The organism is Vibrio amylolyticus (assembly GCF_023145695.1).
Taxonomy (GTDB): domain Bacteria; phylum Pseudomonadota; class Gammaproteobacteria; order Enterobacterales; family Vibrionaceae; genus Vibrio; species Vibrio amylolyticus.
Genome location: NZ_JAJHVV010000011.1, coordinates 57,672 through 115,342, shown reverse-complemented (window position 1 = coordinate 115,342; position 57,671 = coordinate 57,672). Strand labels below are relative to the sequence as shown.

At 42.1% G+C, this 57,671-nt stretch carries 49 protein-coding genes (2 of these 49 cut by a window edge); 27 read left to right on the top strand and 22 right to left on the bottom strand.

Annotated elements, in window-relative coordinates:
• Positions 1-586, top strand: partial view of a GGDEF domain-containing protein gene (locus tag KP803_RS17070; protein WP_248010071.1) — the 3' portion only. 164 nt of this gene lie to the left of the window's left edge; the window shows 586 of its 750 coding nt (coding positions 165-750); its start codon lies beyond the left edge, outside the window; its stop codon occupies positions 584-586.
• Positions 587-603: 17 nt separating this feature from the next.
• On the opposite strand, the gene cobB is transcribed toward KP803_RS17070, so the two are convergent.
• The 11 genes from cobB to KP803_RS17015 form a co-directional block, all read right to left on the bottom strand.
• Complete coding sequence (cobB, locus tag KP803_RS17065) at positions 604-1,341, bottom strand: Sir2 family NAD+-dependent deacetylase (RefSeq protein WP_248010070.1); 738 nt, start codon at positions 1,339-1,341, stop codon at positions 604-606.
• Between the two features lie 171 nt (positions 1,342-1,512).
• On the bottom strand, positions 1,513-2,733 hold the full coding sequence (locus KP803_RS17060) for an ammonium transporter (protein ID WP_248010069.1): 1,221 nt from the start codon (positions 2,731-2,733) through the stop codon (positions 1,513-1,515).
• Between the two features lie 369 nt (positions 2,734-3,102).
• Positions 3,103-3,519: a hypothetical protein gene (locus tag KP803_RS17055; RefSeq protein WP_248010068.1), complete on the bottom strand. Its 417-nt coding sequence runs from the start codon at positions 3,517-3,519 to the stop codon at positions 3,103-3,105.
• Positions 3,503-4,558 (bottom strand): formate dehydrogenase subunit gamma, encoded by a 1,056-nt coding sequence (locus KP803_RS17050; protein ID WP_248010067.1) that lies wholly within the window; start codon positions 4,556-4,558, stop codon positions 3,503-3,505. Before KP803_RS17050 ends, KP803_RS17055 begins: the two co-directional genes overlap by 17 nt.
• A 14-nt stretch (positions 4,559-4,572) precedes the next feature.
• Positions 4,573-5,181 (bottom strand): formate dehydrogenase FDH3 subunit beta, encoded by a 609-nt coding sequence (gene fdh3B, locus KP803_RS17045; RefSeq protein WP_248010066.1) that lies wholly within the window; start codon positions 5,179-5,181, stop codon positions 4,573-4,575.
• A gap of 11 nt (positions 5,182-5,192) precedes the next feature.
• Positions 5,193-8,048, bottom strand: a complete 2,856-nt coding sequence (locus KP803_RS17040) for a formate dehydrogenase subunit alpha (protein ID WP_248010065.1) — start codon at positions 8,046-8,048, stop codon at positions 5,193-5,195.
• Between the two features lie 11 nt (positions 8,049-8,059).
• Entirely contained in the window at positions 8,060-8,272 is a 213-nt protein-coding gene (locus KP803_RS17035; protein ID WP_248010064.1) for a twin-arginine translocation signal domain-containing protein, read from the bottom strand.
• A 130-nt stretch (positions 8,273-8,402) separates the two neighbouring features.
• Positions 8,403-9,026, bottom strand: coding sequence for a TorD/DmsD family molecular chaperone (locus KP803_RS17030; protein WP_248010063.1), 624 nt, complete (start codon positions 9,024-9,026; stop codon positions 8,403-8,405).
• 9 nt (positions 9,027-9,035) lie between these two features.
• Complete coding sequence (locus tag KP803_RS17025; protein ID WP_248010062.1) at positions 9,036-10,703, bottom strand: 4Fe-4S dicluster domain-containing protein; 1,668 nt, start codon at positions 10,701-10,703, stop codon at positions 9,036-9,038.
• Positions 10,704-10,880: 177 nt separating this feature from the next.
• On the bottom strand, positions 10,881-11,507 hold the full coding sequence (locus KP803_RS17020; RefSeq protein ID WP_248010061.1) for a DUF3306 domain-containing protein: 627 nt from the start codon (positions 11,505-11,507) through the stop codon (positions 10,881-10,883).
• On the bottom strand, positions 11,497-11,985 hold the full coding sequence (locus KP803_RS17015) for a DUF3305 domain-containing protein (RefSeq protein ID WP_248010060.1): 489 nt from the start codon (positions 11,983-11,985) through the stop codon (positions 11,497-11,499). Before KP803_RS17015 ends, KP803_RS17020 begins: the two co-directional genes overlap by 11 nt.
• Before the next feature lie 99 nt (positions 11,986-12,084).
• On the opposite strand from KP803_RS17015, the gene KP803_RS17010 reads away from it, so the two are divergent.
• Complete coding sequence (locus KP803_RS17010; protein WP_248010059.1) at positions 12,085-12,918, top strand: formate dehydrogenase accessory sulfurtransferase FdhD; 834 nt, start codon at positions 12,085-12,087, stop codon at positions 12,916-12,918.
• A gap of 261 nt (positions 12,919-13,179) precedes the next feature.
• Positions 13,180-15,066 carry a methyl-accepting chemotaxis protein gene (locus KP803_RS17005; protein WP_248010058.1) on the top strand — a complete coding sequence of 629 codons (1,887 nt, stop codon included), beginning with the start codon at positions 13,180-13,182 and terminating at the stop codon, positions 15,064-15,066.
• Between the two features lie 93 nt (positions 15,067-15,159).
• On the opposite strand, the gene KP803_RS17000 is transcribed toward KP803_RS17005, so the two are convergent.
• Positions 15,160-16,755, bottom strand: coding sequence for an ABC-F family ATPase (locus KP803_RS17000; protein WP_248010057.1), 1,596 nt, complete (start codon positions 16,753-16,755; stop codon positions 15,160-15,162).
• Positions 16,756-17,030: 275 nt separating this feature from the next.
• Between KP803_RS17000 and KP803_RS16995 the strand changes: the two genes are divergently transcribed.
• Together KP803_RS16995 and KP803_RS16990 are read left to right on the top strand one after the other, a co-directional pair.
• On the top strand, positions 17,031-19,376 hold the full coding sequence (locus KP803_RS16995; RefSeq protein WP_248010056.1) for an ATP-binding protein: 2,346 nt from the start codon (positions 17,031-17,033) through the stop codon (positions 19,374-19,376).
• A gap of 1 nt (position 19,377) precedes the next feature.
• On the top strand, positions 19,378-20,256 hold the full coding sequence (locus KP803_RS16990; RefSeq protein ID WP_248010055.1) for a mechanosensitive ion channel family protein: 879 nt from the start codon (positions 19,378-19,380) through the stop codon (positions 20,254-20,256).
• 99 nt (positions 20,257-20,355) lie between these two features.
• On the opposite strand, the gene KP803_RS16985 is transcribed toward KP803_RS16990, so the two are convergent.
• Together KP803_RS16985 and KP803_RS16980 are read right to left on the bottom strand one after the other, a co-directional pair.
• On the bottom strand, positions 20,356-22,431 hold the full coding sequence (locus KP803_RS16985; RefSeq protein ID WP_248010154.1) for a sensor histidine kinase: 2,076 nt from the start codon (positions 22,429-22,431) through the stop codon (positions 20,356-20,358).
• 40 nt (positions 22,432-22,471) lie between these two features.
• Complete coding sequence (locus KP803_RS16980) at positions 22,472-23,923, bottom strand: sigma-54-dependent transcriptional regulator (protein WP_248010054.1); 1,452 nt, start codon at positions 23,921-23,923, stop codon at positions 22,472-22,474.
• 239 nt (positions 23,924-24,162) lie between these two features.
• On the opposite strand from KP803_RS16980, the gene KP803_RS16975 reads away from it, so the two are divergent.
• The 6 genes from KP803_RS16975 to KP803_RS16950 all read left to right on the top strand — a co-directional run bounded on the left by KP803_RS16975 (position 24,163) and on the right by KP803_RS16950 (position 29,187).
• Positions 24,163-24,978 carry an ABC transporter substrate-binding protein gene (locus KP803_RS16975; RefSeq protein WP_248010053.1) on the top strand — a complete coding sequence of 272 codons (816 nt, stop codon included), beginning with the start codon at positions 24,163-24,165 and terminating at the stop codon, positions 24,976-24,978.
• A gap of 53 nt (positions 24,979-25,031) precedes the next feature.
• Positions 25,032-25,730, top strand: coding sequence for an ABC transporter permease (locus KP803_RS16970; RefSeq protein ID WP_248010052.1), 699 nt, complete (start codon positions 25,032-25,034; stop codon positions 25,728-25,730).
• Between the two features lie 10 nt (positions 25,731-25,740).
• Positions 25,741-26,457 carry an energy-coupling factor ABC transporter ATP-binding protein gene (locus KP803_RS16965; RefSeq protein WP_248010051.1) on the top strand — a complete coding sequence of 239 codons (717 nt, stop codon included), beginning with the start codon at positions 25,741-25,743 and terminating at the stop codon, positions 26,455-26,457.
• The gene (gene mobA, locus KP803_RS16960) at positions 26,435-27,022 is read left to right on the top strand and encodes a molybdenum cofactor guanylyltransferase MobA (RefSeq protein WP_248010050.1); all 588 of its coding nucleotides are present in this window, start codon (positions 26,435-26,437) and stop codon (positions 27,020-27,022) included. The genes KP803_RS16965 and mobA overlap by 23 nt, the downstream gene beginning before the upstream one ends.
• A complete protein-coding gene (locus KP803_RS16955; protein ID WP_248010049.1) occupies positions 27,019-28,830 on the top strand; it encodes a bifunctional molybdopterin-guanine dinucleotide biosynthesis adaptor protein MobB/molybdopterin molybdotransferase MoeA in 1,812 nt (603 codons plus the stop codon). The genes mobA and KP803_RS16955 overlap by 4 nt, the downstream gene beginning before the upstream one ends.
• A 93-nt stretch (positions 28,831-28,923) precedes the next feature.
• Positions 28,924-29,187 carry a DUF2960 domain-containing protein gene (locus tag KP803_RS16950; RefSeq protein ID WP_248010048.1) on the top strand — a complete coding sequence of 88 codons (264 nt, stop codon included), beginning with the start codon at positions 28,924-28,926 and terminating at the stop codon, positions 29,185-29,187.
• Between the two features lie 80 nt (positions 29,188-29,267).
• Here KP803_RS16950 and nagK read toward each other — a convergent pair whose 3' ends face one another.
• Positions 29,268-30,176, bottom strand: a complete 909-nt coding sequence (gene nagK / locus KP803_RS16945) for an N-acetylglucosamine kinase (protein WP_248010047.1) — start codon at positions 30,174-30,176, stop codon at positions 29,268-29,270.
• A gap of 160 nt (positions 30,177-30,336) precedes the next feature.
• A complete protein-coding gene (locus KP803_RS16940; RefSeq protein WP_248010046.1) occupies positions 30,337-31,089 on the bottom strand; it encodes a tRNA-uridine aminocarboxypropyltransferase in 753 nt (250 codons plus the stop codon).
• Positions 31,090-31,186: 97 nt separating this feature from the next.
• Between KP803_RS16940 and KP803_RS16935 the strand changes: the two genes are divergently transcribed.
• Positions 31,187-31,975 (top strand): sterol desaturase family protein, encoded by a 789-nt coding sequence (locus tag KP803_RS16935; protein ID WP_248010045.1) that lies wholly within the window; start codon positions 31,187-31,189, stop codon positions 31,973-31,975.
• A 40-nt stretch (positions 31,976-32,015) separates the two neighbouring features.
• On the opposite strand, the gene KP803_RS16930 is transcribed toward KP803_RS16935, so the two are convergent.
• A complete protein-coding gene (locus KP803_RS16930) occupies positions 32,016-34,076 on the bottom strand; it encodes a methyl-accepting chemotaxis protein (protein ID WP_248010044.1) in 2,061 nt (686 codons plus the stop codon).
• Positions 34,077-34,172: 96 nt separating this feature from the next.
• Here KP803_RS16930 and KP803_RS16925 point away from each other — a divergent pair, with 96 nt between their 5' ends.
• Positions 34,173-34,688 (top strand): NlpC/P60 family protein, encoded by a 516-nt coding sequence (locus tag KP803_RS16925; RefSeq protein ID WP_248010043.1) that lies wholly within the window; start codon positions 34,173-34,175, stop codon positions 34,686-34,688.
• Positions 34,689-34,710: 22 nt separating this feature from the next.
• Here the strand turns inward: KP803_RS16925 and KP803_RS16920 are convergent, their stop codons facing one another.
• Positions 34,711-35,055 carry a DUF3802 family protein gene (locus KP803_RS16920; RefSeq protein WP_248010042.1) on the bottom strand — a complete coding sequence of 115 codons (345 nt, stop codon included), beginning with the start codon at positions 35,053-35,055 and terminating at the stop codon, positions 34,711-34,713.
• A gap of 424 nt (positions 35,056-35,479) precedes the next feature.
• On the opposite strand from KP803_RS16920, the gene KP803_RS16915 reads away from it, so the two are divergent.
• Complete coding sequence (locus KP803_RS16915; RefSeq protein WP_248010041.1) at positions 35,480-36,346, top strand: fructosamine kinase family protein; 867 nt, start codon at positions 35,480-35,482, stop codon at positions 36,344-36,346.
• Between the two features lie 207 nt (positions 36,347-36,553).
• Positions 36,554-38,809, top strand: a complete 2,256-nt coding sequence (locus KP803_RS16910) for a peptidase U32 family protein (protein WP_248010040.1) — start codon at positions 36,554-36,556, stop codon at positions 38,807-38,809.
• A 137-nt stretch (positions 38,810-38,946) separates the two neighbouring features.
• On the opposite strand, the gene KP803_RS16905 is transcribed toward KP803_RS16910, so the two are convergent.
• A complete protein-coding gene (locus tag KP803_RS16905) occupies positions 38,947-39,849 on the bottom strand; it encodes a DMT family transporter (RefSeq protein ID WP_248010039.1) in 903 nt (300 codons plus the stop codon).
• Positions 39,850-39,995: 146 nt separating this feature from the next.
• Positions 39,996-41,816, bottom strand: coding sequence for an ABC transporter ATP-binding protein/permease (locus KP803_RS16900; RefSeq protein ID WP_345791566.1), 1,821 nt, complete (start codon positions 41,814-41,816; stop codon positions 39,996-39,998).
• Positions 41,817-42,160: 344 nt separating this feature from the next.
• On the opposite strand from KP803_RS16900, the gene KP803_RS16895 reads away from it, so the two are divergent.
• Positions 42,161-42,364, top strand: coding sequence for a CPXCG motif-containing cysteine-rich protein (locus tag KP803_RS16895; protein ID WP_248010153.1), 204 nt, complete (start codon positions 42,161-42,163; stop codon positions 42,362-42,364).
• 109 nt (positions 42,365-42,473) lie between these two features.
• Here the strand turns inward: KP803_RS16895 and KP803_RS16890 are convergent, their stop codons facing one another.
• Positions 42,474-43,082: a riboflavin synthase subunit alpha gene (locus KP803_RS16890; RefSeq protein ID WP_248010038.1), complete on the bottom strand. Its 609-nt coding sequence runs from the start codon at positions 43,080-43,082 to the stop codon at positions 42,474-42,476.
• Positions 43,083-43,206: 124 nt separating this feature from the next.
• On the opposite strand from KP803_RS16890, the gene KP803_RS16885 reads away from it, so the two are divergent.
• Complete coding sequence (locus KP803_RS16885) at positions 43,207-44,577, top strand: MATE family efflux transporter (protein ID WP_248010037.1); 1,371 nt, start codon at positions 43,207-43,209, stop codon at positions 44,575-44,577.
• Between the two features lie 137 nt (positions 44,578-44,714).
• On the opposite strand, the gene KP803_RS16880 is transcribed toward KP803_RS16885, so the two are convergent.
• On the bottom strand, positions 44,715-45,557 hold the full coding sequence (locus tag KP803_RS16880; protein ID WP_248010036.1) for a DNA ligase: 843 nt from the start codon (positions 45,555-45,557) through the stop codon (positions 44,715-44,717).
• Between the two features lie 286 nt (positions 45,558-45,843).
• Between KP803_RS16880 and KP803_RS16875 the strand changes: the two genes are divergently transcribed.
• The 10 genes from KP803_RS16875 to KP803_RS16830 form a co-directional block, all read left to right on the top strand.
• Positions 45,844-46,164, top strand: coding sequence for an STAS domain-containing protein (locus KP803_RS16875; protein ID WP_248010035.1), 321 nt, complete (start codon positions 45,844-45,846; stop codon positions 46,162-46,164).
• Between the two features lie 80 nt (positions 46,165-46,244).
• A complete protein-coding gene (locus KP803_RS16870) occupies positions 46,245-47,078 on the top strand; it encodes an OmpA family protein (protein ID WP_248010034.1) in 834 nt (277 codons plus the stop codon).
• Positions 47,071-49,194, top strand: a complete 2,124-nt coding sequence (locus KP803_RS16865) for an SLBB domain-containing protein (RefSeq protein ID WP_248010033.1) — start codon at positions 47,071-47,073, stop codon at positions 49,192-49,194. The genes KP803_RS16870 and KP803_RS16865 overlap by 8 nt, the downstream gene beginning before the upstream one ends.
• Positions 49,194-49,880 (top strand): P-loop NTPase family protein, encoded by a 687-nt coding sequence (locus KP803_RS16860; protein ID WP_248010152.1) that lies wholly within the window; start codon positions 49,194-49,196, stop codon positions 49,878-49,880. Before KP803_RS16865 ends, KP803_RS16860 begins: the two co-directional genes overlap by 1 nt.
• 84 nt (positions 49,881-49,964) lie before the next feature.
• A complete protein-coding gene (locus KP803_RS16855) occupies positions 49,965-50,768 on the top strand; it encodes a phosphate/phosphite/phosphonate ABC transporter substrate-binding protein (protein WP_248010032.1) in 804 nt (267 codons plus the stop codon).
• Between the two features lie 35 nt (positions 50,769-50,803).
• Positions 50,804-53,146, top strand: a complete 2,343-nt coding sequence (locus tag KP803_RS16850) for a HAMP domain-containing hybrid sensor histidine kinase/response regulator (protein WP_248010031.1) — start codon at positions 50,804-50,806, stop codon at positions 53,144-53,146.
• A gap of 121 nt (positions 53,147-53,267) precedes the next feature.
• Positions 53,268-54,743, top strand: a complete 1,476-nt coding sequence (locus tag KP803_RS16845; RefSeq protein ID WP_248010030.1) for a sigma-54-dependent transcriptional regulator — start codon at positions 53,268-53,270, stop codon at positions 54,741-54,743.
• Positions 54,724-55,785: a glycosyltransferase family 4 protein gene (locus KP803_RS16840; protein WP_248010029.1), complete on the top strand. Its 1,062-nt coding sequence runs from the start codon at positions 54,724-54,726 to the stop codon at positions 55,783-55,785. Before KP803_RS16845 ends, KP803_RS16840 begins: the two co-directional genes overlap by 20 nt.
• Before the next feature lie 153 nt (positions 55,786-55,938).
• Positions 55,939-57,132 carry a glycosyltransferase gene (locus KP803_RS16835; protein WP_248010028.1) on the top strand — a complete coding sequence of 398 codons (1,194 nt, stop codon included), beginning with the start codon at positions 55,939-55,941 and terminating at the stop codon, positions 57,130-57,132.
• Between the two features lie 19 nt (positions 57,133-57,151).
• Positions 57,152-57,671: the beginning of a glycosyltransferase gene (locus KP803_RS16830; RefSeq protein WP_248010027.1), read on the top strand. It continues 665 nt past the right edge of the window; only the first 520 of its 1,185 coding nucleotides appear in the window; the start codon lies at positions 57,152-57,154; the stop codon falls past the right edge of the window.

Sequence of the window (57,671 nt, the reverse complement as noted above, 5' to 3'; positions counted from 1 at the left end):
ACTTCTGGCAAGTAACCAAGCCTACGATGTTATTACAGAAATAAAAGTTTTGGATGACTGGGCGAACAGACATGACCTTACTCACACGTTTTTGGAAGATGGCGTTCTTCAAATTTCATTCTTGTTAATTGCATTTGGTGTAACTCGATTACTTCAACAAGCTCATCACGAAGCAGCGCTCGATGAGTTAACTGGTCTGTATAATCGTAAAGAACTTAGTAGCATTAAAAAAAGTCAGTTTGATGTTATCTACTTTGATATTAATGAGTTAAAAAAAATCAATGATAATAAAGGCCACGCCGTTGGGGATTTATTAATCATTCGTTTTTCACAAGCTTTAAAGATTGCTAAACAAAAAGGCGAACAAGTTTTTCGAATTGGTGGGGATGAATTTGTTGTCATCGCAGAGGTTGGGCGCGCGCAAGACTATGTCGATTCGATGCATCGCACTTTGGAGGGGGAACAAATCACTTTTAGCTACGGATTTGAAACCACCTTGTTAAAAAATTTTGACGACGCCCTAGCCAAAGCTGATGCCGCAATGTACAAAATGAAAAGCTCCCTAAACAAAGGCGGAGAGCTTTAATGAGTAAACTTTCTTTATTACGCGTGCTGCCTAGTTTGGTTATCAACAGCTAACAGTTCCTCTATCAATTTTGGAACTTCAAGACTCGCTTTACCATAACGCTTCTCTTCAAATTCACTTTCTACTGCACTTGGCTCTAGATTAATCTCAATCGTATGAGCACCGTGCATCTTAGCATCATGGACAAACCCAGCTGCTGGGTAGACTACGCCAGAAGTGCCAATTGATATAAACAAATCACACTCTTCAAGAGCCGAATAGATATCGCCCATTCTTAAAGGCATTTCTCCAAACCAGACAATATGAGGTCGCATCTGTGCTGGTATTTGACAGCAATGGCAAAGCTCTCCCGTTAAAATATCAGCTTTGTGTTCAATGACTTGGTTCGACTCACTACAACGTGACTTCAATAGCTCACCATGCATGTGAATTATATTATTACTGCCACCCCGCTCATGAAGATTATCAATGTTTTGTGTGATAACGGTAACCTTACCTTCTAACTCTTCCTCTAAACGACCTAGTGCATTATGTGCAGAATTGGGTTTAATCGTTTCAGACTGTAATTTTTTTCGTCTTTGATTGTAGAAATCTTGGACTAAATCAGGATCGCGGACAAACCCTTCTGGTGTCGCAACATCTTCAATACGATGATTTTCCCAAAGCCCATCCTGTGCTCTGAAAGTCTGAATTCCTGATTCAGCAGAGATACCTGCACCAGTGAGAATAACGATATTTTTATAAGGAAACTGCATGCTATGTCCTTTTAGCCCTGACTTTATTCAAGATTAGCACTGTTCATTTAGTATCAGAAGTTGTTCATGTTAGACCATAGTATTAAACCCCTTACTTTACTGCGGGTTATGTGAACTACAACAAAAAAAGAGAAGCCTAGAGCTTCTCTTAAATCTGCAATAGCCTCACAACTAATCTTCGTTTATGGACGAAATCTTATGGATAGCAAGATCGGCACCGAGGAATTCATCCTCTTCTGATAATCTTAAGCCAGTCAATTTATGAAGAAGCCCATAAACGAATACGGCACCAATTACAGCAACCGTGATACCCAGAACTGTCCCTAAGAATTGTACCGTTAGGCTCACTCCACCCAAACCTCCAAGTGCAGTTTGACCAAATATACCAGCAGCGACCCCACCCCATGCGCCACATATGCCATGAAGAGGCCAAACACCAAGTACATCATCTATAGTGGTGTTGTTCTGTAAGTACGTAAAGAGATACACAAAAAGACCACCAGCAAACCCACCAGTAATTAAAGCACCAATAGGATGCATAAGATCAGAGCCTGCACAGATGGCCACGAGACCCGCTAGCGGACCATTATGAATAAACCCTGGGTCATTCTTACCCGCAATAAGCGCAACGACTATACCACCTACCATTGCCATCAATGAGTTCAGTGCCACTAAACCGCTGATCCCATCCAACGACTGGGCTGACATAACATTAAAGCCAAACCAACCTACACAAAGAATCCAAGCGCCTAACGCAAGGAAGGGAATATTGGATGGTGCGAAGTTTGTGTGCTTACCTGCTCTGACTCGGCCCTTTCGCATGCCTAAAAAAATAACGGCGATGAGAGCGATCCATCCACCAACACCATGAACAACGACAGAACCAGCAAAGTCATGAAACCCCGCGCCAAAACTATTTTCAAACCAAGCTTGTATGCCAAAATTTCCATTCCAGACAATACCTTCAAAGAATGGGTAGACAAGGCCTACGGTTAAGAAGGTAGCGATAAGAATAGGGTAAAAACGTGCTCGTTCAGCAATTCCACCAGAGACAATGGCAGGAATAGCTGCCGCAAACGTCATTAAAAAAAAGAACTTAACGAGTTCGTAGCCATTTCCTTGTGAAAGTGTCTCTGCACTTGAAAAAAAGTGTCCACCATAAGCGACCCAGTATCCAATAAAAAAATAAGCGAGTGCGGAAACACCAAAATCAGCTAGTATTTTTACTAGCGCGTTGACTTGGTTTTTACGACGTACCGTTCCGACTTCTAAAAATGCAAATCCTGCGTGCATTAGAAAAACCATAATGGCACCCAGCAATAAGAATAATGTATCTGAGCTTTGCGTGAGGACTTGAACGACACCTTGGACTGGGCTTGATGATTCTGACATGAATAGAGTCTCCTTACTCATTCGTACTACATACTTTTACGTCGCACTGCTTTGGTGCTAAAAAACGAAAAGTACCTTTATATTGTTAGATTTATCATGATTTAGTGCGTATATTGCAAAGAGTATGCCACGAAGGTATTAAATGAACTTATGGTTTGTTTTTGTACTATATTGACGACTTATCAATAGGTTGCAGATGTGGCACTAGGGGTAATTCGTGATTGCTTGCTTGAATGCTGCACCAGTTTGGGGTTATTGCACCAAACTGGAGAATCTGCTCATTTAGCTCACTAGCTATGTAAAAGTAAAAATAAAAGAGAGAGCGTCAGTTGCTCTCTCTTTATATTTGTTATCGGCCAACAATAATGTTTACAAGTTTGGACCTTTCGTCGGTTTATGAGGAAGATTCGCCTTGAGCTGTTTCATTCCCTTAAACATTCGATAGAACCAAATGACAATAGCGAGAGCGGCGAACACCATACCAATAATAGGAATAACGTAAGCAATGCTGTCTAGCATTGAACTCTGATACCAATAGTCATTAATGCCGATTAACACGCCATTAGACGTAGCAATGGTCACGATCAATACAACAAAGAAAGTTAGATTTAGAAAGAAGCTACGGATCAACCCATAATAATGGGAGTTAACCACTTCAGAGTCTTCACCTTTATCTAAGCGATACCCTGCATAGACAATCGCAACGACACCAGAGAGCAAGCAAGTTAATGGCGTAAACAAGCTAGCGATATAAGCAAACCAAATTCCGTTATGTTGTTTGTTCATGTTTTGCCTCTTGCTTAACTTGGCCTTCTACAGAGCTCTCTTTCTTGTTTTCAGACATCACTTCCTCATACCAGATATCATGATGCTCTTTGGCCCATGTTTCATCCACCTCACCTGTTACCATTCCTTCTAATGCCCCTTCCATACCGAACAGGCCAATATAGATATGGAACACAAAGCCACAAATCAGGATAAGTGCAGAAACCATGTGTACAAGGTTCGACAACTCCATATCACGTCGTGTCTGGCCAAAGATTGGAAAATCAAGTACAAGGCCACTAAACGCGGCAATAGAGCCTGCAAAGATTAGCAACCAAAAGAGCGCTTTTTCACCCGCATTCGAAAACTCAGCAGAAGGATGCGACCCTTTATGTTTACCAACCATCCCGCCTAGTTTCATAAACCAAGTAATATCGACTTGGCTGAAAATAGACTTGCGCCACCACTTAAACAGAATAAGAACAAGCAGCACACCAAACAGCGGACCTAGGTAGTTATGATATTGCTTAGCAAGCATGATAACGAAGCCCCACAGTTCGGTCGGAACATAAGGTTTCAAAAAGTGCTTGCCATAAACGAGCATCAGCCCACTAAAGGCTAACGTAAGGAAGGTAAACGCCATACTCCAATGCAGCGCTCGGTCTAATCGCGTCCAACGTTTTATCTTTCTTCCCGTACGAGGCTTACTTAACATAACAGGGCCAACGATAATATATGCAAGAATTACCACTGAAATACTACCAAAAATAGCGATAGCACCTGCTGGTGACATCCACTTCTCTTTCAATATGTACCATGTTTGCCCTGGTGTACTGATCAATACGCCATGTTCAGGAGATTGCGAAGTCGTATAACCTTCTTCTCCTGCTCTGACTTGACGCCAAAAATCAGCCCCCGCTAATTGCGTAATCTCTCTTTCCGCAACGCTAGACCCAGTGTTATTAGAGTCGTTAGCAAGAACATTAAAAGACAAGCTAAGCAGTAATGCTGTCACTATTGACAGCATTACAAGAGAGGTACGTTTAATACATTTGAACATATCTCTCTCCATGGTTAGCTCTTCGTCGCATCAAAAGCGAGGTCTTCACCATTTGTCCAACCTGCCTCTTTTGCTCCACGTTCTACAACACGCTGGCGGAAAATGTCAGACACCTTGTTCGCATCACCAGCAATCAACGCTTTGGTTGAACAAAGTGACGCACACATAGGAAGCTTTCCTTCAGCTAGACGGTTAGCACCGTACTTCTTACGCTCCTCCTCTGAACCTGCTTCTGTTTCAGGGCCACCTGCACAGAATGTACATTTATCCATCTTGCCTCGTTCGCCAAATGCGCTTTGCTTTGGAAACTGGGGTGCACCAAACGGACAGGCGAACAAGCAGTAGCCACAACCAATACAGAGGTCTTTATTATGCAAGACAACGCCATCTTCGGTTCTTTCAAAACAGTCAGCTGGGCAAACTGCCATGCAAGGCGCATCGGTACAGTGCATACACGCTACAGAGATAGAGTTCTCTCCCGGTTCGCCGTCATTTAGGGTAACAACGCGACGACGCTGAATACCCCATTCAAGAGCATCATCATTTTCATTTTTACACGCAGTGACACAACCATTACATTCGATGCAGCGCTTGGTGTCACAAAGGAATTTCATATTAGCCATCTTTATTTCTCCTAAGCTTTACGAATGTTACAAAGCGTCACTTTAGTTTCCTGCATTTGAGTCACAGGGTCATAACCGTATGTAGTCGCTATATTAGCGGATTCACCAATAACATAAGGGTCTGTCCCTTCAGGGTATTTCTCTCGAAGGTCTTCACCTTGGAACTTCCCACCAAAGTGAAATGGAATAAATGCAAGGCCAGGCTTAACACGACGAGTCACCATGGCTTTAACATGAATACGCCCTTTTTCTGCGCCTTCAACCCAAACCATGTCACCATCTTTAAATCCAAGATCATTAGCGTCTTTAGGGTTCACTTCAACGAACATTTCTTGTTGAAGCTCAGCAAGCCAAGGGTTAGAACGTGTCTCTTCACCACCCCCTTCATACTCTACCAAGCGCCCAGAGGTTAGAATGATTGGGTACTCTTTAGACTTGTCTTGGTCTTGAATCGATTTGTACATCGTTGGTAGACGGTAAATGGACTCACTGTCATCCCATGTCGGATAATCAGTGACAAGGTCACGTCTTGGAGTGTAAAGAGGTTCTCGGTGTAGCGGAACACGGTCTGGGAATGTCCAAACAATGGCACGTGCTTTCGCGTTACCAAATGGCATACAACCATGTTTAATCGCTACACGTTGAATACCGCCGGAAATGTCGGTTTTCCAGTTCTTGCCTTCCGCCGCGGCTTTTTCGGCCTCGGTTAGATCGTCCCACCAACCTAGCTGTTTAAGCAGTTTGTCACTAAATTCTGGGTAACCATCTTTCAGTTCACAATCTTTTGAATAGCTGTCTTCAGCAAGCAGGCTCTTCCCCTCAAATTCAACGCCAAATCGAGCTCTAAAGTTACCGCCACCTTCGGCAACAGGTTTAGAGGTATCGTAAAGAATGTGAGTACCTGGGTGTTTCATCTCAGGTGTTCCCCAGCATGGCCAAGGTAGACCATAGGTTTCACCGTGTGCTGGACCGCCTTCCGCTTCCAAAGACGTCTTATGGAACGTATGCCAGTTCATAGTATGTGATTTGATACGTTCTGGGCTTTGACCTGTATAGCCAATTGTCCACATACCCTTATTGAACTCACGAGTAATGTCTTCAATGTTAGGCTGATTGTTTGTAACACCAATGTTTTTGAAAAGCTGATCAGAGAAACCTAACTTCTTAGTCAGCAGGTACATGATTTCATGATCAGGTTTTGACTCAAATAATGGTGGAATGACTTGTTCGCGCCATTGCAGTGAACGGTTAGACGCGGTCACGGAACCTGTGGTTTCGAATTGAGTTGTCGCAGGTAACAGATACACACCATCAGTGCGATCATTCATTACGGCCGCAACGGTTGGGTAAGGGTCAACAATAACCATCATGTCGAGTTTCTGCATCGCGGTTTTCATTTCAACACCACGAGTTTGCGAGTTTACCGCGTGACCCCAATAGAACATGGCACGAATGTTATCGTTCTGTTCAATATTACTTTTGTCTTCTAAAACACCATCTATCCAACGAGAAACAGGAATACCCATGTTGTTCATTGGTAATTTGCCACGATATTTATTTTGATCGAAACGATCTTTCACCCATTGGTGGTCTAAATCCCAAATACCAGACCAATGTTTCCATGCACCGTCAGATAGCCCGTAATACCCTGGTAAAGTATGAGAAAGAACGCCCAAGTCTGTTGCGCCTTGCACGTTATCGTGACCACGGAAGATGTTAGCGCCGCCGCCTGATTTACCCATATTGCCTAGAGCAAGTTCAAGTACACAGTAAGCACGAGTATTGTTGTTACCTGTTGTATGTTGAGTTCCGCCCATACACCAAACGACACAACCCGGACGGTTTTCAGAGAGCAGTTTGGCCGTTTGGTAAACTTCGTCTTCTGTAATACCCGTTACACGTTCAACTTCTTCTGGTGTCCACTTGGCGACTTCTTCTAGTACTTCGTCCATACCAAAGACACGTTGACGAATGAACTCCTTGTCTTCCCATTGGTTTTTAAATACATGCCATAGCACACCCCAAATAAAGGCAACATCAGTACCTGGGCGAAGTGATACGTAATGATCTGCTTTTGCAGCGGTACGAGTACGACGTGGATCCGCAACGACAATTTTGCAGTTGTTTTTCTCTTTCGCTATCAAGATATGCTGCATCGCCACTGGGTGAGCTTCTGCTGGGTTAGACCCGATGAAAAGCATCGACTTACAGTTGTGCATGTCGTTAAACGAATTCGTCATTGCACCGTAGCCCCACGTGTTTGCTACACCGGCTACCGTGGTTGAGTGACAAATACGTGCTTGGTGGTCAACGTTATTGGTTCCCCATAGCGATGCCATTTTACGGAACATATACGCTTGTTCGTTATTGTGCTTCGCGCTACCAAGCCAGTAAACCGAATCTGGGCCTGACTCTTTGCGGATCTCTAATGTCTTGTTGCCAATTTCTTCAATCGCTTGCTCCCAAGAAAGCTTCTTCCATTTGCCGTTTTCAAGCTTCATTGGGTATTTTAGACGGCGTTCACCATGACCGTGTTCACGTAAGGCTGCACCTTTAGCACAGTGGCCACCAAGGTTAAATGGATGATCGAAAGCTGGCTCTTGCCCTGTCCAAACACCATTTTGAACTTCAGCATAAATGCCACAACCGACAGAACAGTGAGAACATATAGTGCGTTTAATCTCAGTTTTAGCATCAGAGCTGACTGATTTCGCCTCCGCTTTTTTCATCATTCCAGGAGCAAATAGACTTGCCCCCGCAACTGCGCCACCCGCTGCTAACGAAGAGTTCTTCATGAACGTACGACGACTTACACCAAATTGATTCTCTTTTTTGGTTACGCTATCGGAGCGTTTTGTTAATTTCATTTGTTTGGCTCCTATAGTGATTCGTAATAATCGCGTATATGTTGGGTTTCATGATAACCATCGGTTGCCTTCTCAGGTTTTACGGCAATCTCTTCTTTCGCTGATACCGCTGTGCTTGTTCCAGCCACGACTGAGCCAACGACTGCTGCTGTGGTTATTCCTTTGAGCAGGTCCCTACGGCTAGTGTCGACCTTGCCATTATCTGATTTGTTTTTATTGTTCATCCATTGCTTCCTTACTTGCTTAACTTAGACAGACTGACGTAGTTGAACGCTTTACGTTTCTTAGCTTTTTCTGTCTAACTAAAATTAAGGTTCTGCATAAATAGAATTGCAAAACCCAAATTGGAGTGAGTTAAAGTGAATTACTGATGTTATTTACATTGATATTGAGCTTACTTTTCGCGCCTGACACTTTTTCGCTAAACCTCACCTGCTCTATGTGCAGAAAAGCGTTCAGTAATTCAGCCGCTGGAATATAAAATTTGGCGTGTTTTGCTTCGGAAACTTGCTGGGTAAATGATGGATACCAAGGGGCGATGTGATCATTGAAGAACTTCTGCTGAACATCTTCATCTCCTTGGGCTAACAGAGCCATCACTTCACATAACGCAGAGATATGGTCTTCGGGTTCTTTTACGTTTTCACCCCTTTCATATCCGAGTTCTTGTAAATCGTGGCGAAGAAGCGCTAGGGGTTTCTCCATTAAGGAACCAGTCATGTGCCATGAACCGAATAGAACGGCTTCCCCACGGCCTATGCCGATAAATAGGTTTTGGTACTCTTCGCTAACGCTTTCAAGCTCACATTCACGAGCGGCTTGTCTAATTGAGGTCCAAGCTTGCTGCATAATGCTGTCTTCAGCTTCAATGTCTAGCGTAGACAGAAATTCGATAAGTTCAGGCCTAGGTGCTTGTCGAAACAGAGTCGAAAGCAGTAGATAGATGTCAGCACGCAATGTTTGATATTGGTTATCCAAAACTTTCTCCTAGTATTTTAATTGTTCAGTTGGGTCTTCAGACATTGTTTCGAAAACATCACGAACTCGGCAGTCTTCACACATAGCAATACGGTTGATTGCAGCCTCATCAGAGAATTGAGAGTGACCGCGTAACTTACCTTGAAGCATGGTAATCATAGACTGTGGTGCAAATGGCTTATTGCAACGCAAACATTCTGCTGCTTTTTCTTGATGAAGAACTTGAGCTTCACTGCGCTCTGCTTGATTCCAGTTTATTTGTGGACTCAGAGACAACGCAGACTCTGGGCATGCCTTTTCACACATTCCACATTGAATGCAGTCTTGCTCTACAAATTTGAGGGCAGGTGAATCACCGCTATGATGGAGAGCACGAGTCGGACAGACGGCAACACACGCCATACAAAGCGTGCAATCAGTACTTTCACAACTTACCGACCCATAAGGCGCACTGATAGGCAATTCAGTAACGGTCGTAGCAGGAATTCGATTGCTTGATAGCGCATCAAGAGATTGGAATAAACGTTGGCGTTTTGATCCTGATAGTGCCCCTATCGGAGAAACCAACGTTTCGGTATGAAGCGTTGGTTTTTCATCTCGTAGTGACTCGAGATAAAGAATATCAATGCAACTGCTTTGGATGCCGAGTGGTGCTAACAGAGATTGCGCCATCGCTACTTCTTTACTTAGTACTCTTAGAATGGTTTGTGGCATATGTTTACTTGCTGCAAACAGTACTTGAGTGGCGCCGTTAGCTAGTGCGGTAAACCACGTGTCGATGCCGACAGAAGGCAATTCTTCTACCACGATTGGAATAACATTATCAGGTAGCGCTTTCAGAGCCATCAGTGTGTACGATTCATGGCGATCACTGCAAAACAGAACGATGGGCGCTTTTCCACCCGCTTTCGTATAATTCTCTAATGTGCGCTCTACAAACTTTTGTGTCTCTTTCGGATTTGGTAATGCGTAACTAATTGCCTCGGTAGGACAAGACGTTGCACAGGTTCCAACACCTTGACATAGATACGGGTTGATCTCGATGTTGTAACCCGTCTTATCACTTCCTTTACTTTCCAATGCGCCAGCCGGACATGCATCAACACAACGATCACAACCTTTAACGCCACGTGAGCTATGTGCACATAAATCAGTATCTAATCTAAAGTATTTAGGCTTATCGAACGTGCCCATTAACGTTGGTATCTCTTCCAACGCTTGTTGCATCGTTGGATAACCACGACCAACAGGGTAATAACCAGGAACAGGCACCTCTTCCGTCATGACACCATTCAATGACAAGTCCAATATCACATCAAAGCAATCTTGGTTTACGGCGATCTTTGCAAGATTATTAGCCAATACACTATTTTCTACCGAGATGTTGACGTAGAAGGCACCCAAAAACCCCGAAATCTCAATAGAGTGTGAGAAGTAGATATTATCGCTCTTACCTTTCTCCCCATCAGTAGAAAGAAGGGTCAGTGATGTCATGCTAGATAGCTGTTTGGCAGCCGATTGGATGATCTCAGTAGGACCTAAGATCAATGTATGTCCCCCACTTTCATAACTGACAGTGGGTGGAATAAGATTGGTTAATTCAACAGTATTCTCAATAGCGTAGCTACGTGCTTTACCGTTGTTACTTGTATATTGTTTTAATAGTTCTTTTAACATTGCTCAGTCCATGTGAGAACAGGGAGTACCTGAGCAACAATGCAATTACTATTCCAATAATATTACGAAGTAAAATCAGCGAGTTAAAGGCTTTGGTGTATTTTGTTACCTTACAAAAACATGGGTGAGACATTTTGTCCCACCGAAAACACTCAGCATGGTCAAAATGTACCTAATTTAATTGTGGTTATTATTCATAACTGGCCCCTCGTTTAAATCAAGGCCATGGTCAGAGTTTAAATTTAAATCGGAGTCTGATTGAACGTCACTGGATAACTCAACCTGCTCCTGTTCCGTATTATCCTGCTGTTCCTCAAGCGTTATTGAGTCTGTACCTTCTTCTGGCACCTCAGAAGCATCGCTATCCGTTAATTCGTGATCGTTGACCCATCCACGTAATGTTTCTACGACATCATTTGATAAGCTTTTGACGGCGCTAAAGTCGTGATCATAGTCATTAAGTGCATCGACTTCACTGAACTCTCCTGACATAAAGAGTTTTCGTAGGGCCGCTTTTTTCACAAGAGGGTCGATATCACTCGTCAACATGGAAGCAATAGAGGATGGTTGCTCTTCTGGGGGCTCGATTTGCTCTGATGTTTCGATTGATTCGTCTACATTCGAATCATCGCTCGGTGCAAAGGCGTTGTCTATGCGAGAGGAATCGTTCTCTGGAATAGAGCTATTTAAGAGACTGTCCTCACTTGATATATTTTCCGATACCGATGATTTTTCAAGGGATTGCAGTGAGTCTTCCTCACTCAACTTTCTTTTAGACCATCGAGATATAAAATTAGTTGCCACTCGCTCGCCCCGCTCCTTTACGCTTTTTACGACGCTGCTCAATAAGTTCACCGTGTCGACCTATGTACGCTTCCATCCATGCCTGTACGGGCAATGGCATATCGTTAGATAGCACTAGGTAGTCACCATCCATATATTGTCCTGCAACACTTTGTGAGGCGGTTAGCGCAACAACCGATTGTTCCGTTGTCTCGTCAACGTTATCTAGTACAAGAAATAGCTTGGGTTTAACAGCGTTAAGATTAAAGCGATAGTCAGTTCGCTCATCTTTAAATAGCTCTAAAATAGCCGTTGGGTTAATACTGTTTTCTTTATTTCCAACGTCTGATTTATCAGGTGTTAAATCAAAACCTGTTAATTGCCATTGAATGGTCGACCATATTCCAGTGTTGATTTCATGGGAGGTTAAATGACAACGGATCGGCCATGCGTTTTCACTCTTGGTCATTTCCATTTCATCATTAAGGTTGTTAGACATAGTTCACCTATTTACAGTTAACCTGTTTATTATTGTAATCTTGGCATGATAAAAGCAATAATTACGCCAGTTATACATTTCATCAAACAGGAATTTCGTGTGGTTAAGCCTAATATTATAAAAACAACAGAAAACCCATTGCAGACCATGGAAGTCGAAGTCTTCGATGAATATGGTGAAAAGCTCGTTAAACAGATTGCTTGTGAACGTCCTTTAACAGTCATGCTTAACTGGAAAGAGATCGTGACGTTGATGACTCTCGGATCACGCCCTGAATCCCTTGTTTTAGGTTATTTGAAAAACCAAAGCTTTTTGTCTGACCCTGAAGCGATTGAATCCATTATTATCGATTGGGAAACTTACAGCGCAGCGGTTATCACGAAAGAAAACACCGATCACCTAGAAAAAGCGTTAAAAAAGAAGACCGTTACATCCGGATGTGGTCAAGGCACTATGTATGGCAACGTAATGAAGCAGCTTGAGGATTATCAAGTTCCTCAAGTCTCAATCAAGCAATCTGAAATATACTCTGCTCTCGAAGCTTTAACTCACTACAATGATACTTACAAGAAAGCGGGAGCGGTCCATGGCTGTGCAGTGTGTAATGCCAACGAAGTGCTTTCTTTTGTGGAGGATGTCGGTCGACACAACGCCGTTGACACGCTGGCAGGCGAGCTTTGGCTTAATCAAGAGTCTGGTGAAGATAAAATCTTCTACACTACTGGGCGCTTAACTTCAGAGATGGTGATTAAGGTGGCACAAATGGGCATACCTACCCTGCTTTCACGTTCTGGTGTGACACAAATGGGGCTCGACTTAGCGCAGAAATTTGGCATCACGACCATCGCCCGTGCTAAAGGAATGCGGTTCCAAGTATTTACTGGCGCAGATAAAATTAACTTTGACGTTAAAGGCCATTTAAAAGACCAGTAACGTTCGTCTTATCCGACGCCATATATGGAGGCTAATTGGCCTCCTTTTTATTGCCTCTTCTATCAAATAATTCCCCAATTAAAACCGCTTCCTCACAAAAGTGGGAATTTTCCAGCATTTTTCCGATATTCATCAGTTTAACTAGTCATCTACTTGCATAGGCTGTAAATACTGCTATTAGTTTATTACCTCTGTCACAAAAATGTCATAAAACCATAATATTTCAGGGGTTACTTAACGTCTGTTAACTAGGAGTTTTCTATGGCTAGGCAAACACTTGTTACTCGCTTCATGCTGTCTCTTTCGATCCGAGCTCAGCTTATTTTAATTACTCTATTCTTGCTGAGTGGAATACTCACATATGGCCTTTACGAACAGTACAGTTTCAACCAGCTTAATCTCTTACAAACGGCTGACCATGAAAATCAAAGCAGTGAAATTGACCTACTCACACTCCGTCGACATGAAAAAGACTTTTTAGCTCGTCAGGATCCTAAGTACGTGAAGCGATTTGACCAAACTATGGGTCAGCTAAAGCAGAGAATTGAACACATCCAACAATTGTTGCCGGATCAAAAAGCCTTAATTCAGGATCCAGTCTCGATATCTCTAGATACCCTAACCCTTTATCAGCAACAATTTCGCCAACTAGCAGAACAATTACTCTTACAAGGTACTGTAAGTGGCGAAGGCCTAACCTTGGATGTTATTGAAACTCGGATAAACTTATCTGAGAAGGTGAACGCTCTCCAAGATGTGAGTTTACAAAGCGCATATACGTTGTTGTTGAATCGAAGCTTACAGTTCAAAGGAAACCCTAATCGTGATTCTTTGAATCTATTCATAACAGAAATTGAAACCTTTGTTCTTTTGTCTCAACGCTATCCTACTATTGAAACGGCCGTGAATGCTTACAGACAATCAGTCCTAGCGTTATTAGATTCACATCAATTGATTGGGTTAACAGCTCAATCAGGGCTCCAAGGTAATCTAAGAACGAATGTACACCGAACGGAGGAAGCTATACACACACTACAAGATCAAGTCACAGAGTTGAATGCCGTAGCAATAACACAAGTTACCTTAAAGCTCCAAATCATAGGAGCAAGCATCGCACTGATTGTCTCTTCCATGCTTCTATTTATAGGCAAGAGTATAACGTCACGAATTGGAAAAATTACCAACCTAATGAAGGACATTTCTGAAGGTAACGGTGATTTAACGGTAAGAATGAATGCAAAGGGCCAAGATGAATTAGCTCAACTGGCCAACTCTTTTGATACTTTCGTTGCCAAGCTTCACACAAACATATCTGAAATTGCGTCTGTTATGCATACCCTATCCGACTGCGCTACTACTTCAGAGCAAGCCGCTAAACAAAGTATGATGAACGCTGAGCAGCAAAAACAAGAGTCTGAATCAGTGGCCACTGCGGTTAATGAACTCGTTATGACGAGTAACGAGATCACAGCCAACATAGAAAGTGCCGCTGACAATGCTTTGCGTGTAAAAAATGAAGCAGAAAAAAGCATGCAGATCACCAATGTTGCAGGCGAAAGTATCCAAGTGCTAGCAACAAATATTGGAGATTCACAACAATTAGTGCATGAACTATCGGTACACAGCCATGAAATCAAACATGTCATATCTACGATTACCAGTATTGCAGAGCAAACCAATCTTCTTGCGTTAAACGCCGCAATAGAAGCGGCTCGTGCGGGAGAAAATGGCAGAGGTTTTGCGGTTGTTGCCGATGAAGTAAGACAGTTATCCCAAAAAACAAACGAATCTACCCAACAGATTGAAGATACCATCAATGGTTTAACTTCCGGCGTAGAGAGTACAGTGAAAACGATGCAAGAGAGCTTAGAACAAGTCAATATCTCCAATAATCACACCGTAGAAGCGGTTCACTCAATACAGAAGATCGTTGATCAAATTACGGAAGTGTTTGATATGAATGCTCTTATTGCAACGGCTTCGGAGGAACAATCCATGGTATCTGCGGAAATCGATCGTAATATTACTCAAATTGCTGATTTAGCTGGAAGTACAGCGGTGCAAGTAGCGAAAACGGGAACGTCGAGCCAAGAAGTGATTAATGTTAGTCAGAAACTAAAAGGGGTTGTCGCCCAATTCAAGTATTAGTCTCGTAGTCAAAAGCTCGAAAGAAATAAAGTAGCAAAAAATAAAAGGCTCCTAACTAGGAGCCTTAAACGTTATGTTCTTATAGAGGTCGCACTATTTAGCTTGAGCTTCTCTTGATTTTAAAAGCTCTGCGTACGTACCACGGAAATCGTTGATTTTGCCATCTTTGATTTCTAGGATACGTGTAGCAAGTGAATCAACGAATACACGGTCGTGTGAAACGAAGAACAGTGTACCTTTGTAGTTCTCAAGCGCTAAGTTCAACGCTTCGATGGATTCCATATCCATGTGGTTCGTTGGTTCATCCATAAGTAGGATGTTTGGTTTATGCATCATGATCTTGCCTAGAAGCATACGGCCTTGCTCACCACCAGAGATAACTTTTACCGATTTTTTAATGTCGTCTTGACCAAAAATCATACGGCCTAGGAAGCCACGAACAACCTGCTCGTCTTCTCCTTCTTGACGCCATTGGCTCATCCAATCAAACAGGTTCATGTCTTTTTCAAAGTCATGAGCGTGATCTTGTGCGTAGTAACCAATATTAGAGTTTTCTGACCACTTGTATTCACCAGTACGTGGCGCTAATTCGCCCGCTAAAGTGTTCAGAAGCGTTGTTTTACCTACGCCATTCTCACCAATAATCGCAACACGCTCACCGACTTCGAAGATTCCATCAAACTTGTTGAAAAGGTCGTCTTCAAAACCTTGAGATAAGTTTTCAATAACCAACGCGTTACGGAATAGCTCTTTCGATTGTTCGAAACGAATGAATGGGCTCTGACGGCTAGACGCTTTTACTTCGGCTAGCTGAATCTTATCGATCTGTTTAGCACGAGAGGTTGCTTGCTTCGCTTTAGATGCGTTAGCAGAAAATCGAGAAACGAACGTTTGAAGCTCAGCAATTTGTGCTTTCTTTTTCGCGTTGTCTGTTAATAGACGTTCGCGAGCTTGGGTTGCTGCGGTCATGTATTCATCGTAGCTACCTGGGAATAAGCTAAGCTCACCGTAATCCAAGTCAGCCATATGCGTACATACAGAGTTTAGGAAGTGACGGTCATGCGAGATGATGATCATGGTACAGTTACGTTGGTTTAACGTCTCTTCTAACCATGCGATAGTGTCCATATCCAAGTTGTTGGTTGGTTCATCAAGAAGCATGATATGCGGGTCGGCGAACAGTACTTGCGCCAGTAGCACACGAAGTTTCCAACCTGGAGCCACTTCACTCATCAAGCCGAAGTGTTGTGCTTCTGGAATACCTACCGCAAGAAGAAGCTCACCTGCTTTCGCTTCAGCCATGTAGCCGTCCATTTCAGCAAACTGAACTTCTAAATCGGCAACCTTCATTCCATCTTCTTCGCTCATTTCTGTTAAAGAATAGATACGGTCACGCTCAAGCTTTACTTCCCACAGCTCTTTGTAACCCATGATAACGGTATCAATTACAGTGAACTCTTCGTAGGCGAATTGGTCTTGGTTTAGCTTAGCAACGCGTTCGTTAGGATCGTAACTCACGTTACCACCAGTAGGCTCTAACTCACCGCTAAGAATCTTCATAAAGGTTGATTTACCACAACCATTCGCGCCGATTAAGCCATAGCGATTGCCTTCGCCAAATTTGACAGAAATGTTTTCAAATAGTGGCTTAGCGCCAAATTGTTGTGTGATATTCGCAGTGGAGATCAAAGCCGTTACCTTAAAATTGAGTGGATTACTTACAAACGGCGCAACGTTACTTGTTCGTAGCAAGAACTTCAAGTGTTGTTTGCTTTATTGAACAAGTTCTCATTGCATAAACTTGCTGTTTACCAAGCATAGTTACATTTGCGCTTCGCACATGAAATTTTGTTCAATTATTGCACTAAAAAACATTAACTGGATTAGTTACCAATAGTTTAACTATTTTTTGAATAAAAAATGTCTACACTATTAGCTAACCATATAAGTTTTAAGTGAATTCTATGCGCGCCTTACTTCGTTTTTTCACCGCTATCTTGATACTTGTTCCACTCTCCTCCAGTGCAAAGTGGAATTATGATTTATCAGCCGAGCAATTTATTGATGAAACGGCAAACTCAATTGCGGCTGAAGTCTCTCAATTTCCTGATGCTCTTTTCATGACACAAACCGATAAACTGAAGGTGAATCAGTTGCTAACCGCAACATTGAACGAGCAAGATAAACATTTAGTTCAATTTTATGACAAGTTATCAGCGTACCAAGAAGAAAAAAATGATGACCATTGGCGACAAACTGAATCGTCTTACTTGACCTTAAATAGCTTGAGTCAAAGTAAGCAAGCACTGCTGATGCTCGCTGACGAAAGAACTCGCGAAAATTTAATCGGTTTTGGTCCTAGTGGCGTTAAACAGTTCAACCAAGAGTGGGCGCTGGTTCAAGTGAACCTTGAGTACATGGTCTATTTTCAAGTTCGAAGCTTTGGCGCTTTTCTTCAAGACCTGTTTATCTCGCCTGTTCCCGTCATTTGGGTCGCATTAAAAGTCTTTGCTATCTATTTTGTCTTAACGTGGTGGCTTACCAATAGCCAACGATTGATATCAATATTTCGAGAAACTCAATTAGGTGTCAACACCGCACCACCTATTTGGGTTCGCATTATTTGGTACCTCACGCGCGCTCAAAGAGCGATCGCTTGGTTAGTTGCGATCACCCTATCTCTCAGAGTGCTTTCTTCTATACCTAGCTTACAACACCTAATCTTTCTAGAGATCTTTACTTGGTGGGTATTAGGTGGCTCGATAGCCATTAGCTTTATTCTAGAGTTTGTTTATCGGCACAGCCGCCGCTCAAGTCCTGAAATGATAGCGTTAAGGTTAAAAACCATTCAACGTTATGTGTGGAGTGCCATTTTTGCAGGCGTGGTATTGCAAATTTCACTACGTACTCTTGGTCAGGCGACGATCTATCACTGGATTTACAGTGCCCTTTTCTTCTGGTTTGTTTTGGTCACTTTATCTGTATTACGTTTATGGCGTATACACGTTTTTGAGATAGTGACTCAGCAAACTGATCGTCCCGTGTGGTTACAATGGGCAGTAACACATAGAGATACGTTTATATTACGGATAGTGGCAACTGCTGTCGCCATTGCCTGGATTTCTATTCATACCTTCCAACACAGGGTTGTTTCTGCATTATCACAATACAGCTTTTTTAGCCAAGCGTTAGCCTATCTATTCAAAATAGAAGTAGCCAAGCAAGCTGAAACCAGTGACGCACAATCACATTTAGTGAGAGTGAAAGGAAATGAGACGTTTAATTATGTCCTTCCGGGTAGTCAAGATAGCGATCTAATTCGTTACGCTCAAGATGAAATTAAAACGCTATCCAAATACCTACTCAGCGACAGCCCTGCTATCTGTGTTGTTTCTGGGGAAAGAGGCGTAGGGGCAACCACTTTGCTTAATACGATTTTGCATAAAGTGAAAAATGCAGAACCTATCTACCTAAACTGCCCTTACTCTGGCTATAAAGAACTCCTTGAATTATTTGCCCTTAGTTTAGGTCTTGAGGAATCGGCAACCGAGATTCAAGTATTGGCGTTTTTGAGAAAAAGTGAACAGACCTATTTGATTGCGGTTGATAACGCTCAAAGATTGGTAAAACCAATGGTTGGAGGCTTATCTGGGTTAATAAAGCTGACAAATTTACTAAGGCGGTCGAAAAAGAATCATCGTGTGGTTATGGCGATTGAAAAATCGAGTTGGCGTTTTGTCGATAGAGCCCGTGGAGAGCGCCTTCTCTTCGATTGGGTCGCGTTCATGCCTCGTTGGAGTGAGTTACAAATTCAAGAATTATTGGACAGCCGCATCAACACTCAAATTGAAAACCCATTGTCTTTTGAAGGCTTGGTTGTGCCCAAGCAGTGGGACCAAGAAGATATAACAGAAGCAGAAAGAGCCAGAAAAGGGTTCTATCGTATTCTTTGGCACTATTCCGATGGTAACCCGACAGTAGCACTCCGTTTTTTCCGTTTGTCTTTAAATCGAGATAAAGAAACGAAACAAGTTAAAGTGCGATTGTTTACCGCGCCACAATCAGCAGAGCTTGAATCTATGCCTAAGCCTATGCTCGCGGTTATTCGTTCCATTGTTCAACTTGAAGTTGCTTCACCAGAGGAGCTATCTGAATGTACTCAACTGAGTATCGCTGAAGTTATTGGGACACTGCGCTATTTTCAAAGTCGTGGCTTTATAGAGTGGAGTGAAGATAAAGCTCGGGTGTCAGATCACTGGTTCCGCCACATAACGAATGTATTAGACCGTCAACACTTACTGGTGAAGTAACATGATTCGATTATTTATTTTTATCGCCCTCGCTACGAGCTCCCTATCTGTTTTTGCGACAGAAGAGCTAGCTGACGTTGAGAATATCTCTCAGTTCACTAGCTTGATTCGTTGGAGTGGCGTATTTTTCTCTTCGATTGTTATTGCTGCGACATGGTTGTTGCTCAAATTCATCAACTCTATGGTCGTGAGTGTCGGCGGACAATTTGTCCAGTATCGAATGCTGCTTCAAAAGCTACAGTCGTTTTTACAATTCTTTATTTACATGAGTGCGGGTATCCTGGTCTTTATGATGAGCTTTAGAATCAACGATCAGATACTTACGCTTATCGGTGGGACACTTGCCGTATCTGTTGGGTTCGCTTTAAAGGATCTTGCCGCCTCTTTCATCGCGGGTATGACCGTCATGGTTGATCGACCTTTTCAAGTAGGTGACCGCGTCACATTTGAAGGTAACTATGGTGATATTATTACCATTGGTTTGCGCTCGGTGAGAATGCGCACTCTTAATGACGACATTATTACTATTCCTAACAACAAGTTTTTAAATGAAGTCACCGTGAGCGGTAACTATGGCGCATTGGATATGCAAGTTGTCATCCCGTTTTATATTGGCATGGAAGAAGATATTTCTCTTGCGAGGGATTTAATCCAAGAAGCAGCTTCTTCGAGTCGTTATATTCATTTACCGAAACCTGTTGTCGTACTAGTCAAACAGACGATTACCGACAATTACTTAGCTATTCAACTCACCTGCAAAGCGTATGTTGTCGATACAGGCTTCGAGAAACTATTTGAAACCGATATCACTTTGAGGGTAATGAAAGAGTTTAAAAAACACGGTATTAACCCTCCACAAATCGCAATTAGAAACGGATAAAGTCGAATAACTAAAGCTAATAAACTACGAACAAAAAAAGGAAGCATCATTACGAGTGCTTCCTTTTTTTTCATGACGTTATTAGAAATAGACTTACATTTACACAATACAAACCGATGGAATATGCTCAGTCTTCTTTAACAAATAGATGCTAAACAGGCTGCCTTTCCCTAGCTCTGAAGAGACTTTTATCTCACCACCTGACTGGCTTAGAATGCTCTGAGAGACTGATAACCCAAGCCCTGTTCCGTCACGTTTGGTGGTATAGAATGGGTCAAAAACGCGTTTGATTTGTTCTTGGCTTATACCGCATCCTTGGTCTTCCACATGAATGACCGCGCCTTTTAGCTCTTCACCTTCATACCAATCATCAGTAGAAATCTTCAAGTCACCCTCGCCTTCCATTGCATAGATGGCATTCATCTGAAGGTTGACTAAGACCTGCAAAAACTGATGTCGATTGACAGCAACGGCAGTTTTGGCTTTGAGATCGGTAATAAATCTAACCTGCTTTTTCTTTGAGCCCGTTTTAACCAAAGTGACACTTTCTTCTACTATCGGGTTAACTCGCTCCCAAGTGATTTCATCTTGAATACCACCATGGCGGCTATATTGAAGCAGACTTCTTGTGATATTACGAATACGATCCACTTGTTCTAAAATTGCATTGAGCTCTTCTTTAATCTGAGAAGAGTTGTCACCCAATTCAAATTTAATGAGTTCCGCGTTACCCAGTATAACCGCCGTTGGGTTATTTATTTCATGGGCGATACCAGCGGTCAATTCGCCTAAAGCGGCGAGTTTCTCATTGGTGACGAGTTTATCTCTCGTTTGGTTCAATAAGGAAATATGATGCTCAAGTTGCGCGGTTTTCTCTTCAAGGCTTGCTGTTCGTTTTTGAACTTTCAACTCTAATTCAGCGGCGGATTGTTCAATTTCCACCTTTCGCTGTTCAAGCGAATCAAGCATGTTGTCAAATTGTCTCGCTAGTTGAGCTAACTCATGCTTTTCATCTAATCCAAGGTTACCAATTCTCTTATCTTTCCCTAGCTGCATGTGTTTGACGACTTTATGTATTCGTTCGATGGGCTGAAAGAGATCTCTTGAGCCTCGATAAACTACATAGCCTGAACCGAGTAACAAGAGTATTGTCATAATGCTAACTTCGACAATATTGGTCATGTACTCTTTCACAAACGGCCAAATAAGATAGCCGGTATATAACATGCCAATCACATCATTATTACTGTCTTTAATCGGCTGGTAAGCGGTAATGTACCAAGCGTCATATACGAATGCGCGGTCAACCCATTGATTTCCTTCAATTAAAACTGCTTTCTCAACTTCCTTAGAGACTTTCGTCCCTATTGCGCGAGTCGCGGGTTGGTCTGTGTTTTGACCACTACTGTTTAAAGGAACGTTTGTACTCACACGATATTCATCCAAAAAGACGGTGACGGTACCAACGGGTCGACGGCTATCGTGATTAGTAATGGGATAGATCAAATCTTTAATTTTATCGACTAATACTGTGCTGTTATTAAGCAGTATTCCGCCATCTAAATATCCGATTAGTATTTGCTTAGTGTCGAATATGGGAAGAACCGTACGGCTAACAAGGCCGTCCCCTTGTACTCCCGAATCATGAACCAGAGGAACTTCAGCACGTTGTTTTAATTCTTGGCTATAGCTTTCAAGTTCAGAAACCGAAAGCCTATCAAACGACGTTACTGATTGATTGTGTCTCAACGAATGTGATTCACCCTTGGTTCCATAGGTGGATTCTGTGTTTGCCGATAAAATCCGTAACGGGTTAACCTCCTGAAATTGTTTAGAACCTACTGGGTAAAAGGCTAAAAAATCGAGTTTATAACGCTCTTTTTGTTCCGATACCCATTGTGATAGCGTGTTAATAAGCGTTGTCTCATTGGAAGTAAAACCCTTGTCCAATTTAACTCTAAAGTCATAAGAATCAGCGAGGGACTCAATATCTTTGGCCTGCTTAGTTTGCAACAAAGTAATACTGTTGTTCGCAATACCGAGACGATCAGAAACATCGATTAAGGTGGAATTCCATGTGTAGTGAATAGACCAATAGACCGTAATCGCGATCAATGAGAGCAGCGTCAAAACAATGGGTGCAGACGACAAAATCAGTAGTCGATAGCGCACCATGGATTTGAATCGAAATCGCCACTTAGATAAAAAACCCAAGTCATTGGGCATAAGTACTCTCCTCATGTGACCACTCTTTGTACTTTCTTTCTAGAGTCTTTCGCGCAACACCAAGATCACGAGCAGCAGCGGACTTATTCCCATCATGAATTTCGACAATCTTTTCAATGTGCGCGCGTTCTACTTGTTTTAGAGACCAGGAGTCAGGGTATCCCTGCCCCATATTGGCGCCAGATTCTGTAAATTCAGGTAACTCGTTTCCTGTTGATACTTGAATTGAAACATGAGGAACAATGGTTTCACCGTTCAGTTCTCGCCAATAGTGCGCTGGAGGTTTACCCAATAATATGCAGCGTTCGATAAGGTTCTTAAGTTCTCGAATATTACCAGGCCAATCATGATCATTGAGCGCTGAAATATCCTCATGAGCCCAGTCAGGGAAAGGCATCCCAAGTTCACTGGTGAGCATTTTTGTGAAATGCGGGACTAGCTCTTTAAGATCTTCTTTTCGCTCTTTTAGTGCGGGTACCGCTACTTTCAACACGTTAAGACGGTAATAAAGATCAGAACGAAAAGCGCCGTTTTTCACCTCTTGTTCCAGATCTCTATTCGTGGCGGCTACGATACGAACATCGACGCTAATTTCGCGTTCACTTCCCACAGGGCGAATGGTTCTCTGCTCTAAGACTCGCAGTAAAGAAGTTTGCATAGTGAGTGGCATTTCCCCGATTTCATCAAGAAATAGAGTCCCTCCATTGGCGACTCTAAATAGCCCTTCTTTACTTTTTTTTGCGCCAGTAAACGCGCCTGATGTATGACCAAATAACTCACTCGCTAATAAATCAGGTGCAATGGCACCACAGTTGATTGGAATAAAAGGCCCTTTACGCGCACTAGCCTCATGTACACCCCGAGCAACCAGTTCTTTCCCCGTTCCGGACTCTCCTTCTATTAAGACCGACGCTTTTGAAGGGGCGAATTGAACGATCAACTGTTTTAATAACGCGGTTTGAGCAGAGCTGCCTATAATATCGGTTGTGCAGTGACGTAATACATCGCGCTGCAGTGCGTACTGCATTCGCTCGGCTAACCTTTTTTGCATACACCGTGTCACGGCTTGAAGCATCTGGTCTAAATTAAAAGGCTTTAATATAAAGTCGCTTGCACCCAGCTTTAGCGCGCTGATCGCCGTTTCGAGATCGGCGTAGCCAGTCATAAAGATCACATCACAACGTTTTTCATTGTCATTAAAGACTTCTTCCCACTCTATTCCGGATCGGCCGGGGAGATTAATATCTAGGATAATGAGATCAAAATGTCCGTTTTTTCTGATTTTTTCTGCGTCTTCAATACAGCCTGTACACTCTACCGTTGAGAACCATTTACCCAGCGCTTTTTTTAAAATGGTTTGCATTCCAATTTCATCGTCGACAACTAAAACTGAAAAGGCATCATATTTGAGGTTTGTGTTGGTATCACTTTGAACAGGCATGAAAATCTCAATGTTATTGAAGGATTAAGACAGAGTGTACCAACCTTTTTCATCGTAACATCGATTAATGTGCGACATTTTGTCCTTAACCACGATATTTCCTTTCTTAACCCTATAGAATTACTGCTAGAGCCAAGTAATTTAGTCACTTATAATAATCCACACTCTTGGCATTGTTTTTGCTCTATGGTGGCTAGGGTTAATAACACTTACAAATAAATTAACGGATTAATATTACTATGAACGTCGTTCACACAGGCTTTGTGGCACTCTCTCTCGGTTTATTCAGCGTTACTTCTAATGCAAGTGACAACCTACCTAACATTCGTTTGGCCACGACCACCAGTACGTATCATTCTGGGCTACTTAATCATCTATTACCCAAATTTGAAAAAGATACAGGCTATAAGGTTGATGTCATTGCGGCTGGAACAGGGAAATCTCTCAAAATGGGAGAAAATGGTGATGTTGATTTAGTTATGACCCATGCACCGAAAGCAGAAGCTAGTTTTGTCGACCAAGGTTTTGGCGTACTACCTCGACAATTAATGTATAACGATTTTGTTATTGTCGGTCCAAGTGCAGACCCTGCAAAAATCCAACAAGCAGACAATGTCACTTCAGTACTGAGTAAAATTGCGCAATTAAATGCGATATTTATTTCTCGTGGTGATGATTCTGGTACGCATAAAAAAGAGAAGGGTTTGTGGCAGCAATCCAATATTGAACCTAACTTTGGTGGTTACCGCTCTGTTGGGCAAGGTATGGGGCCAACGCTCAATATGGCCTCTGAGATGCAGGGCTACACCATTACCGATCGCGGTACATGGTTGGCGTACACCAATAAACTCGACTTGTCGTTGTTATTCCAAGGAGATAAGGGGCTGTTTAACCCATACCAAGTGATACTTGTTAACCCTGAAAGGTACCCTAGTATCAACCAAAAAGGCGCGAAGATATTCAGTGACTGGTTAGTTGATCATGATAAGGGGCAAGTCTTGATAAACAGTTACCGACTGAATGGTAAGCAACTGTTTGTCGCTAATGCTGAATAAGCTCACGTTAAAGAGATAAATCAAAGATAGATCATTATGAGAGTTAAACATTCATGAGCTTGTGGCAAACCACACTAGAAGCACTTTCCTTACTTTTGGGGTTTGATCAAGAGTTGTGGAAGATTGTAGCGGTATCATTCAGTGTATCGCTCTCGGCTATTTCATTGGTGCTGATACCCTCTGTCCTCTTCTCTTTTGTGTTAGCTTATAATGAGTTCTGGGGGAAATGGTTCTTTCTCTCTATCATTAATACGCTTCAAGCCATCCCAACGGTGGTTATTGGATTGTTGCTTTATATGATGTTGTCACGGTCCGGGCCTTTGGGTGACCTTCAGTTGCTGTTTACACAAAAAGCGATGATCGTTGGTCAAATACTCATCTGCTTTCCTGTACTGGTTTCAATGATGTACGGCGCAATACAATCTAGCGATCGCCGTGCAATTGAAACGTCGGTGACGCTAGGCGTTCCACTATACCGTGTTGGAATGACGATGGTGTGGGAACTTCGCTTCCCTTTAATGGCAGCCATAGTCGCGGCGTTTTCTAGAATAGTGACGGAAGTTGGCTGCTCTATGATGGTCGGCGGTAATATTATGGGGCTCACTCGGAATATTCCAACGGCGATTGCAATGGAAAGCCATAAAGGGGCGTTTGCTCAAGGCGTGGCACTGGGTATCGTGCTACTAACCGTTGCACTACTTTTAAACTTTATGCTTTCAAGCATGCGTGGCAAAGGCTACTTACGAACATAAACGAGGTTGCATGACTATAAAAATAACAACGCAGCATCTCTCTATGCGTTTCAAAGAGCGTGTTCTTTTCCATATTCCAGAACTGTCCATTGGTCCGAACGACGCGATCTATCTAAAGGGCGATAATGGTGTTGGGAAGACGACACTTTTAAAGATTTTGGCGGGGCTAATGAACCCAAGTTCTGGCAAAATAAACACACCTAACAAAAATTGGCTACAACGTTTATCTCTGTGCACTGGGCACAAAGATGTCATCTATTTACATCAAACCCCGTACCTTTTTGACGGAACGGTTTTTCAGAATGTCTCGTATGGTATTCGCTTCCAACAACAGTCAAACATAGAAAAACGTGCGCAAGTTATCACAGCCTTAAGAATGGTTGGCTTAGAGACTTTAGCTGATGAACATATTTCAGTATTATCTGGCGGAGAAAAACAGCGAGTTGCCATGGCGAGAGCTTGGATAATAAAGCCGTCGATTCTTTTAATGGATGAACCAAGTGCGTCACTTGATCAAGAGTCAATTCAACGCTTGGTCATTATGGCAAAAGACTTGATCGAACGTGGTTCAAGTCTTGTGATTACCAGCCACCAGGCTAATGCTCTCACTCAACTGTGCCGAAAACAGTGGTGGATTAAAGATTCAACGTTAGTTGAGTCGCCACTCCTACAGGTTATCCCTGATATAGAACAAGAGAAACATTATGTTAATACCCGAACAAACTAGTTGGGTTATTTTAGCGGGCGGACAAGCGACCCGTATGGGAGGCCAAGACAAAGGATTGATACACCTTGATGGCAAGCCCCTAATACAATACGTATTTGATCGATTAACGTCTCAAACAAGTAATATCACAATCAACGCAAACCGAAATCATGGAATATACGAGCGTATTGCACCTGTTATCGCCGACCAATTTACTGGTTTCCCTGGGCCTCTAGGCGGCATTCATGCAGGTCTCAGTTTTTCACAGACCGATTGGGTTGGATTCGTTCCTTGTGATAGCCCGATTATTAATAGTGATCTCGTTGCTCGATTTAGCCAAAAAGTTACAGACGATGTTGATATCTTAGTTGCCCATGATGGGGTATTTAAACAACCTGTATTCACCCTTATGAATACACGTATTCTTCCTAAGCTCGAAGCCTTTTTACAGCGAGGTGACCGAAAAATCATTTTGTTATATAACGAGTGCAACACCGAGTATGTTGACTTTAGTGACTCGCCGAACTGCTTTTTAAACTTAAATACACCCGAAGAACTTTCTCAATTTGGAGCCCTTCAGCTATGAACAAGCCCTCGACACATTTACCGTTATTAGGGTTTGCCGCCTACTCGGGAACAGGAAAAACGACGCTTCTTGAAGCACTTCTTCCTAAACTGGTTAATGCTGGGTTAAAAGTGGGCGTACTTAAGCATGCGCATCACGATTTTGACGTGGACAAGCCAGGTAAAGATAGCCATAGATTGCGTAAAGCAGGCGCGTCTCAGATGTTAATCTCATCGAGAAACCGCCACGCTTTAATGACTGAAACGCCAGAGAGTGAAGCTGAGTTTGATTACCTGCTCACGAGGTTTGACTCCAGTAAACTTGATGTCATCTTAGTAGAAGGGTGTAAAAATATAGCCTTTCCAAAAGTTGAACTGCACAGAGAACAGTTAAGTAAACCTTGGTTGTACCCTCATGATGAAAACATCATCGCGATTGCTGCTGATTCACAAGTGGATACTCAACTGCCTCAAATGAGTATCAATGATTTGGATGGTATTTGTCAGTTCATTCTAAATTATGTCAGTGAGTTCAATTCATCTCCAAATAGCAGTGTTTCCGCGCAACTCACAAATGACTCATTGAAAACTGCCTCTTCTTGTTGTGACATTCTCTCCCCTGCCTTTCTTTCTGTTGAGCAAGGCCAAGAGAAGATTTTGTCTTCAATCTCAGCGGTTGATTTAGAAGAGAACACGCCTATTGAACACTCTTACGGTCGAGTATTGTCCCGTGACATCACCTCACCTATCCATGTGCCGCAATACACCAATTCAGCAATGGATGGCTTTGCAATTCGAAGTGATGACTTAACACGCTCAGAGTATAACGTTGTCGCGGAAGTGCTTGCGGGTTATTCGTATGATAAGCCACTTAACAAAGGTGAAGCGGTTAAAATTATGACTGGCGCACCGACTCCATGTTTTGGCGATACGGTTGTCATGAGAGAACAAGCTTCCGAGTCAGGTGACATGGTCACTTTTAAAGGGGCAACGATTAAAGCAAACCAGAATGTTCGTCAGGCCGGTGAAGACCTTGCTGAAGGCCAAGCTGTATTTAAAAAAGGAACGCGAATAGAGTCTCCTGAAATGGGCATGTTGGCATCGTTAGGTTTTGCCCACTGTGACGTAAAGAAACCCGTTCGAGTCGCTATTTTCTCAACAGGTGATGAAGTACAAGCGCCTGGGAGCGAACAAAAAGCAAATACGATTTACGATTCCAACCGATTTGTCTTGATGGGGTTACTAGAACGATTGGGCTGTGAAGTGATCGATTTCGGTATTTTAGAAGATGACGAACAACTCATGACTCGGGCTCTGGAAAAGTCTGCAGAGCAAGCTGATTTGATCCTTACCTCTGGCGGCGTTTCTGTTGGTGATGCGGACTATATTAAACTCGCGCTTGAAAAGCTGGGCAATATTGATTTTTGGCGTATTAATATGCGTCCTGGACGCCCTCTTGCATTTGGTAACATAAGCAACAAACCATTCTTTGGTCTTCCAGGGAATCCTGTTGCAGTTATGGTTTCATTTATCAATTTTGTTGAACCTGCTATTCGTAAAATGCAGGGGGAAGAAAATTGGAAACCATTGAAAGTTGCAGCCGTAGCTTCGGAGCCGTTACGTTCTCGTCTTGGTAGAACCGAGTTCAGCCGTGGCGTATATTCTGTCAATCAGTCTGGGCAGCTTGTCGTTGCAACTACAGGAAAACAAGGTTCTGGGATCTTACGCTCTATGAGTGAAGCAAACTGTTTGATCGAGGTCTCTCCTGCTGTTGATACAGTAAAAGTAGGAGAAAGCGTGACAATTATACCTCTACAAGGCAGAATCTAGCTAAATTAACATTGACCCAAACTTGAATGTTTAACATTCATTGTCGAATAAATAGAAAGGTCTGTATAGCAGACCTTTTTTGAGAGCATTATTATGGCACGCACCATCATCTATACATACAAAAGCGAAGATAAAGAACTGACTTTCTCTTATGAAAAGCACCGCAATATTCACGAGGCGGTTGCTGAAGCTGAAGGCATTGACCTGACTGAGTTTCTAAAAATGGAACAGCAGATAGAAGCAATCTCGGACACTAAATCAGTGCGTAACTACCGCGACAACCACTTTCAAAAGTTAGGTTTTGGTAAGATCACACTGAAACCTAAAGAAAACTTAGGTGTAGGCAAAAAGAAATAGTCACGCAATATCGGTGATATACCAAAAACAAAAATAGGCTTGCAATCGCAAGCCTATTTTATTTGGAGCATAGTACTTAACTATTTGATATTTAGGAAGGCAGCTCCACGAACACCGCCTGAGTCGCCGTGCTTCGCTTTAATGATTTTCGGACATTTTGCTACTGATAATAGATATTTAGGGATACGCTTTGGCATCTCTTCATAGATGAGTTCGAAGTTTGACAAACCACCACCGAGTGCCACAACATGTGGGTCATTCGCGCTGAAGATGTTTGCAAAACAGATAGCCAATAATTCCATGAAACGGTCAACGTGCTCAACAGCCTTAGCTTCCCCGTCAGCATTTGCTTGAATGATTTCAATTGCTTTTTTCTTTTCACCGTAATAGTGATCATAGAGTAACTCAAAGCCTCGACCTGATAGGTAACTATCCAAGCACCCTTTTTTACCACAACCACAGCCAAGAAGCGGTGCGTTATCACCTAGATGAAACCAAGCATCAATAGGAAGTCGAGTATGGCCAATTTCACCGGCGACATTGTTTCTTCCACCAAACGCTTTACCGTCGTAAATTAGACCACCACCAAACCCAGTCCCTAAAATAAGTCCCATGACACTAGGCTCGTTTTTTAGCTCGTCATCCCATGCTTCAGACAAAGCAAAACAGTTAGCATCGTTTTCAATCTTAACATTGCGACCAAGGCTTTTTTCAAGATCCGCTCGCAATGGTTTCCCTTTTGCAGCTGGAACATTTACGGTTAGTACAGTTCCATCATCAGCGTCTTCCATACCAGGAAGCCCCAATCCAACCTTACCTTCACATTCGAATTGTTGGTCGTATTTCTTTACCAATGAAGTAATAGTTTCGACTAATAGTGGATAATCGTCTGTCGGTGTAGGTACTCGTTCCGTCGCGACTCTATTCAACTGCTGATCAAAAGCACCAAATTCAATTTTAGTGCCGCCCACATCAAAGCCGTAATACATGCAATTCTCTCCTTAAAATAGCACCTAAACGAGGCGCCAAAAATTAAACTTTTGCTATTATCCACATAGCTCATCCTACAAACCGTGATGTAAGGCTTATTTATTTAGCCAACCAATGTAACTGTACATTGTTCAGCCTGCTTGTATTCATTTATTAGAGTTACTTCTCGAAATTTTCTCGTGCTAGGAAACGTTTCAATGCAGGCTTTGTCAGATCTGGCTTTAATCTCGTCTTAGTTAGCAGGTAACTTTCTCTAAATGTTTCAAACCACATCTCTAGTGTCTTTGCCGCTTTGGGTTCATCCATCTTAGCCAGCACCAATGAAGCGACCTCTGCGGTTGATAAATGATCTTCGTTATCTGACTTTCTCATTAAGTATTGAGAGACCGATTCTGGTTTGATTGAAAAAACAGGCAGTGAATTTAAATACTCGGATCGTCTGAAAATTTTTCTTGCTTCACGCCAGCTTCCATCAATAAAAACCAATAGCGGTGTCTTACCACCTAGTAGAGTGGTTAGCTGGCTAGACTCTTCTACCCTTTCAGAGATTAGACGGGTTTTGTCGTCTACATAATCTTCTGGAAACACTATTATTGGGTAATAGTTAGTATCGGTTAATTTCGCTAGCATCGCTTCTTCTGGCTCTGTACGGTTCCATTGGTACACACTTGTTTCTTTGACTACGTCAGCAATTAACCTACCGGTATTGCTAGGTTTAAACACCTCATTCTCAGAAACAATCAACATTGCGGCGAGATTCGTTTCTATATCAGGTTGGTATCCGCACAAGCAGTGCTTGGTAGCAACTTGGCAATATTCACAACGGGATATTTTCGCTCCTCTTGCGTTGAACACTCGTGTTGACAGAGATTGGCGGTGTTTATATAGGTGATGGAAAGCGTGAATTCTCATGATATCTATTTTGTACTAGAAACTTGACGGTATTGTACTTACAGTACAAAGAGAATCAAAGCATACTGTCGCCTAGCGTCTTAAGGGTATTTAAAGAATGATCGATCCAGAGCTAACCCGCTTACTGTTTTTTGTCGGTACATTTTTAATTTGTGCAACGTGGGAATGGTTATTACCTAAAAAAAAACTGACGCAAAATAAGAGTGTTCGTTGGTTAAATAATATCGCGATCATTTCACTCGGAAGCGTTTTGGTATCAGTACTTCTTCCAATAGTCGCTTACCAAGCAGCGGTTTATGCAACGAATGAAGGCATTGGATTGTTTCACTATCTCTCCACTCCAACAGTCCTCACTATTGTTTTTTCTGTTTTACTCCTAGATTTTGCCATTTACATTCAGCATATTGTTTTTCATAGGGTTCCTATATTGTGGCGTCTGCATCGCGTTCACCATGCGGATCAAGATATAGACCTAACAACTGGGTCACGCTTTCACCCTATTGAGATACTTCTTTCGATGTTGATAAAAGTTTCGATAGTTATTGCATTAGGGATCCCCCCAATAGCCGTTGTTGTTTTTGAAGTGCTTCTTAACGTAAGCGCCATGTTTAATCACAGTAATGGAAAGCTGTCGTCCAAGATTGATGCCGCAGTAAGAATGCTCATCGTGACACCCGATATGCACAGGGTTCATCACTCAATCATGGTGAAAGAGACCCATTCTAACTTTGGCTTTTTCCTTTCGGTCTGGGATAAGATCTTCGGAACCTATATCGAGCAACCTAAGCAAGGTCATGATGGGATGACGATTGGACTGCCAAAGTTTCGCTCTTCTAGAGAGCAATGGCTAGATAGAATGTTGACTCAACCTTTTCGAAAAGATTGAGTCTTATCGGCGTGTTATTAAAACGATGAAACAACGTCGATTATTTAAAAGTATATTTGTGTAGCATAGCCTGTTGATGACCCGCTATCTCCGCTACCTGCTCTGAGCTTTCTACCATCGATTGCAGCTGTAGTTTTGTTTGTTCACCTTGAGCCGAGATATGCGTAATAGATTGGCTAACATCGCTCGTCGCGCGTTCTTGTTCTTCGGTAGCAATAGTGATCTGTTCAACGCGTGTTTGAATATGGCCTACCGCCTGCTCAATATCAAAGAAGGTGGTTTTAACCTCATCACTAGACTCTAACGCGTAGGCCATCTCTTTACGCGACTCCTCAACGGCTTGCTTTGATTTATCCGCAGCGGCAATAAGTTGATTCATCTTCACCCGAATATTTTTAGTTTGCTGTGATGTTCCACTGGCCAATTGTCTAACTTCATCAGCAACAACGGCAAACCCTCGTCCCTGCTCACCTGCTCTAGCCGCCTCTATAGCCGCATTCAACGCGAGCAGATTGGTGTTTTCAGCGATACTTGAAATAACCTCAACCATCTCTCTAATCTGCGTAACTCGATGGTCCAACTCAACCATTGAAGACTCGTTAAGATCCAATGTTTGCTCTAGTTTACTCAAGCGCAATCTGTTTTGCTCAACGGCTTCCATCCCTAAACTTGATTGAGTAGTCGCATGACGAGAGTCTTCGTAAGAAGCTGTTGTAATAGTTGAAATTTCTTTGATTGAAGCTTCTAGCTCCGTCACCGTTGTTACCATGCTGGCTAAAGATTCATTTTGCTCAATCAAATTTTTACTAGAGATCTCAGCGGCGTCATAACTTATCTCGGCAGTTTGGTACAAGGTTTCACAGTTTCTCGTTACCGTTGATATCGAATCTCCCGTCGAATCGATAACCTGATTCAGTTTCCTTGCTACCTCGCGAAACTCAAAAGGGCCTGTCATTGGTACATGTTCTGAAAAGTCATGATCGGTTAACGAATTCAAATGACGCTTAATATTGCTAACACTGCGATTAACCCATGATCGAATACCTAACCCAAAACCAACAACAATGAATGCGATCACTGAACCAATGGCAATTAGGCGAAAAAAGGTAGAAGAGATGGTGTCGCTAACGGATTGCTCTCGTTGGTCAATCAATTGCATTGAGGTTTGAGATATTGATTCGAGTTCTTGGACGGTTTCATTCGCTAGAGTAAGTACGCGTGCAACTTGATCGTTTTGATTGTTTGTCAGTACCAACTTGTCGATGATGTTTCTTAAAATACCATCGTTTTTAAAGCCTTCTTTTATCATATCGTAAGGGGTTGTTAGGCTTGAAAATTCAGTAATGTCTGGGTGCCATTCTTGGTATTCATCATACGCTAGATTGATCCCTGCAAGCCTGTTACGAAGTTCACGAAAATAATCTTCGGCTTTCTCGATATCAGACTCCATCATTAGCAGTAGAAACGTACCCTCTAACCCACTCGCGCTTGTAATAATACGGTTAGCCGCATCGGCTGATAATGGGTTATCCGTTGTTAGAAAAGAGGAAATTCGGTTCATTTCTGGTCCCAGCGACCCAACACCATAACGAAATGACCCTACTTGTTTATTAATAAGGTCATGCTGTTCTAATATGGCGAGCTGCGTTTTAAGTACTTCTAACGATAGTGCGTTTAGATGTTCCACTTTACCTGATAACACCTCATCAACTCGGTTAGTTGCCCCTTGAGCCCGTTGAGTATCAATCTCACCCGTCGAAAATCTAGCAGAAAGCTGACTAACATCTGTTAATAACAACGCACCTTGGTCTATCAAATCGATTATAGTGGCGCGCTTAGTTTTTAACTCTTCTATAGACAAAGCCTGTGTGGCATAGCTTAGCTGTTTTATCTGTTCCAAAATTGTTTGGGTTAACTTGGCATTATTAAACGCTAATGGAAGCGCTTCTTCCGATAAAACACTAAACTCATTTCCAACTCGTTTTACGCTGTTAAGACTTGAGAGTGATAGAAACACGATCAACATTAAGATCGTGACAAATATGACAGAAATGGTTTGTACTAAGGATATCGACGATGGTTGATTACTTTTGGCATTCATAGACTTTCTGGCTTGCGTTGGCAACAATACTTAGTCGGTGATCCTAGGACGTAATCATGACAATTAAATTTCAACAATATTTCAGAAAAGCGACATATGGTTAACTTTCAATCAAAAGTAGCACTTATTAGTTCAATCCTGTTTTTTTCAGGTTGTAGCAGCTCGCCTACGCCATCAAAACAACCAGTAAATCAAACGAGTACCACTACACTTAGTCAACACGATCTTAAGATACAGCAATCATTTCTCAAAGTTCATCATCGTTGGGAGGGCGTACCTTATCGTTTGGGCGGCACTTCATTTAATGGCATCGATTGTTCGGCTTTTGTTCAAGTTGCCTACCGAGATGCGCTCAATGTCAACTTGCCTCGAACCACCTTACAACAAAGTAAAATTGGCTCTTCAGTGAAATACAATGACGCAGCGGCTGGAGACTTAGTATTTTTCAAGACGTCAAGAACAACCCGTCACGTTGGGGTCTATCTTGGAAACAAGCAATTTTTACATGCTTCAACGTCACGGGGAGTAATTATTTCTAGAGTAGATAACCCTTATTGGGCTTCTAAATTTTGGCACTTTAGGCGAGTACAGAGCCCGCCTACGTTTAATTGATGGTAAATATTTGATAGAGGGGTTAGTCGTAAGTAGCGACAGCAACATCAAATAGGTTTTTTACCAACGCGATGTATTCATCCAAAAAGGTAATCTGATCGTTAGTCGCCGCTCGGTTCCAAGCTCCGGCTAATACCTCACTCAAATCTTCAACAACTGAGTCAGCTTCTTTTAATAGCTGGAAGCGCACACTTGAATGTAACTCAGGGTTTTGCTCAAAAATCGCCATGATGTTACTTGCTACCATATCGGTAACCACATCTTCGACGCTTTCTGCTCCGGTATCACCATCTCTTGAGGTGAATATATCCAAGTTAAAAGCTAAATGTTCAATTAAGGCTAAATATCCATCGGTTTCTACAACCACACTAAAATCTCCGAGTTACTGCACTTTTTGAGAATAATCTCACTCCCTAATATTAAGACAACTATCCAAGTTTTAACAACCTGAATATCATGATGGACACTGTTTAAGATTAACAAATGTCGCCACTGTCTAATTATTGATGAATAGTGAGTTGATAACAGTAAATCGCATTGTAGTCCAAATTTCTCAATTACCTATAGATAGCGTGAGCAGTGTGCCAAAAATATATTGTCCCAGTCGGTGACAGCTTACTCTATGAACAGATAAAGCGAGGGCTATGAACTCATTTGATTAAGTTCACATTTCATTACTTTAGTTAAGAATTGAAGGCAAAAAATTCGATTCTTTGAAAGTTCATTCAGAAAAGGAAAATTTATTGTCCTAAACTGATTATAAATAAGCACTTATCTAATGGAGTTTTACTATGTGGCAAGCGTTGACTGAGCAACTCTCTGAAACACTCCTATTTAATTTTACTATCGCTGAACGAACTAAGGTTAAGGGAGGCGATATTAGTGAGTGCTACATGATTAGTGATGGTGAACAGCGCTATTTTGTTAAAACTAATGAACGAAACTTCATTAATAAGTATTTAATTGAAGCAGACAACATTAAGTCTCTTCGTAGCACGTCAACGGTCTATGTGCCTGAGCTGATCCTGACAGGAACTAGCAAAGACCACTCGTTTTTAGTGCTTAACTACCTAACGACCAAACCACTTGATGATGCAAAGAAAAGCCACCTGTTTGGAACTCAACTTGCGAAGCTTCACTCTTGGGGGGAGCAAAAAGAGTTTGGTTTTGATCAAGACAACTATATTGGCAGCACCCTACAGCCTAATAAATGGGACCGTAAATGGCATCGTTTTTTTGCAGAGCAGCGAATAGGTTGGCAACTTCAACTGCTTAGGGAGAAAGGGATTGAACTAGTGAATATCGCCGAGTTCACCGATACAGTGAAAGAGCTACTCTCTAATCATCACCCTCGCCCATCTCTTCTGCATGGTGATTTGTGGCATGGAAACGTTGCGAACTCTGCTTTTGGACCAATCTGTTACGACCCTGCATGCTACTGGGGAGATCGGGAATGTGATATTGCGATGGCTGAGTTATTTGGGGGCTTTCAACCGGAATTCTTCCAAGGCTATGAAAGCGTCCTCCCGCTAGATTTTGGTTATGCCGAACGAAAAGATATCTATAACTTGTACCATTTACTCAACCACTACAATCAATTCGGGGGCCACTATTTATCTGAGGCCGAGGAACTGATCAAAAGAATTCTGAGTTATTAGCAACTCAACTCTCTAGAGCACCAATAAAGGCCACTGCTTGGTGGCCTTTATTGGTTTTATCTTGTGTTTTCTGCTTTGCGAACAGCATTTGACGAGTAATTTAAAATGATTCAGGTCAATAAAATCGAGAGTTGTGGTAATAAATAAGTGATCTAGTTAGAATACGCGCTCAAAAATATTATAAGTCTACAAACGAGCGATTTTCAAATGAGCAGAAAGATTGAATTGTTAGCCCCTGGTGGCGATGTTGAAGCGATTAAAGCAGCCATCGTTGCTGGAGCCAATGCGGTGTATTGTGGTTTAAACACTTTCAATGCGCGTAACCGTGCATCCAACTTATCGATGGATGAACTTAACGGGGTTATTCGTCTTGCTCATCAATATGGCTGTGAAGTCTTCCTGACACTGAACATTGTTCTGCTTGAACATGAAATTAAGAGCATCAGCAAATTATTAAACCAGTTGGTTAACACCAAAGTTGACGGCATCATCGTTCAAGATTTAGGTTTGTTCGACCTTGTTAAAAAGCACTTCCCCTCTTTGGATGTTCATGCGTCGACTCAATTGACGACTCACAATGAAGGCCAAATCAAGTTTCTTTCTAAGATTGGTGCGACACGTGTCAACCTATCTAGAGAACTCAACCTTCCAGAAATCAAAATGCTAACCGAAGTCGCTCATAAACATGATGTGCTAACTGAGGTTTTCGTTCATGGTGCATTGTGTATTGCATTCTCTGGTCAATGTTATTCAAGTTCAGTAAGTGTGGGTAATTCAGGTAACCGTGGTCGTTGTAGCCAAGCTTGTCGCGACGAGTATGAGGTTACTGAAGCAGGTAATAAATACCCACTGAATTTAAAAGACAATTCTGCGTACTACGATCTTCCTGAATTGGTTGATGCAAAAGTCGACTCATTAAAAGTGGAAGGCCGAATCAAAGGCGCACACTATGTTTACACGGTTGTTGACACGTGGCGTAAACAAATTGATAGCTTTGTTGAGCAGGGGTTACTTATTGAAGATGACTCTAACCTGCACAAGGTTTTTAATCGTGATTTCACCAACTCTTTCCTTAAAGGTAATTTAACGAAAGACATGTTCATTGATAATCCTCGTGATAACAGTGTGAATTACGCCGTTGAAAAAGCGTCTAAAGAAGTAGAACAAATTTCTGTCGTTCAAATTCAAGAAGTGACAGATAATCTATACTCATCTAAAAATGATATTGGCGCAGAGATGCGTGAAAAAATCGAATTTCTTGATATCAGTAAAACAGCGGTTACTTTTGAGTTCGTGGCGACAATCGATAAACCCTTTACGATTAATGTCGTTTCAAAAGACGAAACGTTCACCGTTCAATCCCCTTCTATCCTTGCTAAAGCGGGCGAAAAGGCGATTACTCAAGAGCTCTTAGAGAAACGCTTTAAGTCGATTAAAAGTGCAGTACATACATTAGAAAGCTACGACTTCGAACAGCTAGACGAAGGCTTAGCAATACCTCTTAAAGAAGTAACGGCACTAAAAGAGCAGATTGACTTCATTTTAAATGGCTCGGTTGAAGTCATTAAGCATGTTGACGTTCCTGCTTTAGAAAAACACCCTAAAGTGAATGAGAAACCAACGCTTTCTATGTTAATCGCCGACGTAGAAGACCTTCACTTATGTGATGTCACCGACGCTGATGTTTACTTCAAGCTGCCAGAGAGCTTTAAAAAGCGCTGTAATAAATACATCGACATCCTGGCCGCTAACCCTCGCCTGATCCCTTGGTTCCCTGCTGTTCTCATCGGCAAAGATTACGACGAAGCGGTGCGCTTACTCGAAACGATTAAGCCAGAGCGCATCGTAACAAACAATACGGGAATCGCTTATAAAGCCTTTGAAATGGGTATTGAGTGGGTTGCAGGTCCATTTATGAACACGACTAACTCACATGCGTTGATCACACTGAAAGAAGAGCTCAACTGTGCGGGTGCATTCATTTCAAATGAGATCAATAAAGGTCAGATTCGTCACATTCGTCGTCCTGAAAACTTCAAACTGTTTTACAGTATCTACCACCCTATTTTGATGATGACCAGCCGCCAATGTTTCTTCCAAAGAACCGTTGGTTGTAACAAGCCATCGATTGAAGCCGGTTGTATGCTGAAGTGTGAGAAAGCCACTACGATTACGAATGTTAAAGGGATCTCGTTCGCGGTTGATAAGCAAAAAGGCGGTTACCCTAGCATTTACAACCATGAGCAATTCCTAAACCAAGATGCGGTCTCAGATTTCTCGGGCTTGTTTGATGAGTTCTTTATTGACTTAACCAATATCGGTGCAGGTTCAAAAGAAGTTCAGGATAAAGTTGAGCTGATTAAGCACTTTGAAGCGTTAATTAATGGGGTTGATGGGGCTCGAGAGCACTTGAATCGCATGGTTGAAGTTAGAACCAACGATCAATACCTTCAAGGTTTATAAGCATTCAAGGCTTATAGTATCCAAGGTTGATAGTATTTAAGCCTTGATGTAACTCGGGGATTAACGTTAACCACAACTATCCTACCGCTAGTAAAAAGCCGACGTAATCGTCGGCTTTTTTGTGTTCGTGAATATAATTAAGTCACTGGTTTGGGTTGTTTACTTCTCTTTCCACCAAGCACATTAATCAATGCACCAATGATAATTAGGCTACCGCCAACGAGAGTCCACATTGATGGCACTTCACTAAAGATCAACCAACCAAATATGATCGAAAAGACAACTTGGATGTATGAATACGCGGTTGCTTTACTTGCCACTTCCGCTTTCATTGCTTTGGTTAAGCCGATCTGTCCGATTTGAGTAAATATGCCGACAAAGAGTAACAGCACTAATGCGTCGAAACTCGGTACCACAAAATCGTTGCCCAATAAAATCAGCGATAACGGTAATGCAATCAATGGGAAATAAACAATGATCACTGACGTGTCCTCCGTCGTGCTTAGACGCTTGACGATTACGTAAGCAATGGCACTACCGAAAGCGCCAAACAATGCAGCGGCGATGCTGATAGGTGGTAGCTCGACAGCACCTTCAAACGCCGAGCCTGGATTGACGATAAAAAATAGCCCCGTTAAGCAGAACGCTATACATAGCATCGTGGATAACTGAATTCTCTCCTTTAGGAACAGCAGCGCAAGAATCGCAGTGAATACTGGATGCAAGTATTGAAGTATCGTTGCTTCTGCCAGTGGTAGAGTAGCAATAGCATAATAGACACAAATAAGTGCTAGTGAGCCTACAGCCCCGCGAGCGAAAAGTAGTTTCCTATTGTTACCCCAAAGGGATATCCTTTTTCGTTTTACATCGATGTAGCTGATGATAAGCGAAACCAGTGCCCTAGCCGCGACAATTTCAAAAACAGGTATTCCATGATGACTCACTAATTTCACGCAGGCAGACATCAAAGAAAAAGCAAGCGCTGAAATGAACATATAGCGTAGGCCCAGAGGGACTGAACTAAGGAAGTTGATAGGCATAATTTGTCTAGTACCGAAATATAAGTGCAGTGAAATTACTAATGGGCGGATACTATGGAACAAAGGAGAGAAAAGAAAGCGTTTCCACCGAAATATTCACGAATAATCGGTGGACCAAATGCCTGCACATTTATGTATTTAGCTCATCATTTTATCTCTTTAAATTGAAGCTCAACCAAACGCTGATACAACTCGCAACTCTTCAGCAATGATTGATGGTCTCCTACATCGATTAAACGACCTTGATCCATCACGGCAATTTTATCCGCATGCTTAATGGTTGATAAACGGTGTGCAATGATTAGCGTTGTTCTTCCACGCATTAACTCTTCCAATGCAAGCTGAACATGATGCTCACTTTCACTGTCTAAAGCACTGGTTGCTTCATCCAACAGTAATAAATCAGGATTCTTTAAAATGGCGCGTGCAATAGCGATTCTCTGACGCTGGCCACCTGAAAGCCTGACACCACGTTCGCCAAGAAAACTGTTATACCCTTCAGGTAGATTCAGAATAAAGTCATGAGCGTGCGCCTTTTTTGCTGCGGCTATCACTTGATCGTCTGTCGCGTCAGGATTTCCATAGCGGATGTTATGAAAAACATCATTACTAAACAAAGCGGGTTGCTGAGGGACCAGTGCCATTTTTTTACGTAGTTCGTTGGGCTCAATATCTCGAATATCTACGCCGCCAAACGTAACTGCCCCAGATTGTGGATCATAGAATCGCTGTAATAACTCAAACAGAGTTGTTTTACCCGCCCCTGACGGTCCAACAAGAGCGAGCACTTTGCCCTCTTCTGCTTCCAGGTGTAGATCGTTCGTCGCCGATTGGTCAGGTCTTGATGGGTAATGAAAAGTCACATCGTCAAAAATAACCTCAGCATTAAGCGCTTTTGGAGAGACAATATTCTGTTTCGGCGCAACTATGTGGCTATCAACTTGGAGTATTTCTATGAGTCGCTCTGTTGCTCCTGCTGCTCGTTGCAGCTCTCCAAGAACTTCAGAAATAGTCGCAAGTGATGAAGCCACCATGATCGCATAAAATACAAACGCGCCTAAATCTCCCGCTGACATTGTTCCGTTAATGACATCGCTACCACCAACCCACAGCATTCCAGCTATCGCGCTAAATACGATCACAATGACGCCGGAAATTAAAATAGCACGTTGCTTAACCCGCTGACGACCAATTTCGTAGGCCTTCTCTACCTCTTGAGAAAATGAATCTCGCTCTTGAGCTTCGTGGCTATAACTCTGAACTGTCTTAATATGCTCTATCGCCTCACCAGCATAGCTACCAACATCAGCCATGGAGTCTTGGCTTTGGCGAGACAGCGCCCGTACTTTACGGCCATAGATTAAAATAGGAATGAGAATGAATGGCACAGATACTAATACGATTAATGTTAGCTTTATGTTGGTGGCAAACAACATAATAATTGCGCCGACACACATGAGTGCACTTCGCATCGCCATTGAAAATGAAGAACCAATGATACTTTGCAACAGTGTCGTATCTGTTGTTATTCGGGACATAATGTCGCCACTACCATTGGTTTCAAAATAACTTGGATGCAACGTGATCACATGATTAAAAACCGCTAGTCGTATATCAGCACTGACTCGTTCACCTACCGATGACACAAGATAAAAACGAAAGAAAGTACCAACAGATATAAGCAAAGTAACTACGAGTATAAATTTAATCGCGTTACCAAGGTCAACGATTGATTGCTGTGTAAAACCTTCATCGATAAGAACACGAACGCCATGGCCAACAGAGAGCGTTAAAGAGGCTGTGAAGATCAACGCAACAAGAGCAGCAAGTACCTTCCCTTTGTAGGGCTGAATAAATTTAACCAGCTCAAAAAGAATACCTAGGTTTTTTCCTTTCGCTGTACCCGCTTTCGACTTATACGAATGGCCTGTCTTTTTGTCATTATCTAAGTCTGGTTGGGATTGCATAGATGATCCTAATTACTAACAGTTTATCTATAAGCTATTGGGGTTGTATATAAAATAGCAACCTCTACTAATGAGGGAGCAGTTCCAAATATAAAAATTAAATCAAAATATAGAACAAACTGTTAAGCTCATGAGTTCATATTAATTACTATGTAACAACTCAATACATACCCAGGGCAAATGGTAATTTATCGAATTATTTTGCTTATTTATATTAATAAGCTTTCTTAGAAAAAAATCACATTGTTTCATGGTCTATTTCAAACTTTTCACTTAATTCACGACCATTACTAACTTCGACAATTACTATTGCTTTATTGCTAGCAGTAATGGAGTACGCAATGATTAGAAATTACACAGAGAAACATGTTCAGTGTCCCCATTGTGAGCACAAGATTGGTCTCACTTTAGACGCTTCAAACGGTAGCAAGGAGTTTCATGATGACTGTCCTTATTGCCACCGTGCTATTCACTTAAATATGTTCATCGACAGCAGCCAGCATCAGATTAATTTAACCGCGTGTATTGAAGATGAACCTTTTAGCTAGTTAGTCGTTTTACTTTTATTGAACGATATGTTTCCCAATAAACGATAAAGAAGCACTCAAATTGAGTGCTTCTTTTTATATCGCTTCGTTTCCGTACAAAAACAAACCGCTAGAGTCGCTGGGCAAGTACTCGCTCAACAGTATCTACAATCGCTTGTGTTTGTGGGTCAAACTCGACGTTAACTCTATCATTCACTTTACGCTGACCAAATAGCGTTCTCTCTAGTGTTTCAGGAATAAGGTGAACACTGAAGCGCTCCTCCTCGACATCCCCGATCGTCAATGAACAACCATCTAAACCGATGTAGCCCTTTATTAATACGTACTTCATCGCTTCAGGAGCGACCTTAAACCAGAGTGTGCGGTTATTTGGCGTATTAATAATCTCATCGATTTTAGCGGTAAAAGAGATATGACCAGACATCGAATGACCACCAATTTCATCGCCGAATTTCGCAGCGCGCTCAATGTTCACGTGATTGCCTACTTCAAGTTCACCGAGATTGGTTAAATTCAAAGTCGCTTGCATAAGATCAAAGGTGATCGCATCATCATTCATTGAGGTTACCGTTAGGCAACAACCGTTGTGAGCTACAGAAGCACCAATCGTAAGGCCTTCTCGTAATTCTTCAGAAAGACTGAGTGTATGACTTTGAAACTCATCCTTTTTGAGAATCGAAATGACTTCTGCGGTTCCTTGTACAATTCCAGTAAACATAATTAAATTCCATGAGGTTTTTATGGTGCTTAGTGTGACATTTCTTTATCATGCGCGGCAATACTAAGAACATTTTTCTTTGCTAGAAACACTTTACTTTCCACCTCCTGCTCTCGGAGTTTATGTGCATCGTTATAAATTAGAAGCTTCAAACCTCATAAAACTTGCTACTCCAGTATTGATCGCTTCTGTCGCGCAAACTGGTATGGGCTTCGTCGACACAGTTATGGCAGGTGGCGTGAGTGCTACCGATATGGCAGCAGTCGCGATCGCATCGAGTATTTGGCTTCCTACCATCTTATTTGGTATCGGGCTGTTAATGGCATTAGTGCCCGTTGTTGCTCAACTCAATGGCTCTGGAAGACAGGTTAAAATTCCATTTGAAATCCATCAGGGAATCATATTAGCGCTGCTCATCTCCATTCCCACTATTTTGGTTTTACTCCAAACACAGTGGATACTCGATGTCATGGATATCGACGCGTTAATGGGTGATAAAACTAACGGTTATATGAACGCAGTGATGTTTGCGGTTCCCGCATTCCTGCTATTTCAAACGTTCAGAAGTTTAACTGACGGATTGTCACTAACGAAACCAGCAATGGTTATTGGTTTTATTGGCCTACTTATCAACATTCCCCTCAACTGGATTTTTGTTTACGGCAAGTTTGGCGCTCCTGCATTAGGCGGTGTGGGTTGTGGTGTTGCAACCGCCATTGTTTATTGGATCATGTTTGCCCTAATTCTGTTTTATGTTGTCACGTCAAAACGACTGGCGCACATACGACTCTTTGGTGAGTTCCATCGCCCTCAAGTTAAAGCCATTACTCGTTTATTTAAGTTAGGCTTCCCTGTTGCAGCAGCTATGTTCTTTGAAGTGACGCTTTTTGCTGTCGTTGCTCTGCTCATTGCCCCTTTAGGGCCGCTTATTGTCGCAGCGCATCAAGTTACCGCGAACTTTTCGTCGTTAGTTTTCATGCTACCAATGAGCATTGGTGCAGCAGTCAGTATACGGGTTGGTCATAAACTGGGGGAGCAAGACACAGAAGGCGCTAAAATTGCGTCACATGTAGGCTTGATTGTTGGTGTATGCCTATCCGTTTTTACCGCGATTTTAACTTTCGTCTTCAAAGAGAGTATCGCTGAACTTTATACCGACAATAGAGCGGTAATTACAATTGCTGTCCAACTCTTAATTTTTGCCACTATCTATCAATGTGCCGATGCAATACAAGTTATTGCTGCGGGTGCACTACGTGGTTATAAAGATATGACGGCGATTTTTAATCGAACCTTCATCGCGTATTGGTTACTCGGTCTACCGATTGGGTACATACTTGCTATGACAGACTGGATTGTTGAACCAATGGGGGCACATGGTTTCTGGATTGGGTTTATCGTTGGGTTATCATCAGCGGCTATTTTACTTGGAATAAGGCTGCATTGGATGCATAAGCAAGACGAAGATGTACAGTTAACCTTTTCTTCTAAGTAAAAGGACACAAGATTAGTATTCTCTTCTAAGAATACGACCTACCATAAAGCAGCCAAATATTATTGTAGAAAGCAAAAGCCCTGATAAGAATTCAATCAGGGCTTTTTGTTATCTTTATAAAACCTATACGCTCACTTCTATTCGGGATGGCGCTCTCTGAGGTAACGAGCAAACTTTGGGACACCATTTTGCGTCATACCGTTATATCGAAACGTAATGGTGCTACCAATACTTGGCGGGTGACGCCTTTGCTCATCCGTGAAACCACTTCCAATGTTAAACTCTACACCAGACTCTAGCTTTACTCTTAGTGATCCCATGCTTCCTTTGTACTTTCCATTTCCAAGCTTATAGCCAATTACTATGGCTTCGGTATCTTGGTGTTTCTTCAGCTTCAACATATCGTTACTACGACCGGCCTGGTATCGGCTCGTTATCTTACGTAGCATGATACCTTCACCACTTTGATTGCTGACATTATCTAGGTGTTCAAATAACTCTTTTTCCGACGCAATGGGGGTATGCTCAACATATTTAATATGAGGTGATTTTGTAGAGTTCACCCAGTGGATTAGATTGTAATAACGTTTTTGATAATTACCCGCATCTCTAGGCATATCGAATAGCATAAAATCTATTTGCTTCCACGCGGCATCGGATGGAATAGCATCCATGACGGTTTGCTGAACAATATGGAATTTCCCCCTGCCTGCCCATAACTCCCCCTCTAGCGGATAATCTGGAAGAGGCTCAATAAACCAACGTGGTGGGAAAATCTCGTTACCTTGCCTTGTAATAAGTCGGCTACCGGTCCAGATCGCTCTAATTCCGTCTAGTTTCTCACTTTTCCAGTATTCAAGGATATTGATACTTTCGTTGTAATTATAGGCGTTCATAACACCGAGATCGTAGGAGATATCCGCACTCACAGGCTGGCTGAGCGTTAACAAAATACTGTAAGAAAGAATAGAGAGACGCATAACTTACCTCTTAATGAATACACGTTGCATTCTCTCAATCTATTAATTAATCGCTAGTGATAATTGATTTCAATGCGACACGCATCATAACGCTCATTACCAAGTAAGCATCTAGTTTTATAATAATTGAACGAATTACCCAATTATTATTTGATTCTCATTTTAAGAAAAGTCGTTATCAAATTGAGAAACAACACTAATATAAATTTAAGTAATTGAAAAATATGAGTTTAAATACTGGCATAGAACCTGCTCTATAGAAACTAACCACATAGGAGAGAACATCATGGAACTACGTACTGTTGAAACAAACGACAACATTCTTACTTTAGAGATCATTGGCAACCTTGATGCTGAAGGTAGCCGTGAAGTCCAACCACATATCGATTCTGTCATTACTAATGACAAATACCATGAGGTAGAGCTTGATTTTCGCCACGTGTGCTTTCTTGACTCATCAGGTGTCGGCGCTTTGGTTTATTTATACAAACGCCTTGTTGAACGTGAACGAAATATGCGTATTGAGAATGTTCGTGGTCAGCCACTAGAGATAATTAAACTACTACGAATTGGGCAAGCAATTCCAGTAAACTCAAATACTCACTAAACCTAACTATACTCTTAAAATCAATCGAAAATATTCATAGAAAAATATTCGTAGAAACTAGGTTGAAAAGGACGTTGGCGATGAAAGGAATCATTATTTACATAGCTACATTTGTGTCTGTCACTGTTTTAGCCGGATGCTCTAGCTATCCCGAGGAAGGGAGAGGCGGAATGGCAGAAAGTCATATCTCCGCTGACTTCTCTCCTGTAATGCCAGATGAACCACTTGGCCCAGAGCATGGGCTTAGGTTCGACTGGAAACTGGCACAACTTCATTTAGATTCTTTGATTAGAGAAGGGGCAAAATGGTGTTTTCCTGCTGCCGTCGTACAAGCGATTGAAAAGCAAAATAGAATAGCGAGAGAGCTAGAAGGTGGCTTACTACTTGATGCCGCCAATGATTTGGTTATTCAAAGAAAACGCTTAAATGAACTGGAGCTTCAACTTGATTATGTCACCTCCCAAACTCATTGTTCACCTCCCGCTAGCCAATCACAGCTAAATTTGCAGCTTGCTGTTATTGACCAACTCTTCGAGATTTTGAATGTAGATAACCAGTTTGCCTTTGATTCAATAGAAATTAACCCTAAATATATGGGGCACCTTGCTAAAGCGGCCAATATTTTACTTGAACACAATACACTCAAACTGTCTGTCACTGGTCATGCCGATGCTAGAGGTGATGAACAGCACAATCAAACACTTGCTATGGGCCGAGCCAAGCAAGTGAAACGTTACTTAACTATTTTCGGTCTGGAACCCTCACGCATTAGCACCCATTCACTTGGTGCTGAGCTCCCTCTTTTTGAAGGAAACACGGATGGTGTGATGTTAACCAACCGACGTGTCAGTATTGAAGTGATATCTACGCAAGATCACGCCGTCACTCAATCACAAGGTGGTTTTTATGAATAAGCTCACCTACATCCTTATTATTGCCATTGCACTTTTCATCATTAACCCAGTGTATGCTTCCGAATCGACAACGCCACAACCCGATCAGCAAGTGACCGTGCAAATTGGTGATCTCATTCAAGTTAACCTACCTGGCGAGAGTACCCTTAATCGCGGTTTCCAAGTAGACAAACGAGGTAGAATTACCCTCCCCGAGATTGGTGCGATATTTGTGGCGGGATACAACGAAACACAACTAGAGCAGAGTATTCTAAAAGCACTTGAATCTGTATTTAGAGACTTATCTAACGCTTCCATCTACATATCAGAGCAACAAATTCTTATATCAGTTCAGGGGTACGTGAAATCACCCGGTGAATATACCTTATCAAAAAGTGCCGATATTCAAATGGCGATTCATGCTGCTGGCGGGTTACGTTCCGGTGCTCAGCTTAATAACATGTTGCTCAAAAGGGGTACTGAGAAACAGGCGTTTAATTACAAAGCATTTTTAGATAGCGGGGACGAAAGTCAATTACCTGCACTGCAATCTCTCGACACGCTATTTGTTCCAGCCTCTCCTCTTGTCGGCAATATTGAGCAAGAGTTTGACCCAGCAAAACTTGCAGACTCTGGTGACAGTGCTGACGGAAGAAGTGCTGTTAAAGTGTTTGGTGAGGTCAATTCTCCAGGTTCATTTTCATATAAAGAAGGAACCGATCTCGTCGATATTTTGATGCGTTCTGGCGGTGTTACTCGCTATGCCAGTGTTGAGCAAATTCGTATCATCTCCGATAACAATCCCGTCATTTTTAACCTAAAACGTTATCTAGACAGTGGCGACTCAAAGCTTCTCCCTGACTTGGCTCCTGGTGCTACCGTCTTTGTGCCAAAACAAGAGGAAGAGATAAAATCGGGCTCGAACACTGTATACGTGATGGGCGAAGTAAAGAGCCCCGGAGCATTTGAAGGCCAGCAAGGCGCTACCTTTATGGATATCTTAGCGAATTCAGGAGGTCCTACTCGTTATGCGGAATCTCGTCAGATCAGAATTATTAAAGCCAACGGAACAGTAATTCCCTTTGATCTCGCAGCCTACACTGAAGGGTTAATCGACTCTCTTCCACCAAAAATCTTACCGGGAGATGCTATATTCGTCCCTGAAAAGACAGACATGAATGAAAAATCTTGGTTGAAGGTGGCCCCTAGTCGCGCTGTTAATGTTATGGGGTCGGTCGAGCGTCCCGGACGAATCGAATGGTCAGATGAAATGAACTTAATGGATCTCATTTCTCACGTTGGGGGGCCAACATTAAGAGCCGACACCACAAAAATTGAAGTCATTGATAGTAATAAAAAATTGGTGGTCTTTGACCTTGATGCCTTCATATTAAACGGTGCACCTCCACAAGATTTACCGACGATTGCTGGTGGCTCAATTGTACGTATACATGACTTACCACGAGACCCTTCTGATAATAAAGCACAATGGGTTCGCCAAAGTTCAGACGCTTCAATCTACATATTTGGTCAAGTAAACACCCCAGGACGCTTTAGATTTACCAAAGAGATGCACTTCCTTGATATTTTGGCCGCCGCTGATGGCCCAACCAAAGACGCTGATATTCATAATATTCGCGTCACACACCGAGATAAAAGCTACTCAAAAATCAGTAAGCTAAACCTTTCTTTGTATTTCGAGACGGGTGACGAGAACTTATTACCCAATGTCACAATGGGTGACACTATCTTTATCCCTGAAAAGAATAAAAACTGGTTGGATAAATCAAAGGAATCGACTGTTAGAGTCTTAGGCGCTATCAACAAACCGGGACGCTACGCATTCAGCGATAACATGACGATATTAGACATTCTCGCAGAAGCTGGCGGTCCAACAAACGATGCCTATATTGAGAAAATCACCGTTGTAAATATGTCTTGCTGCCAAGGACAGGCTCGAACATTTGACCTTATTGAGTTTAGTAAAACCGCCAATATCTATCACTTACCGGTTCTGCGCTCGGGCGATACCATTTTCATCCCGAATCGTAGAGATAGCTTTCTTGAAAAAGCCCGTGTCGGTTTAGAAGATATTCTTCGTTTAACGACAGCCATTGTGTTGATAGGAGCGTTATGATGACTATCCCTGCAACCCATGCTGAAATCGAGCAGCTTTATTTGTCTGCCGAACTATCCGGCTGTAAATCATTGTGCATTACGGCATGCCAATCGCTTGATGGCGTCACTTCTGTGGCGAGTGCTTTGACTGAAAGGTACTTATTAGCGGGTCACAACGCTTTGCTCGTTGATCTCAATATGTTTAACCCTGCGTTTAAAGAGTTGGAGTTGAAAACCGACGATAATACCCACTGGATCGAACATGTTGATAGTCATCGGCTATTTACTGGGGTAGCCATCCCCAGGGATCAATCGACTCAACTGGCCTATAAAGACCCTGCTTTTATGGAGCAAGCCGTTATCGAGTGGGGTCAGCAGTACGACCGAGTCATCATTGATACATCACCTTTATTACAGATAAATCGCAGCAATATCCCTGCTCAAAGTATAGCGAACGCATGTGACAAAACTATTTTAGTTGTAAAAGGTGGCGTCACCTCTGCTGGACAGATAAAAAAAGCCACTGAGTTATTAAATAGTGGAAAGATTTCATTGCTGGGGACAGTGCTCAATATCAAAGATCAACCAACGCTTAGCTTTGAAATTATTCGTGAACTACGGCGAATCCCCTTTATCCCGAAAAAATTGCGTAGAACGATAGAAAACTGGCTAAATAGAAATGAATTTCTATCACAGTCTGCATAGATATATTCAGTATGAAATTAAAAGTACACAGACCCTAAGACGAGTCATAGACAGAACTTTCGAGGTAATTTCGAGGTAATTATGATGAAAAAGATCCTATACACATTTTTGATAAGCTTTGCGGCACCCTTGTTGGCAGCAGACCCTATTACCTTTGCAATCGTTCCTCAACAATCAGCTAGCCGACTGGCAGCGCAATGGTCGCCTATCATCCAATATCTATCTCAAGAAACGGGGAGAGATTTCATATTCTCTACGGCGAAAGACATTCCAATGTTTGAACAACGCTTAAGCAATGGAGAATACGACTTTGCCTATATGAATCCATACCATTACGTTACCTTTAGCCACTCTCCTGGCTACCGCTCTATCTCAAAAGCAAAAGATAAAAAAATAAAAGGGATCATCGTTGCTAGAAAGGATAGCAACATAACCGACTTGATGGAGTTAGACGGCAGCACCCTAGCCTTTCCCGCTCCGGCAGCCTTCGCAGCCTCGGTTCTTACCCGTAGCGTTCTAAAGCAGAAAGGAGTCAGCTTTGAACCTGATTACGTGTCGTCGCATGATTCTGTTTATTTGTCGGTCGCGAAAGGCTTCTATCCAGCAGGCGGCGGTATTATTCGAACGTTCAATTCAATTGACCCCGAGCTTCGTGAGCAACTTGTACCTATCTATACCACTAAGGGTTACACCCCTCACGCTATCGCTCATCACCCTAGGGTTGATGCCAAACTTGCTGCACAGGTTCAAGAGCTATTGGCAGCGCTACACACTTCAGAACAAGGAAGAGCCCTATTAAAACCGTTAAACATTAAAAGTTTTGTCGATGGAGCGAACTCCGATTGGGATGATGTTAGAGCGCTAAACATTAAAGAGATTAAACAGTAGATGTAACGATTACAGTTACAAATAGGTAGGTAAATATGACTTTTCGAGCTAAAACAATTATCGGCATAGCACTGATCGAAATCGTACTACTTATGTTTCTGGTATTTAGTGCAATGTCGTTTCTTTCAGAATCTAATGAAAAACAGTTAATTCAAAGGGCAAACTCAACGGCCACCATGTTCGTCAATGCCACGAAAGACGCGGTTCTTTCAACCGATATCGCAACATTAGACGATCTTGTTAGAGAGTTTATGACGCTTGAAGGTGTTCAATACGTAAAAATCGTTCGCCACGATCAAGTACTAGCGTGTGCTGGTGACATGGATTTACTCGAGCGAAATATGACTATCGATACTAATCTGCGAAATATCAGTGACGGTATATTCGATACTAGAGTGCCTATCGTTAGTGCTGGAATAAACTACGGCTATATCGATATGGGGTTTGGTACATCGGCTATCAGCAACATGTTAGAAAGTGCCCAAAAATCGATTATCGGTATCGCGTCGATTGAAGTCATTCTTGTAGCGGTTTTTTCTTTTGTACTTGGGACTTACCTAACCCGTAATCTAGTTCGTTTAACAGCAGCGACTAAAGCGTTAAGCGAACGTGGGCCTGGCTTTCAACTCAACGATACGTCAAATGACGAATTTGGTAATCTAGCCCGTGCCTTTGATACCATGTCTCGTAAACTAAATAAAAGTTATACCGATCTGAAATTGGCTCGCCAAGAAGCTGAAAACGCTTGTGAGTCAAAAGGACGCTTTCTGGCTTCTATGTCGCACGAAATACGAACGCCCATGAATGGCGTGCTTGGAATCTTATCACTTCTAGAAGAAACACCTTTAAGCAAAGAACAAAAACACCTCGTTAAAACAGCCACTACCTCTGGTGGATTCCTACTGACCGTAATCAATGACATATTAGATTTCACACGTATGGAATCCAATACATTAATGTTGGAAAACCAACCGTTTAACTTACGCGAATGTATTGAAAGTGTCATCGATAGTTTTGCTCCTGAAGCTAAAAGGAACGATCTTATTCTGCATTGTTATATTGAAGGTAACGTACCACCTATTGTTCGTGGAGACAGTAACCGTGTATGCCAAATACTTCATAACCTGATAGGGAATGCTCTTAAGTTTACGCACGAAGGGAGCGTAACTGTGAAGATTAAAGCGTTAGTCGACGAAAACCAGTGTCTAATACAAGGAAGCGTCGCTGATACTGGGATTGGTATCAAAGAGCAGTCTTTAGAATACTTGTTTGATGAGTTTACTATGGTCGACCAAAGCTATTCTCGTACTCAAGAAGGGTCAGGGTTGGGGTTGGCTATTTGTAAACGTTTATGTGAATTAATGGACGGCGATATACATGTATTCAGCCACTATGGCGAAGGCAGTACCTTCACTTTTTCGATTAATTTGGAGTTGGCTGGAGAACTTCTAACCCATGCAACGCCAAAAGCCACAATACTCGAACCAGAGTTACAAGATATTCGCATACTGGTTGCAGAAGATAATAAAGCCAACCAACTCGTGATAAAGAATATGTTTCTAAACGCAGGACTTGATATCGATATCGTCGATAACGGCTTAAAAGCCGTCGAACAAGTAAAAAGTGATAACTACGATCTAGTGTTCATGGACATTTCAATGCCAGAGATGGATGGTATCGAAGCGACACAAATTATTCGCTCACTGGACAGCGAAAAAATGAAAACGTTTCCTATCATAGCACTAACCGCCCATGCGCTAACTGGTGATAAGGAACACTTTATTTCAGCTGGAATGTCAGATTATTTGTCAAAACCTGTACGTTTGTCTCAGCTAATTGAAAAAATTAACTTATTCTTATCAGATAGAGTTAAAAATACGGACACGTTAATGATTGAAAAACCGACTACACTAGAATCAACGACTCTTGTTGAAGATAGTGGCAAAGATACGGACAGTTCTGTAATGGCAGACTCACAAACCCATTCTATCGAACCTGTGAATAACTCTGAGATAGCTGAATTTGTCGATGAAACGATATTGGTTCAAATGATCGAAGACACCAGTGCTGAGGTCATCCCTATCCTCATTGACCATTATATCGAAGAGTCCGGCGCTAGACTTTCTAAGATTGAGATGGCTCTGAAAGAGCGAGACGCAGACTTGTTAGAGTTTGAGGCACATACGTTAGGAAGTTCTTCACTTGCTCTTGGTAACCGGGCTCTGTCGATCGCTGCTCGCGATATCGAAAAGCTTTGTATTAATAATCAGAAAGAAGAAGCATTTGGTCTTATCCCTAATCTTCAAATAATTGCAAAACGCTCATTAAAAGCGATAGTTGCACGAAAAGAGCTCGGGTTTATTACTGATTCACAATAAGGCATAGAGGGCTAATTCGCCTTTAAGGTAATAGATTGAATAGACTCTATTTCCTTTATGCTAAATGATATGTTAATCATATAAGATTACTGTTTCATATATAATTTCAAGGACGTAGCCGATGAGACCAAAAGTACTACTTGTAGAAGATTCAACATCACTTGCCGTACTTTACAAACAATACGTTAAGGATGAGCCTTATGACCTTTTCCATGTGGAGACAGGACAAGAAGCAATAGCGTTCATTGAACGTAATGTTCCTCAACTTATTATTCTCGATCTCAAGCTACCAGATATGTCTGGTGAAGATATATTAGATTGGATTTCCGAGAACCAAATTCCTACCTCTACCGTTATCGCTACCGCACATGGATCCGTCGATATAGCGGTTGGCCTAATACAAAAAGGCGCGAAAGACTTCCTTGAAAAACCTATTAAAGCAAACCGACTCAAAACGTCTATTTCTCTTCATTTGAAACAAGCAAAATTAGAACACCTCGTTGAAGATATAGAGAGTAAATTTGACCGAAGTCGTTTCCATGGTTTTCTTGGTAGCTGCCTCGCTATGCAAGGTGTTTATAAAATAATAGATTCTGTTGCGCCCACAACCGCTAGTGTGTTTATTAACGGAGAAAGTGGAACGGGTAAAGAGGTGTGTGCGGAGGCTATTCATAAAGAGAGTCAACGAAAGAATATGCCTTTTATTGCGCTTAACTGTGGAGCGATACCAAAAGATCTCATGGAAAGTGAAGTTTTTGGTCACATTAAAGGGGCGTTTACCGGTGCAAACACCGATAGAAAAGGCGCAGCATCAATGGCCAATGGTGGAACACTATTTCTCGATGAATTATGCGAAATGGACCTGGAAATGCAGAAAAAGCTATTACGCTTTCTGCAAACTGGGACATTTACACCGCTAGGCGCAAGCAAGGAAGTTAAAGTTGATGTCCGTATTCTTTGCGCAACCAATCGAGACCCATTGGTTGAAGTCGAAGAAGGCAGATTCCGTGAAGATCTCTATTATCGTGTTCATGTTGTCCCTATCGAAATGCCACCATTACGTGAACGTGGCAGTGATATTGCGACGCTAGCTAAGCATTTCCTTAAGATCTATGCGAAAGAAGACGGTAAAAAATTCTCCGGTATTAATAGCGATGCCGAAGCACTGTTAAAAAAATATCAATGGCCTGGTAATGTTCGACAGCTACAAAATATTATCCGTAATATCGTCGTTCTTAATGATGAAAGTAAGCTATCGATAAGCCACTTGCCTGCGCAAATATTAAAAAACAAAGCGTCAACGACAAAACCAGTGCCCTCACCTACCTCTATGGTCACACCCTCTGCAGCACAAGAGACACTAATGACCGCTAGGGAATCCACCCCTTTAAATGAGGCCCAGGCATCAGGACAAATACCAAAACAAGAGATGAACATCAGACCGATGTGGCAAATCGAACGTGAAACTATACAAAACGCTATCGATTTTTGCGATGGTAATGTACTAAACGCTGCCGTCTTACTTGAACTCAGCCCATCAACTGTCTATCGAAAAAAACAGGCTTGGGAAGCGGAAGATGAACGTAGCGCCGTGTAAACCTAAAACGTTAAAAGATTCCCAACATAAAGTATGGCTACTTATTGATAGCCTTACTTTTGGGGGGATTGAAACCCATGTTCTTGAGTTAGCGAAGGGACTGAACGAGTTTGGTGTCGACGTTTCAGTAGTCTTCACTTCCTATTATGGCAAGCAAGCCCTTCTCGCTGAAAAGATTGGTGAAATGGGTGTCCAATACTTCTATCTCGATATTGCTTTCCCTTCAGACCATTCATTCAACTCGTTAAAGCAAGCCATCAAGGTTCACGAACCTTCGCTCATCCATGCTCATGGGTACAAAGCGAGCATCTACAGTAAACTCGCAAAGTTATTGACGACAAAATCTAGCTTCAAACAACTCACTACTTTTCATGCTGGAGAAACACCAAAAGGAAAAGTTTGGCTATACGATTTTGTCGATCGCTATAGTTCATGGCTGTCTAACGACCGCTTGTCGGTCAGCCAGTTAATCCAAAATAAGTTACCAAAGCATTCTCATCGGCTGAATAATTTTATCGATACTCAACATGTACAACGTTCAAAAGGGACGAAAATTGCTTTTGTCGGTCGAGTCAGCCATGAAAAAGCACCTGACCGATTTGTCAGCCTTGCTCGACTCAATACTGAATGTGAATTTCATTGCTACGGTAGTGGGCCAATGCTAGAAGAGCTTAAGAAAGACGCACCAGAAAATATCGTCTTTTACGGGTACCAAAACGATATGGTACCGGTTTGGGGCGAAATTGAGCTGCTTATACTACCTTCTCGCTATGAAGGACTACCCATGGCGGCACTGGAATCAATGGCTCGGGGTATCCCACTTCTTTGTACCCGTGTCGGCGATCTTGACACGCTCGTCGAACACCAGATAAACGGCTTTATTGCCGATAATGAAAATGAACTTAACCATTACTTAGCCGAGTGGTTATCAATGAATAAAACAGAAAAGCTGAAATTACAACAAGCAGCCATACAAACTATTGAGCAAAATTATTCGACTCAGAGTGTCTTACCTAAGCTGTTAGAAATCTATCAAATCTGATTCTCATTTTGAGAATTAGCACTCCCCAAAAGAACAACCACAAATATAGTCATATTTTTCAACAAGTTACTTACGTTAATATATTGGTACTTAACTTGCAAGAATTCCCCTAACAAAAAAACTCAATTTCAAATTGAAGTAAGGGGAAATGATATGATGTCGACTAAAAACGTATTATTTGTACACTGTGGAGATGACTTGATTCGTGGTAGCGAGCAATGTTTACTCGATTTAGTGTCGAATATCGATCGTAGCCGATTCAATCCTTTTGTTTTAACAAACAACCCATCATTTCACGAAGAACTACTTAGCTTGGGTATTCACAGTGAGCTAGAAACCTTTTCAATTTTACTTGGTTGGTCGTCTCCTCGATTTAATGTCAAAGCTTGGTTACGTCAGGTGAAACAAGCAAAAGCTTATGTGAAAAAAGCCAATATTGACTTGATTCATGTGAATAGCGGTGTTCCTTGCCAGTGGATGTATACCGTAGCAAAAGTAACCAATACCCCTATGGTGGCACAGCTGCATTCAGACTACTCAGTACGTGATCGCGTAACGCTAGGACTACACTACTCACCAAAGATTATTGCGGTAAGTAAAGCGATTACTCATCAACTCATCAAAGATGGCTACCCACAAGATCGTTTATCGATCGTTCATAATGGAATTGATGTAAAGCGATTAGATAACCAAAAAACGGTTGATGTTAAAAAAGAGCTCAATATCGATGAAAGCACGTTTACCTTCGCAACAGTTGGTTCACTGACTCATCGAAAAGGTGTAGACCGCCTACTCCTCGCATTACGTCACCTAGTCCTTGAGTATCCAAATGTACATCTCGTTATCATTGGAGACGGGCCACAACGTGACAACCTAGAGCAGCAAGTTGATTATCTTAAACTGAGTGAACATGTTCATTTTGTTGGTGAAAAAAGAAATGTGGTTGGCTGGTTAAAAGGCGTTGATGGTTTTGTTAGCGGTGCTCGTCAAGCAGCAAATGGCCTTGTTACAGCAGAAGCCGCTCTTGCTTCTCTTCCCGTTATTGCACCTTTTGAAGGGGGTATTCCAGAAATTCTTACCCATAAAAAGAACGCGATATTTTACAAAAACAGTGGTACGAATCCAATCGTAAACGCGATGAGAGCAGTCGTTAAAAACAGAAAAAGCGCTAAATCGGTTGGTCGCCTTGCAAGAGAACATATCCTAGAAGCTCATACTGCAGTGCACAATGTTCGTGCAATAGAAAATATCTATACACAAACGATTTCCGATAACCAACAGCCAACGACCTCTTTTTGGCAAGCAATGAGTCCTATCAAAACATTTCTTGCGAACCATATGGCGTAGCCGGGTGATGAATATGCGTATGAATCATTATTTAATATTCGACCCAGTAGAATTTCTTGGTGATTCAAAAGTTGCCATCAAGGAAGCATTACTGTTGAGTAATCCAAGTAAATCGAAATACACCATACTTACGGCTCATCGTTCATCTTGGGCTGATAGTGGCTTCTGTAATCATCAAGTTAACTTGATCTCAATCCCCACTTTTGCTGACTTAACTCACAATGAAAACGGGGTTGGTTACCGGCTAAAACAGGTCACTTACGCTTTGTTGATATTATTTGTTTGGCTGAGACATGAGAAGATCACGGCGCTTATTGGTCATTCAGGCCCTAGTGTTGATCTGCCCCTTTATATCACGAAAAAAATAATCAATATCCCAGTAATTCAAATGATTCATACCCCTATAGAAAAGTCCTACTGTGTCGGCTATTGCCTAACAATTGCTGACCGTGTTTATTATCTCGAGTCGGTCAAACCCTGTGTTTACCTGGTTATTAACCACTACTTGAGAAGAACATTATCGGCGGTTGATGCTCACA

Bases quoted from the DNA above. Each gene is read 5' to 3' on its own strand.
- cobB (WP_248010070.1), bottom strand. From the start codon at position 1,341: ATGCAGTTTCCTTATAAAAATATCGTTATTCTCACTGGTGCAGGTATC.
- KP803_RS17060 (WP_248010069.1), bottom strand. From the start codon at position 2,733: ATGTCAGAATCATCAAGCCCAGTCCAAGGTGTCGTTCAAGTCCTCACG.
- KP803_RS17055 (WP_248010068.1), bottom strand. From the start codon at position 3,519: ATGAACAAACAACATAACGGAATTTGGTTTGCTTATATCGCTAGCTTG.
- KP803_RS17050 (WP_248010067.1), bottom strand. From the start codon at position 4,558: ATGTTCAAATGTATTAAACGTACCTCTCTTGTAATGCTGTCAATAGTG.
- fdh3B (WP_248010066.1), bottom strand. From the start codon at position 5,181: ATGGCTAATATGAAATTCCTTTGTGACACCAAGCGCTGCATCGAATGT.
- KP803_RS17040 (WP_248010065.1), bottom strand. From the start codon at position 8,048: ATGAAATTAACAAAACGCTCCGATAGCGTAACCAAAAAAGAGAATCAA.
- KP803_RS17035 (WP_248010064.1), bottom strand. From the start codon at position 8,272: ATGAACAATAAAAACAAATCAGATAATGGCAAGGTCGACACTAGCCGT.
- KP803_RS17025 (WP_248010062.1), bottom strand. From the start codon at position 10,703: ATGTTAAAAGAACTATTAAAACAATATACAAGTAACAACGGTAAAGCA.
- KP803_RS17015 (WP_248010060.1), bottom strand. From the start codon at position 11,985: ATGTCTAACAACCTTAATGATGAAATGGAAATGACCAAGAGTGAAAAC.
- KP803_RS17005 (WP_248010058.1), top strand. From the start codon at position 13,180: ATGGCTAGGCAAACACTTGTTACTCGCTTCATGCTGTCTCTTTCGATC.
- KP803_RS16995 (WP_248010056.1), top strand. From the start codon at position 17,031: ATGCGCGCCTTACTTCGTTTTTTCACCGCTATCTTGATACTTGTTCCA.
- KP803_RS16990 (WP_248010055.1), top strand. From the start codon at position 19,378: ATGATTCGATTATTTATTTTTATCGCCCTCGCTACGAGCTCCCTATCT.
- KP803_RS16985 (WP_248010154.1), bottom strand. From the start codon at position 22,431: ATGGTGCGCTATCGACTACTGATTTTGTCGTCTGCACCCATTGTTTTG.
- KP803_RS16980 (WP_248010054.1), bottom strand. From the start codon at position 23,923: ATGCCTGTTCAAAGTGATACCAACACAAACCTCAAATATGATGCCTTT.
- KP803_RS16975 (WP_248010053.1), top strand. From the start codon at position 24,163: ATGAACGTCGTTCACACAGGCTTTGTGGCACTCTCTCTCGGTTTATTC.
- KP803_RS16970 (WP_248010052.1), top strand. From the start codon at position 25,032: ATGAGCTTGTGGCAAACCACACTAGAAGCACTTTCCTTACTTTTGGGG.
- KP803_RS16965 (WP_248010051.1), top strand. From the start codon at position 25,741: ATGACTATAAAAATAACAACGCAGCATCTCTCTATGCGTTTCAAAGAG.
- mobA (WP_248010050.1), top strand. From the start codon at position 26,435: ATGTTAATACCCGAACAAACTAGTTGGGTTATTTTAGCGGGCGGACAA.
- KP803_RS16955 (WP_248010049.1), top strand. From the start codon at position 27,019: ATGAACAAGCCCTCGACACATTTACCGTTATTAGGGTTTGCCGCCTAC.
- KP803_RS16950 (WP_248010048.1), top strand. From the start codon at position 28,924: ATGGCACGCACCATCATCTATACATACAAAAGCGAAGATAAAGAACTG.
- nagK (WP_248010047.1), bottom strand. From the start codon at position 30,176: ATGTATTACGGCTTTGATGTGGGCGGCACTAAAATTGAATTTGGTGCT.
- KP803_RS16940 (WP_248010046.1), bottom strand. From the start codon at position 31,089: ATGAGAATTCACGCTTTCCATCACCTATATAAACACCGCCAATCTCTG.
- KP803_RS16935 (WP_248010045.1), top strand. From the start codon at position 31,187: ATGATCGATCCAGAGCTAACCCGCTTACTGTTTTTTGTCGGTACATTT.
- KP803_RS16930 (WP_248010044.1), bottom strand. From the start codon at position 34,076: ATGAATGCCAAAAGTAATCAACCATCGTCGATATCCTTAGTACAAACC.
- KP803_RS16925 (WP_248010043.1), top strand. From the start codon at position 34,173: ATGGTTAACTTTCAATCAAAAGTAGCACTTATTAGTTCAATCCTGTTT.
- KP803_RS16915 (WP_248010041.1), top strand. From the start codon at position 35,480: ATGTGGCAAGCGTTGACTGAGCAACTCTCTGAAACACTCCTATTTAAT.
- KP803_RS16910 (WP_248010040.1), top strand. From the start codon at position 36,554: ATGAGCAGAAAGATTGAATTGTTAGCCCCTGGTGGCGATGTTGAAGCG.
- KP803_RS16905 (WP_248010039.1), bottom strand. From the start codon at position 39,849: ATGCCTATCAACTTCCTTAGTTCAGTCCCTCTGGGCCTACGCTATATG.
- KP803_RS16900 (WP_345791566.1), bottom strand. From the start codon at position 41,816: ATGCAATCCCAACCAGACTTAGATAATGACAAAAAGACAGGCCATTCG.
- KP803_RS16890 (WP_248010038.1), bottom strand. From the start codon at position 43,082: ATGTTTACTGGAATTGTACAAGGAACCGCAGAAGTCATTTCGATTCTC.
- KP803_RS16880 (WP_248010036.1), bottom strand. From the start codon at position 45,557: ATGCGTCTCTCTATTCTTTCTTACAGTATTTTGTTAACGCTCAGCCAG.
- KP803_RS16875 (WP_248010035.1), top strand. From the start codon at position 45,844: ATGGAACTACGTACTGTTGAAACAAACGACAACATTCTTACTTTAGAG.
- KP803_RS16870 (WP_248010034.1), top strand. From the start codon at position 46,245: ATGAAAGGAATCATTATTTACATAGCTACATTTGTGTCTGTCACTGTT.
- KP803_RS16865 (WP_248010033.1), top strand. From the start codon at position 47,071: ATGAATAAGCTCACCTACATCCTTATTATTGCCATTGCACTTTTCATC.
- KP803_RS16860 (WP_248010152.1), top strand. From the start codon at position 49,194: ATGACTATCCCTGCAACCCATGCTGAAATCGAGCAGCTTTATTTGTCT.
- KP803_RS16855 (WP_248010032.1), top strand. From the start codon at position 49,965: ATGAAAAAGATCCTATACACATTTTTGATAAGCTTTGCGGCACCCTTG.
- KP803_RS16850 (WP_248010031.1), top strand. From the start codon at position 50,804: ATGACTTTTCGAGCTAAAACAATTATCGGCATAGCACTGATCGAAATC.
- KP803_RS16845 (WP_248010030.1), top strand. From the start codon at position 53,268: ATGAGACCAAAAGTACTACTTGTAGAAGATTCAACATCACTTGCCGTA.
- KP803_RS16840 (WP_248010029.1), top strand. From the start codon at position 54,724: ATGAACGTAGCGCCGTGTAAACCTAAAACGTTAAAAGATTCCCAACAT.
- KP803_RS16835 (WP_248010028.1), top strand. From the start codon at position 55,939: ATGATGTCGACTAAAAACGTATTATTTGTACACTGTGGAGATGACTTG.